At 71.5% G+C, this 56320-nt stretch carries 55 protein-coding genes (2 of these 55 cut by a window edge); 26 read left to right on the forward strand and 29 right to left on the reverse strand.

Going from position 1 to position 56320, the window contains the following annotated elements:
• Nucleotides 1-222, reverse strand: the 5' portion of a protein-coding gene (locus tag ACYVKF_RS19060) for a response regulator transcription factor (RefSeq protein WP_056914889.1). It extends 231 nt beyond the left edge of the window; 222 of the gene's 453 nt are visible here — the first part of the coding sequence; it begins with the start codon at nucleotides 220-222; the stop codon falls past the left edge of the window.
• Nucleotides 223-386: 164 nt separating this feature from the next.
• Between ACYVKF_RS19060 and ctaE the strand changes: the two genes are divergently transcribed.
• The 5 genes from ctaE to ACYVKF_RS19085 all read left to right on the forward strand — a co-directional run bounded on the left by ctaE (nucleotide 387) and on the right by ACYVKF_RS19085 (nucleotide 5323).
• Nucleotides 387-1058 carry an aa3-type cytochrome oxidase subunit III gene (gene ctaE, locus ACYVKF_RS19065; RefSeq protein WP_082552803.1) on the forward strand — a complete coding sequence of 224 codons (672 nt, stop codon included), beginning with the start codon at nucleotides 387-389 and terminating at the stop codon, nucleotides 1056-1058.
• 73 nt (nucleotides 1059-1131) lie between these two features.
• Nucleotides 1132-1914, forward strand: a complete 783-nt coding sequence (qcrC, locus tag ACYVKF_RS19070) for a cytochrome bc1 complex diheme cytochrome c subunit (protein WP_056914890.1) — start codon at nucleotides 1132-1134, stop codon at nucleotides 1912-1914.
• An 85-nt stretch (nucleotides 1915-1999) separates the two neighbouring features.
• Complete coding sequence (qcrA, locus tag ACYVKF_RS19075; RefSeq protein ID WP_056914891.1) at nucleotides 2000-3094, forward strand: cytochrome bc1 complex Rieske iron-sulfur subunit; 1095 nt, start codon at nucleotides 2000-2002, stop codon at nucleotides 3092-3094.
• The gene (gene qcrB / locus ACYVKF_RS19080; protein ID WP_056914892.1) at nucleotides 3091-4857 is read left to right on the forward strand and encodes a cytochrome bc1 complex cytochrome b subunit; all 1767 of its coding nucleotides are present in this window, start codon (nucleotides 3091-3093) and stop codon (nucleotides 4855-4857) included. The genes qcrA and qcrB overlap by 4 nt, the downstream gene beginning before the upstream one ends.
• A 124-nt stretch (nucleotides 4858-4981) precedes the next feature.
• Nucleotides 4982-5323 carry a metallopeptidase family protein gene (locus tag ACYVKF_RS19085; RefSeq protein ID WP_460968787.1) on the forward strand — a complete coding sequence of 114 codons (342 nt, stop codon included), beginning with the start codon at nucleotides 4982-4984 and terminating at the stop codon, nucleotides 5321-5323.
• Between the two features lie 9 nt (nucleotides 5324-5332).
• On the opposite strand, the gene ACYVKF_RS19090 is transcribed toward ACYVKF_RS19085, so the two are convergent.
• The 5 genes from ACYVKF_RS19090 to ctaC form a co-directional block, all read right to left on the reverse strand.
• Nucleotides 5333-6415: an alkaline phosphatase family protein gene (locus ACYVKF_RS19090; protein ID WP_460968532.1), complete on the reverse strand. Its 1083-nt coding sequence runs from the start codon at nucleotides 6413-6415 to the stop codon at nucleotides 5333-5335.
• Nucleotides 6416-6428: 13 nt separating this feature from the next.
• On the reverse strand, nucleotides 6429-7637 hold the full coding sequence (locus ACYVKF_RS19095; protein ID WP_460968533.1) for a L,D-transpeptidase: 1209 nt from the start codon (nucleotides 7635-7637) through the stop codon (nucleotides 6429-6431).
• Between the two features lie 400 nt (nucleotides 7638-8037).
• Nucleotides 8038-8439, reverse strand: a complete 402-nt coding sequence (locus ACYVKF_RS19100) for a cytochrome c oxidase subunit 4 (RefSeq protein ID WP_056914896.1) — start codon at nucleotides 8437-8439, stop codon at nucleotides 8038-8040.
• A 2-nt stretch (nucleotides 8440-8441) separates the two neighbouring features.
• A complete protein-coding gene (ctaD, locus tag ACYVKF_RS19105) occupies nucleotides 8442-10241 on the reverse strand; it encodes an aa3-type cytochrome oxidase subunit I (RefSeq protein ID WP_056914897.1) in 1800 nt (599 codons plus the stop codon).
• On the reverse strand, nucleotides 10241-11170 hold the full coding sequence (ctaC, locus tag ACYVKF_RS19110) for an aa3-type cytochrome oxidase subunit II (protein WP_082552805.1): 930 nt from the start codon (nucleotides 11168-11170) through the stop codon (nucleotides 10241-10243). The genes ctaD and ctaC overlap by 1 nt, the downstream gene beginning before the upstream one ends.
• A gap of 63 nt (nucleotides 11171-11233) precedes the next feature.
• Between ctaC and ACYVKF_RS19115 the strand changes: the two genes are divergently transcribed.
• Nucleotides 11234-12460 carry a cysteine desulfurase family protein gene (locus tag ACYVKF_RS19115; RefSeq protein ID WP_460968535.1) on the forward strand — a complete coding sequence of 409 codons (1227 nt, stop codon included), beginning with the start codon at nucleotides 11234-11236 and terminating at the stop codon, nucleotides 12458-12460.
• Entirely contained in the window at nucleotides 12457-12729 is a 273-nt protein-coding gene (locus ACYVKF_RS19120) for a sulfurtransferase TusA family protein (protein WP_460968537.1), read from the forward strand. Before ACYVKF_RS19115 ends, ACYVKF_RS19120 begins: the two co-directional genes overlap by 4 nt.
• Nucleotides 12730-12735: 6 nt before the next feature.
• Here ACYVKF_RS19120 and aat read toward each other — a convergent pair whose 3' ends face one another.
• Together aat and ACYVKF_RS19130 are read right to left on the reverse strand one after the other, a co-directional pair.
• Nucleotides 12736-13416, reverse strand: a complete 681-nt coding sequence (aat, locus tag ACYVKF_RS19125) for a leucyl/phenylalanyl-tRNA--protein transferase (protein ID WP_460968539.1) — start codon at nucleotides 13414-13416, stop codon at nucleotides 12736-12738.
• A gap of 3 nt (nucleotides 13417-13419) precedes the next feature.
• Entirely contained in the window at nucleotides 13420-14406 is a 987-nt protein-coding gene (locus tag ACYVKF_RS19130) for a carbohydrate kinase family protein (RefSeq protein WP_460968541.1), read from the reverse strand.
• 77 nt (nucleotides 14407-14483) lie between these two features.
• On the opposite strand from ACYVKF_RS19130, the gene ACYVKF_RS19135 reads away from it, so the two are divergent.
• Nucleotides 14484-15209: a flavodoxin family protein gene (locus tag ACYVKF_RS19135; RefSeq protein ID WP_157581326.1), complete on the forward strand. Its 726-nt coding sequence runs from the start codon at nucleotides 14484-14486 to the stop codon at nucleotides 15207-15209.
• Between the two features lie 74 nt (nucleotides 15210-15283).
• Here ACYVKF_RS19135 and ACYVKF_RS19140 read toward each other — a convergent pair whose 3' ends face one another.
• Together ACYVKF_RS19140 and ACYVKF_RS19145 are read right to left on the reverse strand one after the other, a co-directional pair.
• Nucleotides 15284-15673 (reverse strand): HesB/IscA family protein, encoded by a 390-nt coding sequence (locus tag ACYVKF_RS19140; protein ID WP_056914903.1) that lies wholly within the window; start codon nucleotides 15671-15673, stop codon nucleotides 15284-15286.
• A gap of 106 nt (nucleotides 15674-15779) precedes the next feature.
• Nucleotides 15780-16946 carry a glycerate kinase family protein gene (locus ACYVKF_RS19145; protein ID WP_460968544.1) on the reverse strand — a complete coding sequence of 389 codons (1167 nt, stop codon included), beginning with the start codon at nucleotides 16944-16946 and terminating at the stop codon, nucleotides 15780-15782.
• Nucleotides 16947-17221: 275 nt separating this feature from the next.
• Here ACYVKF_RS19145 and ACYVKF_RS19150 point away from each other — a divergent pair, with 275 nt between their 5' ends.
• On the forward strand, nucleotides 17222-17443 hold the full coding sequence (locus ACYVKF_RS19150) for a hypothetical protein (protein ID WP_056914905.1): 222 nt from the start codon (nucleotides 17222-17224) through the stop codon (nucleotides 17441-17443).
• A 13-nt stretch (nucleotides 17444-17456) separates the two neighbouring features.
• On the opposite strand, the gene ACYVKF_RS19155 is transcribed toward ACYVKF_RS19150, so the two are convergent.
• Together ACYVKF_RS19155 and ACYVKF_RS19160 are read right to left on the reverse strand one after the other, a co-directional pair.
• A complete protein-coding gene (locus tag ACYVKF_RS19155) occupies nucleotides 17457-18236 on the reverse strand; it encodes a maleylpyruvate isomerase N-terminal domain-containing protein (protein ID WP_056918062.1) in 780 nt (259 codons plus the stop codon).
• Nucleotides 18237-18266: 30 nt separating this feature from the next.
• Nucleotides 18267-19403 (reverse strand): alpha/beta hydrolase, encoded by a 1137-nt coding sequence (locus tag ACYVKF_RS19160; RefSeq protein WP_460968547.1) that lies wholly within the window; start codon nucleotides 19401-19403, stop codon nucleotides 18267-18269.
• A 92-nt stretch (nucleotides 19404-19495) separates the two neighbouring features.
• On the opposite strand from ACYVKF_RS19160, the gene nadA reads away from it, so the two are divergent.
• On the forward strand, nucleotides 19496-20698 hold the full coding sequence (gene nadA, locus ACYVKF_RS19165; RefSeq protein ID WP_460968788.1) for a quinolinate synthase NadA: 1203 nt from the start codon (nucleotides 19496-19498) through the stop codon (nucleotides 20696-20698).
• Nucleotides 20699-20800: 102 nt separating this feature from the next.
• Entirely contained in the window at nucleotides 20801-21958 is a 1158-nt protein-coding gene (locus ACYVKF_RS19170) for a ScyD/ScyE family protein (protein ID WP_460968548.1), read from the forward strand.
• A gap of 193 nt (nucleotides 21959-22151) precedes the next feature.
• Here the strand turns inward: ACYVKF_RS19170 and ACYVKF_RS19175 are convergent, their stop codons facing one another.
• From ACYVKF_RS19175 to ACYVKF_RS19190, 4 genes are all read right to left on the reverse strand, one after another.
• The gene (locus ACYVKF_RS19175; protein WP_460968550.1) at nucleotides 22152-23726 is read right to left on the reverse strand and encodes a DEAD/DEAH box helicase; all 1575 of its coding nucleotides are present in this window, start codon (nucleotides 23724-23726) and stop codon (nucleotides 22152-22154) included.
• 197 nt (nucleotides 23727-23923) lie between these two features.
• Nucleotides 23924-25159, reverse strand: a complete 1236-nt coding sequence (locus tag ACYVKF_RS19180) for a saccharopine dehydrogenase family protein (protein WP_460968552.1) — start codon at nucleotides 25157-25159, stop codon at nucleotides 23924-23926.
• A complete protein-coding gene (locus tag ACYVKF_RS19185; RefSeq protein WP_056914912.1) occupies nucleotides 25156-26169 on the reverse strand; it encodes a glutathione S-transferase family protein in 1014 nt (337 codons plus the stop codon). The genes ACYVKF_RS19180 and ACYVKF_RS19185 overlap by 4 nt, the downstream gene beginning before the upstream one ends.
• Nucleotides 26170-26192: 23 nt before the next feature.
• A complete protein-coding gene (locus ACYVKF_RS19190) occupies nucleotides 26193-27557 on the reverse strand; it encodes a M20/M25/M40 family metallo-hydrolase (RefSeq protein WP_460968554.1) in 1365 nt (454 codons plus the stop codon).
• A 74-nt stretch (nucleotides 27558-27631) separates the two neighbouring features.
• Between ACYVKF_RS19190 and ACYVKF_RS19195 the strand changes: the two genes are divergently transcribed.
• Nucleotides 27632-28213 (forward strand): DUF3043 domain-containing protein, encoded by a 582-nt coding sequence (locus tag ACYVKF_RS19195; protein WP_056914914.1) that lies wholly within the window; start codon nucleotides 27632-27634, stop codon nucleotides 28211-28213.
• 32 nt (nucleotides 28214-28245) lie between these two features.
• Here the strand turns inward: ACYVKF_RS19195 and ACYVKF_RS19200 are convergent, their stop codons facing one another.
• Nucleotides 28246-28461, reverse strand: a complete 216-nt coding sequence (locus ACYVKF_RS19200) for a hypothetical protein (RefSeq protein WP_056918069.1) — start codon at nucleotides 28459-28461, stop codon at nucleotides 28246-28248.
• A gap of 83 nt (nucleotides 28462-28544) precedes the next feature.
• Here ACYVKF_RS19200 and ACYVKF_RS19205 point away from each other — a divergent pair, with 83 nt between their 5' ends.
• Nucleotides 28545-30143, forward strand: coding sequence for an ABC transporter ATP-binding protein (locus ACYVKF_RS19205; RefSeq protein WP_460968557.1), 1599 nt, complete (start codon nucleotides 28545-28547; stop codon nucleotides 30141-30143).
• A gap of 58 nt (nucleotides 30144-30201) precedes the next feature.
• On the opposite strand, the gene ACYVKF_RS19210 is transcribed toward ACYVKF_RS19205, so the two are convergent.
• Nucleotides 30202-30660, reverse strand: coding sequence for an OsmC family protein (locus tag ACYVKF_RS19210; RefSeq protein ID WP_460968559.1), 459 nt, complete (start codon nucleotides 30658-30660; stop codon nucleotides 30202-30204).
• A 16-nt stretch (nucleotides 30661-30676) separates the two neighbouring features.
• Nucleotides 30677-31783: a glycine cleavage system aminomethyltransferase GcvT gene (gene gcvT / locus ACYVKF_RS19215; RefSeq protein ID WP_460968561.1), complete on the reverse strand. Its 1107-nt coding sequence runs from the start codon at nucleotides 31781-31783 to the stop codon at nucleotides 30677-30679.
• Nucleotides 31784-31877: 94 nt separating this feature from the next.
• Between gcvT and ACYVKF_RS19220 the strand changes: the two genes are divergently transcribed.
• On the forward strand, nucleotides 31878-33410 hold the full coding sequence (locus ACYVKF_RS19220; protein ID WP_460968563.1) for a leucyl aminopeptidase: 1533 nt from the start codon (nucleotides 31878-31880) through the stop codon (nucleotides 33408-33410).
• A 126-nt stretch (nucleotides 33411-33536) separates the two neighbouring features.
• Here ACYVKF_RS19220 and ACYVKF_RS19225 read toward each other — a convergent pair whose 3' ends face one another.
• Nucleotides 33537-33752 (reverse strand): DUF5302 domain-containing protein, encoded by a 216-nt coding sequence (locus tag ACYVKF_RS19225; protein WP_056914920.1) that lies wholly within the window; start codon nucleotides 33750-33752, stop codon nucleotides 33537-33539.
• 144 nt (nucleotides 33753-33896) lie between these two features.
• The gene (locus tag ACYVKF_RS19230) at nucleotides 33897-34232 is read right to left on the reverse strand and encodes a hypothetical protein (protein ID WP_056918075.1); all 336 of its coding nucleotides are present in this window, start codon (nucleotides 34230-34232) and stop codon (nucleotides 33897-33899) included.
• Between the two features lie 177 nt (nucleotides 34233-34409).
• On the opposite strand from ACYVKF_RS19230, the gene lpdA reads away from it, so the two are divergent.
• The 3 genes from lpdA to ACYVKF_RS19245 are packed head-to-tail and all read left to right on the forward strand — an operon-like array spanning nucleotide 34410 to nucleotide 38677.
• Nucleotides 34410-35789 (forward strand): dihydrolipoyl dehydrogenase, encoded by a 1380-nt coding sequence (lpdA, locus tag ACYVKF_RS19235; RefSeq protein WP_460968566.1) that lies wholly within the window; start codon nucleotides 34410-34412, stop codon nucleotides 35787-35789.
• 48 nt (nucleotides 35790-35837) lie between these two features.
• Nucleotides 35838-37748: a 2-oxoglutarate dehydrogenase, E2 component, dihydrolipoamide succinyltransferase gene (sucB, locus tag ACYVKF_RS19240; protein ID WP_460968568.1), complete on the forward strand. Its 1911-nt coding sequence runs from the start codon at nucleotides 35838-35840 to the stop codon at nucleotides 37746-37748.
• A 26-nt stretch (nucleotides 37749-37774) separates the two neighbouring features.
• On the forward strand, nucleotides 37775-38677 hold the full coding sequence (locus ACYVKF_RS19245) for a TIGR01777 family oxidoreductase (RefSeq protein WP_460968569.1): 903 nt from the start codon (nucleotides 37775-37777) through the stop codon (nucleotides 38675-38677).
• A gap of 17 nt (nucleotides 38678-38694) precedes the next feature.
• Here the strand turns inward: ACYVKF_RS19245 and ACYVKF_RS19250 are convergent, their stop codons facing one another.
• Nucleotides 38695-40281 (reverse strand): serine/threonine-protein kinase, encoded by a 1587-nt coding sequence (locus tag ACYVKF_RS19250; RefSeq protein WP_460968571.1) that lies wholly within the window; start codon nucleotides 40279-40281, stop codon nucleotides 38695-38697.
• A 94-nt stretch (nucleotides 40282-40375) separates the two neighbouring features.
• Here ACYVKF_RS19250 and ACYVKF_RS19255 point away from each other — a divergent pair, with 94 nt between their 5' ends.
• The 4 genes from ACYVKF_RS19255 to ACYVKF_RS19270 all read left to right on the forward strand — a co-directional run bounded on the left by ACYVKF_RS19255 (nucleotide 40376) and on the right by ACYVKF_RS19270 (nucleotide 43751).
• A complete protein-coding gene (locus ACYVKF_RS19255) occupies nucleotides 40376-41122 on the forward strand; it encodes a Type 1 glutamine amidotransferase-like domain-containing protein (protein ID WP_460968574.1) in 747 nt (248 codons plus the stop codon).
• A 10-nt stretch (nucleotides 41123-41132) separates the two neighbouring features.
• Nucleotides 41133-41768: a lipoyl(octanoyl) transferase LipB gene (gene lipB / locus ACYVKF_RS19260; RefSeq protein WP_056914927.1), complete on the forward strand. Its 636-nt coding sequence runs from the start codon at nucleotides 41133-41135 to the stop codon at nucleotides 41766-41768.
• A gap of 191 nt (nucleotides 41769-41959) precedes the next feature.
• Entirely contained in the window at nucleotides 41960-42997 is a 1038-nt protein-coding gene (lipA, locus tag ACYVKF_RS19265) for a lipoyl synthase (protein WP_056914928.1), read from the forward strand.
• Between the two features lie 19 nt (nucleotides 42998-43016).
• A complete protein-coding gene (locus ACYVKF_RS19270) occupies nucleotides 43017-43751 on the forward strand; it encodes a DUF4191 domain-containing protein (RefSeq protein ID WP_056918079.1) in 735 nt (244 codons plus the stop codon).
• Between the two features lie 32 nt (nucleotides 43752-43783).
• Here the strand turns inward: ACYVKF_RS19270 and ACYVKF_RS19275 are convergent, their stop codons facing one another.
• The 6 genes from ACYVKF_RS19275 to ACYVKF_RS19300 all read right to left on the reverse strand — a co-directional run bounded on the left by ACYVKF_RS19275 (nucleotide 43784) and on the right by ACYVKF_RS19300 (nucleotide 50448).
• Nucleotides 43784-44845 carry a LacI family DNA-binding transcriptional regulator gene (locus ACYVKF_RS19275; RefSeq protein WP_460968577.1) on the reverse strand — a complete coding sequence of 354 codons (1062 nt, stop codon included), beginning with the start codon at nucleotides 44843-44845 and terminating at the stop codon, nucleotides 43784-43786.
• Between the two features lie 4 nt (nucleotides 44846-44849).
• Complete coding sequence (locus tag ACYVKF_RS19280) at nucleotides 44850-46199, reverse strand: GH1 family beta-glucosidase (RefSeq protein WP_460968579.1); 1350 nt, start codon at nucleotides 46197-46199, stop codon at nucleotides 44850-44852.
• Nucleotides 46200-46201: 2 nt separating this feature from the next.
• Nucleotides 46202-47179, reverse strand: a complete 978-nt coding sequence (locus tag ACYVKF_RS19285; protein WP_460968581.1) for a carbohydrate ABC transporter permease — start codon at nucleotides 47177-47179, stop codon at nucleotides 46202-46204.
• Between the two features lie 8 nt (nucleotides 47180-47187).
• Entirely contained in the window at nucleotides 47188-48150 is a 963-nt protein-coding gene (locus ACYVKF_RS19290) for a carbohydrate ABC transporter permease (protein WP_056914931.1), read from the reverse strand.
• A 5-nt stretch (nucleotides 48151-48155) separates the two neighbouring features.
• Nucleotides 48156-49451 (reverse strand): ABC transporter substrate-binding protein, encoded by a 1296-nt coding sequence (locus ACYVKF_RS19295; RefSeq protein WP_056914932.1) that lies wholly within the window; start codon nucleotides 49449-49451, stop codon nucleotides 48156-48158.
• Nucleotides 49452-49587: 136 nt separating this feature from the next.
• Nucleotides 49588-50448, reverse strand: a complete 861-nt coding sequence (locus ACYVKF_RS19300) for an ATP-grasp domain-containing protein (RefSeq protein WP_460968583.1) — start codon at nucleotides 50446-50448, stop codon at nucleotides 49588-49590.
• 128 nt (nucleotides 50449-50576) lie between these two features.
• On the opposite strand from ACYVKF_RS19300, the gene ACYVKF_RS19305 reads away from it, so the two are divergent.
• Together ACYVKF_RS19305 and ACYVKF_RS19310 are read left to right on the forward strand one after the other, a co-directional pair.
• Nucleotides 50577-51401, forward strand: a complete 825-nt coding sequence (locus ACYVKF_RS19305; RefSeq protein WP_056914934.1) for a DUF4097 family beta strand repeat-containing protein — start codon at nucleotides 50577-50579, stop codon at nucleotides 51399-51401.
• The gene (locus tag ACYVKF_RS19310; protein WP_056918082.1) at nucleotides 51398-52009 is read left to right on the forward strand and encodes a PadR family transcriptional regulator; all 612 of its coding nucleotides are present in this window, start codon (nucleotides 51398-51400) and stop codon (nucleotides 52007-52009) included. Before ACYVKF_RS19305 ends, ACYVKF_RS19310 begins: the two co-directional genes overlap by 4 nt.
• A 75-nt stretch (nucleotides 52010-52084) precedes the next feature.
• On the opposite strand, the gene ACYVKF_RS19315 is transcribed toward ACYVKF_RS19310, so the two are convergent.
• Complete coding sequence (locus tag ACYVKF_RS19315) at nucleotides 52085-52561, reverse strand: RDD family protein (protein WP_056914936.1); 477 nt, start codon at nucleotides 52559-52561, stop codon at nucleotides 52085-52087.
• Between the two features lie 159 nt (nucleotides 52562-52720).
• Here ACYVKF_RS19315 and glnA point away from each other — a divergent pair, with 159 nt between their 5' ends.
• The 3 genes from glnA to ACYVKF_RS19330 all read left to right on the forward strand — a co-directional run.
• On the forward strand, nucleotides 52721-54145 hold the full coding sequence (gene glnA / locus ACYVKF_RS19320; RefSeq protein WP_056914937.1) for a type I glutamate--ammonia ligase: 1425 nt from the start codon (nucleotides 52721-52723) through the stop codon (nucleotides 54143-54145).
• Between the two features lie 271 nt (nucleotides 54146-54416).
• Complete coding sequence (locus ACYVKF_RS19325) at nucleotides 54417-56048, forward strand: HNH endonuclease signature motif containing protein (RefSeq protein ID WP_460968586.1); 1632 nt, start codon at nucleotides 54417-54419, stop codon at nucleotides 56046-56048.
• Between the two features lie 146 nt (nucleotides 56049-56194).
• On the forward strand, nucleotides 56195-56320 hold the 5' portion of the coding sequence (locus tag ACYVKF_RS19330; RefSeq protein ID WP_460968588.1) for a VOC family protein. 231 nt of this gene lie beyond the right edge of the window; 126 of the gene's 357 nt are visible here — the first part of the coding sequence; its start codon is at nucleotides 56195-56197; the stop codon falls past the right edge of the window.

The raw sequence follows: 56320 nt of genomic DNA on the forward strand, positions 1-56320 counted from the left end.
CACGTCGAAGCGCGTCGACTCGACCGCCTCGACCACGGCGGCGGCCGTGGCGCACTCGCGCCACAGGGTGACCTCGACGTCGCGGGCCGGGCGCCGGCCAACGTTGACGCGCACCGCGTCACGGGTCGTGCGGTCGTCGCTGTAGAGGAGCACCGAGATCTGACGAGCCGAGGACCCCGTGGAGGGGGTCGGGTCGGCGGCGGTCGCGTGCGAAGCGGTCATGACGCAGATGCTACCGGTGCGGCCCCGGCGGCCTGTCGCACGTCCTTCGAGCCGACGTCGCGGACCCCGCACAGGTGTTCTGCGACACCTGTCAGGCGGCTGTCCGGCATCTGTCGGGCATCCGTCGGGGGGTCGGCGGTGTGCCCGTCCGGGAATGGGCAATAATGGCGCTCGTGGCGACAGCATCCGTGACTTCCGACGTCCCCCGAGCGACCGGGAGCATTCCCGGTCACGGGCCCGTGTCCCGACCCAACATGGTGTCGGTCGGCACCATCGTCTGGCTCTCCAGCGAGCTGATGTTCTTCGCGGGCCTGTTCGCGATGTACTTCACGATCCGCTCGGTGGAGCCCGACCTCTGGTCGGTGAAGACGGACGTCCTCAACGTCCCCTTCGCCACGATGAACACGATCATCCTCGTGATCTCCTCGGTGTGGTGCCAGCTCGGCGTGCACGCCGCGGAGCACGGCAAGCCGCACCGCGGCAGCGCGAGCCTCCTGTCGCTCAAGGAGTGGGGCATGCGCGAGTGGTACGTCCTCACCTACGTCTTCGGCGCGATCTTCGTGTCGGGTCAGGTGCTGGAGTACTCCGAGCTCGTCCACGAGAACATCACGCTCTCCTCCGACGCCTACGGCTCGGTCTTCTACCTGACGACCGGCTTCCACGCGCTGCACGTGACGGGCGGGCTGCTCGCCTTCCTGCTCATCATCGGCCGCACCTTCACGACCCGGCACTACAGCCACGCACAGGCTGCCGGCGCCGTCGTGACCTCGTACTACTGGCACTTCGTCGACGTGGTGTGGATCGCGCTGTTCGCGACCATCTACCTCCTGAAGTGACCTGCGCCGACATGACGTCGCTGCCGACCAGTCCCCTGACCGCCCTGCCCGCACCCACCGACAGGACCGCACCGTGAACGCCCTGGCCGCCCGCCGCCGACACCCCGCCGCGATCGCCCTGCTCATCCTGCTCGGCCTCGTCGTGACCGGCGTCGCCTACGCCACCTTCGCCCCCAAGCAGGCCGACGCCGCCACCGCCTCGGCCAGCTCGGTCCAGGACGGCAAGAAGCTCTTCCTCGCCAACTGCGCGACGTGCCACGGCCTGCAGGCCCAGGGCACCAAGGCCGGCCCGAGCCTCGCCGGTGTCGGCGCGGCCGCCGTCGACTTCCAGATGGGCACCGGTCGTATGCCGCTCGCGGCCCCCGGGGTCCAGGCACCGCAGAAGCGGGTCCAGTTCAGCGACGACGAGATCGCCTCGGTCGCGGCCTACATCGCCTCGCTGGCCCCCGGCCCCACCGTGCCGGACAGCGACGTCTCCAGCGGCCAGGGCGGCAACGTCGCCAAGGGCGCCGAGCTGTTCCGCGTCAACTGCGCCATGTGCCACAACTTCGCCGGCTCGGGTGGCGCGCTGACCCGCGGCAAGTACGCCCCGTCGCTGCGCGACGTCGAGGGCAAGCACATCTACGAGGCCATGGTCACCGGCCCGCAGTCGATGCCGGTCTTCAGCGACACCAACATCGCCCCCGAGTCCAAGAACGACATCGTCGCCTACCTGCACTCGGTCGACAAGCAGGAGAACGTCGGCGGCATGGCCCTGGGCAACCTCGGGCCGGTCTCCGAGGGACTTTTCGTCTGGGTCTTCGGGCTCGGCATCATGGTCGCCTTCGCGGTCTGGCTGGGCAAGAAGGCCGCCTGATGCGCATGTCACATCCGGTGGCCACATCCGCGCCGAAGGCGCACCATGGAACTCACGACCGCAACGCGACAGGATCGAACTCACGATGAGCGAAAACGGCACGCCCCACGGCGAGGTCGTCGGCACGGGCTCGAACGGCTACGGCGCCTCGGCGGTGCGGCTGGACCAGGGTCACATCGAGGGCACCGGGGGTCTCCCCGAGCGCTTCGAGAACCCCGGCCTCCCGCCCCACGTCGCGCGCATGGCCGACCTCGACGAGAAGGCCGCCAAGCGCGCCGAGAAGCAGGTCGCCACGCTCTTCGGCCTCTCGAGCCTCGCGACGGTCGGCTTCATCATCGCCTTCTTCGCGATCGACAAGGAGAGCAGCACCTACATCCCCGGGATCGGTGACGCGAGCCTCTACAACGTCGTCATCGGCGTGCTGATGGCCGTCGCCCTGCTCGGCGTCGGCGTCGGCGCCGTCCACTGGGCCAAGACCCTCATGCCCGACGCGGAGTCGGTCGAGTACCGCCACCCCCAGCGGGCCAAGGACGAGGACCGCCAACGCGTGGTCTCGGAGCTGACGGCCGGTGGGGACAAGGCCCAGCTCGGTCGTCGCCCCCTCATCAAGTACTCCCTGCTCGGTGCGCTCGCGCTGCCGCCCATCACGCTGGTCGTTCCGCTCGTCGCGGGCCTCGGCCCGGTGCCCAAGGACGCGCTCTCCAAGACCATCTGGAAGAAGGGCGACCGGCTCGTCCGCGACCCGGAGCGCACGCCGATCCGCGCCGACCAGGTCACGATCGGTTCGGTCTTCCACGTCCTTCCCGAGTCGATCAAGGACTCCGAGCACGTCCTCGAGGACAAGGCCAAGGCCGCCGTCCTGCTGATGCGGCTCAACCCCGAGGACATCAAGCCCAAGAAGGAGCGTGACTGGGGCCATGAGGGCATCGTCGCGTACTCCAAGATCTGCACCCACGTGGGCTGCCCCGTGGGCCTGTACGAGCAGCAGACCCACCACCTGCTCTGCCCCTGCCACCAGTCGACGTTCGACGTGACGCAGGACTGCAAGGTCATCTTCGGCCCGGCCAAGCGCCCGCTGCCGCAGCTGAAGATCACCGTTGATTCCGAGGGTTACCTGGTGGCCGACTCCGCCTTCCGCGAGGCTGTCGGCCCGAGTTTCTGGGAGCGTGGTTCCGCATGAGCAACGACCGCAACGGGTCCTCCGACGACCCGATCGATCGCCTTCGCCGCGAGGACCCGCAGCCGGAGGCCCCGGCCAACCCCGGGATGAAGGCCGTCGGCGGTGTCGCCGGCTGGCTCGACGACCGCACCGGTGCTGCCAAGCCGGTCGGGTACCTCATGAAGAAGGTGTTCCCCGACCACTGGTCCTTCATGCTCGGTGAAGTCGCCATGTACTCGATGATCATCTGCCTGATCTCGGGCACCTTCCTGACGTTCTGGTTCGTGCCCAGCGCCGGCCAGGTCGTCTACGACGGCTCCTACCTGCCGCTGCGTGGCGTCACCGTCTCCGAGGCCTACCGCTCGACCGTCGACATCTCGTTCGACATCCGTGGCGGCCTGCTCATCCGGCAGATCCACCACTGGGCCGCGCTGATGTTCATCGTCGCGCTGTCGGTGCACATGCTCCGCGTGTTCTTCACCGGTGCGTTCCGCAAGCCCCGTGAGATCAACTGGGTCATCGGCTGCATCCTGTCGATGCTCGCGCTGGTCGAGGGCTTCGCCGGCTACTCCCTCCCCGACGACCTGCTGTCCGGTACCGGCCTGCGTGCCGCCGAGGGCTTCATGCGCTCGGTCCCCGTCCTCGGCTCGTACATGTCGTACTTCCTGTTCGACGGCGCCTTCCCCGGCGAGGCGATCATCCCCCGCCTGTACTCCGTGCACGTGCTGCTGCTGCCCGCGATCCTGGTCGGCCTCTTCGTCGCCCACATCGGCCTGGTCTTCATCCACAAGCACACGCAGTACCCCGGCCCGGGCAAGACCAACGACAACGTCGTCGGCTTCCCGGTCATGCCGGTGTATGCCGCGAAGGCCGGTGGCTTCTTCTTCATCGTCTTCGGCGTCCTCGCCCTCATCGCGGCGCTGGTCACGATCAACCCGATCTGGGCGTACGGGCCCTACGACCCGTCGCCGGTCACCGCCGGCTCCCAGCCGGACTGGTACATGGGCTTCGCCGACGGTGCGCTGCGCCTGCTGCCCGGCTGGCTGGAGTTCACGGCCTTCGGGTTCACGTTCTCCTTCAACGTCATGATCGGTGCCATCCTCCTCATCCCCGTGATGTACGGGCTGATGGCTGCCTACCCGTTCCTCGAGCGCTGGGTCACCGGCGACGACCGGGAGCACCACCTGCTCGACCGGCCGCGCAACAACCCGACGCGCACCGGCCTGGGCATGGCGGCGCTGACGATGTACGGCGTGCTCATGTTCGCCGCGGGCAACGACATCATGGCGATCAAGCTGGGCCTGTCGATCAACGACATCACCCACATCCTGCGTGCGGCGTTCTTCGTCGCCCCACCGATCGCCTTCTGGGTCACCAAGCGGATCTGCCTGTCGTTGCAGCGCCGCGACCGCGACCTCGTGCTGCACGGTCGCGAGACCGGCCGCATCGTCCGCACCGCCGACGGCCAGTTCTTCGAGCAGCACGAGCCGCTCGACGAGTACACCCGCTGGCTGCTGGTGCAGCACGACAAGCAGGAGCCCCTGCAGCTCACGGCCGGGGTCGACGAGCACGGTGTCGCCTCCCCCACCGCCCGCAAGGACAAGCTGCGGGTCGCGCTGTCGGAGTTCTACTTCAAGGACCGCATCGATCCGGTCACGCCGGCCGAGCTCGCTGCCGCCCACCACGACGGCCACGCCCTCGAGGCGATCGAGGAGGCTCCCCACGAGGAGGCGTCCCGCCCGGCTCTCGAGAGCTCGCACCGCAAGCCCCGCAAGCGTCCCTGAGGCCTTCCCGGGCACCGATCCACCGGTATGCCGTCCGCTCCCCCTGGAGCGGGCGGCATACCGGTGTCCGGGGGTGGTGTCCCGCCGGCGCCGGGCTGCGTGGCAGGCTGGGCGAGTGGTCGAGATGGGGGCACGGGAGTTCGAGCTGGCGGTCGGTGACGCCCTGGACGAGGTGCCGGGCGAGCCGATGGCGCTGCTCGACAACGTGGTGTTCCTCGTCGAGGACGAGCCACCACCGGAGGACCCCGACCTGCTGGGCGTCTACGACGGCACTCCCCTGACCGAGCGCGGGGACGCCTGGGCGGGTGCGCTGCCGGACCGGATCACGATCTTCCGCGGCCCGCTGTGCCGCATGTGCGAGGACCGCGACGAGCTGCTCGACGAGATCGCGGTGACCGTGGTCCACGAGATCGCCCACCACTTCGGCATCGACGACGCGAAGCTGCACGCCCTCGGCTGGGGGTGAGCGGCCCCGCTACCGCGTCCGGAGCGCGAACGCGGCAGCCATGGACGGGGCCCTCGCCCCCTCGCCCAGACGCGGCGTGCCGGTGACCTCGGCATAGAGCCGGGTGAGCGAGTAGTGGGTCAGCGGCGTGTGGACGACGACGTGGGACAGGGACGGGTGCGCCACGACGGTCAGCACGCGGTTGCCCGCCGTGCGGTCGTCCTCGTCCGCGGTGAGCACCACCGCCAGGCGGCCGGACCGCCAGTCCGGCCCGGTCAGGACCTGCGCCATCCGGGCGCGGAACCACTGGTCGGCCGTGGCCAGCGAGCAGTCGTGCGCGTCGTGGCACAGGTCGGGCACCAGCATCCCGGCGTCGGGCAGCGTTCCGGCGCGCACCGCGCGGTCGAAGGCAGCCAGGGGCTGGTCGTAGCGCCCACAGGCGGCCCGCTCGTCGACGAAGTACGCCCAGGGGTTGTGCTTCACCGCGTAGCGTCCCGCAGCGGTGAGCCGGCAGGGCGTGGTCATGGCGTCGAGGTAGATCCCGGCCGTGCGACCCCGGGCCAGGGCCGACCCGAAGACGCTGGGGCCGTGCAGGCGGTGGACGGCCGGACCGCCGTCGTCGGTGACGCCGTGCGTGCTCCCCGAGGCGATGGCCAGGTAGTTCGGCAGCGAGGGGTGACGGGTGGCCGTGTAGTGGTCGGCGTACCCGTAGCGCTGGGCCAGCGAGTACGTGTAGGGCATCGCTGACCGCATCTGGGCCAGCGAGTGGTTCTCGACCACCACGACGAGCAGCTTGGTCACCACGGGCGCGGTGAGGGCCGCCGCGCCGGCCCGGGGAGGCGGGGCGGTGCTGGACGTCGACGCGAGGGTGGAGGTGGGGGTGGGGGTGGTGGCGGGGGTGGTGGTCGTCACCGGACCGGAGCGCAGCCGCGAGGTGGCCGTGCCCGAGGTGGCCGGGCCCGAGGTGGCCGTGCCCGAGGTGCTGTTGCCCGAGGTGGCGGTGCCTGCGGAGGGCGCGCCCGGGGCGCCGACGCAGCCCCCCGCGACCAGGGCGCAGGCGAGGACGACGAGGAGACGGGTCACCGCCGGTGACATCTCGACCAGGCGGCGCACGACGTCAGGACCTTCACACGAGGGCGCTCTGCGCCTTCCAGCCCTTGTAGGAGTACTGCCAGACGCCGATGCCCTCGGTCGGCAGGAACGGGCGGTTGGAGCCGGTGAACTTCACGATGTCACCGACCTTGGAGTTCTCGAACATCCACTGCGCGTTCGCCAGGGACATGTTGACGCAGCCGTGGCTGACGTTGGAGTTGCCCTGGGCGCCCACCGACCACGGTGCTGCGTGCAGGTACTCACCGGTCCAGGTGACCCGCAGGTTCCACTTGGTGTCGATCTTGTAGTACCCGGGCTTGCCCTTGGCGATCCCGATGGTGGTGGAGTCCATGGTGACCTCCCCCTCCTTGCGGATGATGACCTTGGTGCCCGAGCGGGTCTCGGTGAGCTTGCCGGGACGCCCGGTGCTCACGGGGATGACCTTGATGACCTGCCCGCCGCGGCGGACGGTCATGGTGTGCGCCTTGATGTCGACCGTGGAGACCATGGCAGAGCCGACCGTGAAGCTGGCGTTGTCGTCGTTGCCGACCCACTTGTCGGGACCGGTCTGGACGCCGGTCAGGGGTGCCGCGACGGTGACCGTCGTGCCGGGCTTCCAGTAGCTGGCCGGACGCCACATCAGCTGGCGGCTGTCGAGCCAGCCCCACGCGCCGGCCTGCTTGGGGCTCGTCGTGACCTTGACCCGCTTCTCGATCTCCGCGCGCTGCTGGGCGGTGGTCACCGCCGAGTCGAACTGGATCGCCACGGGCATGCCCACCCCGACGGTGGCGCCGGCGTTGAGGATGCCGTACGTGGCGGTGACCTTGGGCTTGAGGGTCGAGAACCTGGCGGTCGTGGTGGACGGCGTGCCGTCCTCGCCCTTGGCTGCCGCGGTGACGGTGTAGGAGGCGCTGGGAGCCAGTCGGGCCGTGGACGTCCACGTGCCGTCGCCGGCGACCGTGCCTGCGACCTTGCGGCCCTTGGCGTCGGTCACCGAGACGGTGCCCAGGGCTCCGCTGACGGCCTTGACGACGACGGGCTGGTCGGGCTTGACGCCCTTGCTGCCGTCGGCGGGCGTCACCGTGAGCTCGGCCGGCGTGCTGGTGGTGGTGCTCGACGAGCTGGACGACGAGCTCCCGCTCGCCGACGGGCTACCGGCCACGGGGTCGGTCGCCGGGCTGGCGGCGTTGCCGGAGCACCCGGCCAGCAGGGCGACGGCCGCCACGGCCCCCACCACTGCCATCAGGCCCCGCGAACGCTGTGTCGTACGCACCACGTGTGAACTCCCTGTGTCCCTGTGCGCGGCCGGGGCCGCGCATCCTGCTCGTGCTTCGTCACCAGGGGCCGATCGGACGGGCCCCTGCTCGACAGACGCCGCAGGACCGCTGGAGGTTGTCGGTCGTGTCGGGTCTGTGGTCGGCCGCGACGACGCAGCCGGGATGTTGGAACAACCGAGCCCGGCTGCGCAACGCTGATCGGCCTGGCAGGTGCCGGGCCCCCTCGGAGAGCGGCGACCCACCTGGACCGCCACGGCCACCCCTCGGGCCGCCCCCACATCGTACCTTCCCACCGGGACGACGACGGCGCCCCGCCCGCCGAGCGGGAGGGGCGCCGGTCGGACGCGCAGGGTCGGGAGGTGCCGGTCAGACCGCGTGCGGGCCCTTGAAGTACTCGAAGGTCCACCCCACGAGGGCGACGACACCGAACGCGGCGCCGATGATGAACAGCCACCAGCCGACGGCCAGGCCCAGGAAGACGACGGCACCGGCAGCGGCCAGCGGCAGGGGCCACCAGGAGTGCGGGCTGAAGAAGCCGTACTCGCCCTCCTGCTCGGCGATCTCGCCGCTGGGGTTGTCCTCGGGGCGCTCCGGCAGTCGCCGGGCGGTCGCCCAGAGGTAGAAGGCGATCATCAGGCCCAGACCGGAGGACAGGAACAGCCCGGCGGGACCGACCGGCTCCTTCCAGTGGGTGAAGATGCCGTACGCCAGGCCCACGGGGGCGAAGAACGCGGCCAGGATGACGAAGAGCTTGTACTCGATCTTCATGGTCAGTCGCGCTCCTCGTGGAACCGGGGGTGCTTGTCGTGGTCCAGCGAACCGGTGGCGTGGGCGTGCTCGCCCACCCCGACCTCGGCCGGCCCGATGATCCGCGTCAGGGTGTCGGGGTCGGCCTGCAGCCCACCGGCGGGAGCCGCCTCGGGGTGGTGCAGGTCGAACGCCGGACGCTCCGAGCGGATGCGCGGGAGGGTGTCGAAGTTGTGGCGCGGCGGCGGGCAGGAGGTCGCCCACTCGAGCGAGGCGCCATACCCCCACGGGTCGTCGGTCTCGACGAGCGGCGCGGTGCGCCACGTCTTCCACACGTTGTAGAGGAACGGCAGGGTCGAGGCCGCCAGCAGGAAGGCGCCGAAGGTCGAGATCTGGTTCTGGACGGTGAACCCGTCCTCGGGCAGGTAGTCGGCGTAGCGACGGGGCATGCCGTCGATGCCGAGCACGTGCTGGATGAGGAAGGTCGTGTGGAAGCCGATGAAGAGCATCCAGAAGTGGATCTTGCCGAGCGTCTCGTCGAGCATGCGCCCGGTGAACTTCGGCCACCAGAAGTAGAACCCGGCGAACATCGCGAACACGACCGTGCCGAAGACGACGTAGTGGAAGTGCGCGACGACGAAGTAGCTGTCGGAGAGGTGGAAGTCCAGGGCGGGGCTGGACAGGATGATGCCCGTCAGGCCACCGAACAGGAACGTCACGAGGAAGCCGATCGACCAGAGCATCGGCGTCTCGAAGGACAGCTTGCCGCCCCACATCGTGCCGATCCAGTTGAAGAACTTCACGCCCGTGGGCACGGCGATGAGCATCGTCATCACCGCGAAGAACGGCAGGAGCACCTGGCCCGTGGCGTACATGTGGTGGGCCCAGACCGTCACGGACAGCGCCGCGATGCCGATCGTCGCGAAGACCAGGGTCTTGTAGCCGAAGATCGGCTTGCGCGAGAAGACCGGCAGGATCTCGGAGATGATGCCGAAGAACGGCAGCGCGATGATGTAGACCTCTGGGTGCCCGAAGAACCAGAACAGGTGCTGCCACAGCATCGGACCACCGTTCCCGGGGTCGAACACGTGGGCTCCGAACTTGCGGTCGGCGCCCAGCGCGAGCAGCGCGGAGGCGAGCACCGGGAAGGCCATCAGCACGAGCAGCGACGTGATGAGGATGGTCCAGGTGAAGATGGGCATCCGGAACATCGTCATGCCGGGCGCGCGCATGCAGATGATGGTGGTGATGAAGTTGACGGCACCCAGGATCGTGCCGAAACCACCGAGCGCGAGGCCGAAGACCCACAGGTCGCCACCGAGGCCGGGGCTGTTGGAGGCGTCGGACAGCGGGGCGTAGGCGAACCAGCCGAACGACGCCGCACCCGACGGGGTGAGGAAGCCGGCCGAGGCGATGAGGCCACCGAACAGGTAGAGCCAGTAGGCGAACATGTTCAACCGCGGGAACGCGACGTCAGGCGCGCCGATCTGGATCGGCATGAGCGCGTTGGCGAACCCGGCGAACAGCGGCGTCGCGAACAGCAGCAGCATGATCGTGCCGTGCATCGTGAACAGCTGGTTGAACTGGTCGGGGTTGTCGACGACCTGCAGGCCCGGCTGGAACAGCTCGGCGCGGATGAGCAGCGCCAGCACCCCACCGAACATGAAGAAGATGAACGACGTGATGAAGTAGAGGTTGCCGATGACCTTGTGGTCGGTCGTCGTCATCCACTTCACGACGGTCTGGCCCTTGGTGAGCCGACGCGTCGCAGTGGCCTCCGTCGAACGGAAGTACGTCCCCGTCGACTCGGTGGCGGCTGCCATCAGTTGCTCCCTGCACTAGGCACGAGGTTCTTGTCCTCGTTCATCAGCTTGTTGACGTTGAGGCTGTTGTCGAGCTGACCGGTGTTGCCCTGCGCCTTCAGCTCGGCGATGTGCGCCTGGTACTCGGCCGGTGTGACGACCTTGACGTTGAACAACATCTGCGAGTGGTAGGCGCCGCACAGCTCGGCGCACTTGCCCTTGAACGTGCCGACCTCGGTGGGCACGACCTGGAACTTGTTGACGCGGCCCGGGATCATGTCGAGCTTCTGGAGGAAGGCCGGCACCCAGAACGAGTGGATGACGTCGCGGGAGGTCAGCACGAACTCGGTGCGCTGGCCCACGGGGAGGTAGAGCGTCGGGAGGCTCTCCTCCGCGCCCGGCTCACCGGTGAGCTCGGCCTGCGTGCCGGTCTCGTAGGTCTGCTCCTTGACGTAGTTGAAGTCCCAGCTCCACTTCTTGCCCACGACGTTGACGACCACGTCGGCGGGCTTGGAGGTGTCGAGCAGCGCGGCCTCGTCACGGGCGGTGTAGTAGAAGAGCACCGCGATCATGAAGACGGGGACGACGGTGTAGAGGATCTCCATCGGCACGTTGTAGCGCAGCTGCACCGGGAGCTCGGTGTCGTCCTTCTTGCGCCGGTAGGCCACGACGCACCAGAGGATCAGACCCCAGGTGATGACGCCCACCGCGAGGGCCGCGATCCACGCGCCGTTCCACAGGGACGTGACGCGCTCACCGCCCTCGGTGACCGCGCGCGGCAGGAACCCGTCCTGGGCGCGACCGGCACACCCCGACAGGACGAGCGTGGTGATCGCCAGGCCTACGCCGGTGGCGGATCTCCTGCTAACAGACCGCTGCCGGTGAGGGCGCGGCGCAGAGACGTCGAGCTGACGCAACGGTGCACCTTCTTCGAAACAGTGATGGGCCATCAAGCGCAAACCCTACTCCAGCCCGGACAGCTGTTCCGGTCAGGGGGCGGCTAACGTCGAGGTGTGGCGAACCCCTCCCCCGAGGCCCCTCCCGGGGCTCCCGACGAGCCCGGCGCCGGCCCCCGTCGCCGGGCCGTGCTCGACGCCGCCCCCGGCCCGCTCCACCCGGTCGCGGCCCGGACGCTGGCCGCCGCCGTCGACGCCGGGTGGGCCGACCCGAGGCGGCTGCACGCCGAGGGCAGGACGGCGCGCCGGCTGCTCGACGACGCCCGGGCCGTCCTCGCCGAGGGCCTCGGTGTGCGCCCGGAGGAGGTCACCTTCTCCCCTGACGGCCCCACCGCCGTGCGGTGGATGGCCCAGGGCCTGTCGTATGCCGCGCGCCGCCGTGGCGCCCGCGTCGTCACCTCCGCGGTCGAGCACTCGGCCGTGCTCCTGCCGGCCCGCCACGACGCCGCGCAGGCCGGCGACCGGACCCTGGCCCGCGTCGTCCCCGTTGACCGGCTCGGCCGGGTGGACCTCGACGCCTGGGCCCGCGAGGTGGCAGTGCCCGGCACCGTCTCGGCCCTGCTGCAGCACGCCAACGGCGAGGTCGGCACGCTGCAGCCCCTCGGCCCGGCGCACGAGGCCTGTCGTGCGGCGGGGGTGCCGCTCGGCGTCGACGCCCAGGCGTCCCTGGGGCGCGTGGCTCCACCACGGGCCTTCGACGTGCTCGCCGGCGACGCGACGTCGTGGGGCGGCCCGGGTGGCCTCGGTGTCCTGGTCGTGCCCGACCGCACCCGCTGGCTCCTGCCCGGACCCGCCGACCCGGATGCGGCCCTGCACGGCCCGAGCCGCCACCTCCCGTGGGTCCCCCTGGCCCTGGCCGCCGCCGAGGCCTGGCAGCAGACCGCGGCCACCCGGGACTCGGACGCCGCGCAGGCCTTTGCCCTCGTCGACGAGCTGAGGGCCGTCGCTGCGGGCGTCACCGACGTCGAGGTCGTCGGCGACCCGGTCGACCGGCTGCCCCACGTGCTCACGTTCTCCGCGCTCTACGCGGACGGCGAGGCCCTCGTCCGCGAGTTCGACCGGCACGGCTTCGCCGTCGGCTCCGGGTCGGCCTGCACCTCGAGCACCCTCGAGCCGAGCCACGTGCTCGCGGCGATGGGCGTGCTGACCCACGGCAACACGCGGATCACCCTTCCCCTCGCGGCCGTCGCCCCGGACCGCGAGCGAGACGTCCGCGCCTTCGCGTCCCGCATCGCCCCGGTGGTCGCCGCCGTCCGCGCCGAGCTGGGGGCCACGCACCTGTGAGGGCCGCCGTCGTCGTGGACGCGCGCGGGCTGCGCTGCCCGCTGCCCGTGATCCGGCTGGCCCAGCGCGTCCGCGACCTCGAGCCCGGCACGGTCGTCGAGGTGTGGGCGACCGACCCGGCAGCCGCCGCGGACGTCCCGGCGTGGTGCCGGATGCGCGGCCAGGAGTACCTCGGCAGCCGCGAGGTGGCCGAGGGCGATGACGGCCGCGAGGACGGTCCCCGGGGCGACCACACGGCATACGTGGTGCGGGTGGTCGCACCGGGTTGAGGTGCCCTAGGCGCCGAAGGTGGGGGGCTGCAGCTCCATCGCACGTCCGAGGCGTTCCAGGTAGTCGCGCCGGGACACCGTGACGACCCCCAGGGTGCTGAGGTGGTCGGTGGACCACTGCACGTCGATGATCCGCCGGTCGTCGCCGTCGGCGAAGACGTACCCGGCCATGGCGAGGACAGCGGCCTTGGAGGCGTCGGTGACGCGGTGGAACATCGACTCCCCCGCGAACAGCCCGCCGACCGCGATCCCGTAGAGACCCCCGACGAGCTCGCCGTCGCGCCAGGTCTCGATGCTGTGGGCCCAGCCGAGGGCGTGCAGCTCGGTGTACGCGTCGACGATCTCCTGGGTGATCCACCGCCCCTCACGGCTGGGGTCGGCGCAGGCCGCCACCACCTCGCCGAACGCCGTGTCCACCCGCATCTCGAACTGCCGCAACGACTTCCGCAGCGAACGGCTCGCGTGCACCCCACCGGGGAGCAGCACCCCCCGCGGATCCGGCGACCACCAGCCCATCGGCCGGTCGCCGTGCTCCCCCAACCCCATGGGGAACAGCCCGCTGCGGTAGGCCTCGAGCAGGGTGCCGGCGCGCAGGTCTCCCCCGACGGCGACGAGGTCCTCGCCGTCGTCGACCTCCGTGAGGTCGAACTCCCAGGGTGTCGGGAGCGGTTCGATGGGTTCGCTCACGGGCTAGGGGGCGATGCAGGCGATGTGCGGCTCGATGGCGTCGGCGGACTCCTGGCCGTAGGCGTCGGCGAGGCGCTGCAGGAAGCTGCGCTTGCCGAGGGTGTACTCCTGCGTGCCGATCGTCTCGATGACGTAGGTGGCCAGCATCGACCCGAGCTCGGCGGCGTGCCGCAGCCCGAGGTCGGCGGCCAGGCCGGTGAGGAACCCGGCGCGGAAGGCGTCGCCGACGCCGGTCGGGTCCGCACGCCGCACCTCGCGGGCGACGTGGACCTCGATCGGCTCCTCACCGCGGCGCTCGATGGTCACCCCGTCCTTGCCCTTGGTGATGACGCGCGTCGTGACGCGGTCGGCGATCTCCTCGGGGCTCCAGCCGGTCTTCTGCGAGGTGAGGGCGGCCTCGTACTCGTTCGTGAGCAGGTAGTCCGCGCCGTCGATGAGCTGGCGGATCGTGTCGCCGTCGGCGAACGCCAGCTGTTGGCTGGGGTCGGCGGCGAAGGGTATGCCGCGGGAGCGGCACTCGCGGGTGTGGCGCAGCATCGCCTCCGGGTCGTTCGCCCCGACCACGACGAGGTCGAGGCCGCCCACCCGGTCGGCGATCGGGCCGAGCTCGATCGCCCGGGCCTCGCTCATCGCCCCGGCGTAGAACGTCGCGATCTGGGCCATGTCCTCGTCGGTGGTGCAGACGAAGCGGGCCGTGTGCTTGGAGTCCGAGACGTGCACCGAGGCGCAGTCGACGCCGTGCCGCTCGAGCCAGCTGCGGTAGTCGGCGAAGTCCTCGCCCACGGCGCCGACGAGGATCGGCCGCTGACCCAGGCCCGCCATGCCGAAGGCGATGTTGGCGGCGACCCCTCCGCGTCGGACCTCGAGGTCGTCGGCGAGGAACGACAGCGAGACCTTGTCGAGCTGCTCGACGACGAGGGAGTCGCGGAACCTGCCCTTGAAGGTCATGAGGTGGTCGGTGGCGATGGACCCGGTGATGGCTATCTGCACAATCGGGAAACCTACCCGGTCGCCACCACCCCGGCACCCATTGCCCCACCCGGCCCCGGCGGAGGAGCATGCCTGCCATGACCGACCTCCAGCACGACTTCACGGGCCTGCGCGCGGTGTTCGTCAACTGCACCCTCAAGCGCTCCCCCGAGCAGAGCCACACGCAGGGCCTCGTCGACGCGAGCGCGGCGATCATGAGCCGGCACGGGGTCGAGGTGCAGCTCATCAGAGCCGTCGACCACGACATTGCGACCGGCGTCTACCTCGACATGACCGAGCACGGCTGGGACCGCGACGAGTGGCCGCTGCTGTTCTCCCGGATCGTCGAGGCCGACATCCTCGTCGTCGCCGGCCCGATCTGGCTCGGCGACAACTCGTCCGTGACCAAGCGTGTCATCGAGCGGTTGTACGCCGGGTCCTCGATGACCAACGCCATGGGCCAGTACGTCTACTACGGGAAGGTCGGCGGCGCGATCATCACCGGCAACGAGGACGGCATCAAGCACTGTGCGTCGAACATCCTCTACAGCCTGCAGCACATCGGGTACTCGATCCCGCCGGGGGCCGACGCCGGGTGGATCGGCGAGGCCGGGCCCGGACCGTCGTACCTCGACCCCGGCAGCGGCGGCCCCGACAACGAGTTCACGAAGCGGAACACGACGTTCATGACCTGGAACCTCATGCACCTCGCCGCGATGTTCAAGGCTGCCGGCGGCTTCCCCGTGGGCGGCAACCAGCGCACCGAGTGGGACGCGGGCGCGCGGTTCGACTACGAGGAGCACCCCAACCCCGAGTACCGCTGACGACGAACGGGCCCCCACCGGTGGCGGGGGCCCGTTCGGTCGCGCGGCAGGTGCCGCGGTGACTCAGCAGCCGATCAGCTGAAGGAGTCGCCGCAGGCGCAGGAGCTGCCGGCGTTGGGGTTGTCGATCGTGAAGCCCTGCTTCTCGATGGTGTCCGCGAAGTCGATGCTGGCGTTCTCGAGGTACGGAGCGCTCATGCGGTCGACGACGACCTCGACACCGTCGAAGTCACGGACGAGGTCACCGTCGAGGGTGCGCTCGTCGAAGTAGAGCTGGTAGATCAGGCCCGAGCAACCGCCGGGCTGGACGCCGACGCGCAGGCGCAGGTCGTCACGACCCTCCTGCTCGAGCAGCGACTTGACCTTGGCAGCGGCGACGTCGGAGAGGAGGACGCCGTGGGTCGTCTCGGCGGCCTCGGCAGGTGCCGTGGTGGTGGCCGGAGCGGTCTGGTCCTGAACACTCATCGTGGAACGTCCTTCATGTCGGTGGTCGGGGGTCGGCTGACCATCTCTGCCAACCCACGGTCTGCGGGATATGTTCCCACCCGCTGCTCACCACTGTACGTCGTGGTCACTGCTGGGGGGACCAGGTGGCCGCCACCCGGGCAGCGCGCGCCGCGAGGGTCCCGACGGGGTCGGCCATCGCGGCCTCCACCTCGCGCGCCGACTCGGCCACGGCATACGTCCCGGAGAGCCCCAGGGTCATCGCCTCCCGGCGCCCCACCAGGGTCTGGCCGGCGATGACGACGCTCGGCGTGGCCGTCTCCAGGGCCAGCTCGGCGACCCCGGCGACGACCTTGCCCTGCAGGCTCTGCCAGTCGAAGCTGCCCTCCCCCGTGACCACGAGGTCGGCGGCCGCGAGGACGTCACGCAGCCCGACGGCCGTGAGCACCTCCGTGACGCCGCTGACCCGGCGTCCGCCCAGCAGGTAGAGGGCGTAACCGAGCCCGCCCGCCGCACCGGCACCCGGCTGCTTGTCGAGCCGCAGCGGCTTCCCCGTGAGCAGGTCCGTGGTCTCGGGGAGGGTCCGGCGCACCACCTCGACGTACCGCCCCAGCGCACCCTCGAGGGCCTGGGCCAGCTCCGGCGACGCACCCTTCTGCGGGGCGAACACCGCCGAGGCACCCTGGAGCCCGAGCAGCGGGGACTCCACGTCGCTGGCGAGGACGAGCTCGACCCCGGCGAGCTTGCGACGCACGTCCTCGAGCCCGGTCAGGGCGTCGTCGGCGAGGTCCGCGAGCGCCATGCCCCCGCGCGCGAGCTCGGAGGGCCCACCCACGCCGAGGGCCGCGAGCAGGCCCGCTCCCCCGTCGTTGGTGCCGCTGCCCCCGAGGCCGACGACGACGCGGGTCGCCCCTGCGGCCAGGGCCGCGTCGAGCAGCTGCCCGACCCCCCACGTGCTCGTCACGGCGGGGTTGCGTTCGTCGGCGGCGAGCAGGTGCAGGCCCGCAGCCTGCGCCGACTCGAGGTATGCCGTCGGGCCGGGTTCGCCGTCGACGAGCAGGATCGCGGCGGGTACCTCGCGGCCCAACGGGTCGGCGACGGTGACGGCCAGGGTGCGGGCCTCGGGGATGGCCGCGGCGAGGACGTCGAGGAACCCCGGGCCGCCGTCGGACAAGGGCATGAGCGTGAGCAGGTCGTGCGGTGCGGTCCGTCGCCACCCCGCAGCCATCGCCTCGGCGGCCTGCTGGGCCGTGAGGGTGCCGGTGAAGCAGTCCGGGGCGATGACGACGTGCACACGGGCATTGTGGCAGCGATGCCGACGGCCACGCCCCGGGCGTCGGTTCCCAGCAGGACCTCGGGCTCCACGTCTCGTTCTGCACCGCCACCCCCAGGCAGTCGTCGCCCGGTCACCGGGAGAAGTGCTGACCAGCCCCACGACCGGCAGCGGAGCCCATCTGCGCAGGTCAGGAGCTCGTCGGCGCCCCGAAAAGCAGGGTAGCCGGCCGGAAAGGCGCTGATCGGACGGCACGGCGGTCCCCAGGACACGCCAAATAGGAGGACACTGGACTGATGCGCCCCCGACAGCCCGCCAAGAAGCCCGTCCTGAAGAACAGCCCTTTCCAGGCGAAGCCGGCACCCGAGCTGCACGACTTCGCGGTCGACGACCGGGTCACCCACGACCGGCACGGCCTGGGTTCGGTCGTCCGGATCATCGGTGACCGCATGGAGGTCCGTTTCGGTGCCAGCACCGTGAGCGTGGCCCTCAACAGCACCAAGATCCACCCCCTCTAGGCCAGACCCGGCCTCAGGGCACGAGCGAGGCGCCCAGGAGGCGACTCGCCGCTGCCCCGTCCCCCTCGACCTCGAGCACCCCCGCGTCGGCGCGGTGCCAGAGCGAGAGGTACAGGTGGGTCGCCGGTCCACGGACGAGCGCGACCGCATCGCCGCCGACCCCCGGGCGCACCACGGGGACGCCGTCGACCAACCGCAGCGTCCACGAGGCGTCGACATCGCTGCAGGCGAGGGCGACCGGGTGCGGTGCCGGCACGACGACCTCCGGTGGCTCGTCCGCCCGGCGCACCAGCACCCTGGGAACGAACACCTCGAGCACCTCGTCCACGCCGTCGGCGGCCTCGGTGGCTGACAACCCCGCCACGGCATCCACGCGCCCTGACAGGTCCAGCGCCCCTGCAGCGACGAGGGCGTCGACGTGGTGGACGGTGGTCTCGTGCAGCTGGCGGCGCCGCCAGAACCGCACCGTCCCGTGGTGCGGGACGGCGGAGAAGCTCCACGCCGCTTCGTCGGGGTCCCGTCCGGCCAGCGTCTGCACGAGGAGGGCGGCGCTGTCGGCGTACCAGTCGCCGAGCGCCCGGTCACGGTCCCGCCTCGGGTAGGGCTCCGGCGACGCTCCGGTGCGGACCGCCGCCTCCGCCCAGAGGTGCACCCGGCCCAGGTGGTCGACGAGGCTGGTGACGTCCCAGCCCGGGCAGGTCGGCACGGGCGCAGCGGCATCGAGCCCGGCCACCGTCCCCGCCATCGCGGTGGTGGCCCCGCGCAGCGCGGCCAGGGTCGCGGTGTCGTCCATGCGCCGAGCGTACGGGCCCCCACGGTCCGCTCAGGGCGAGAAGCCGGGCACGCTGCGTCCGAGCCAGCTCAGGGCCGTCGGGAGCTCCCCCGCCCAGAGCTGCTCGCGGTGCCCGCCGGTCTTCAGCAGGTCGGTCGTCACCGACAGCGGCGCCCTGACCGACCTGAGGAACGCCGCCGTCGGCGGGTAGGCGTAGCCGTCCTTCTTGCTGGCCTGCACCCACATCGCCAGCGGGGGCGGGTCGCGGCGCACGACCGCGGCCAGCTGGTAGCGGCCCGGGACCCTCGACCCGAACGGTCGGTAGCCACGGCTGAACTCCGGGGTGAACGAACCGCTGAAGACGATGTCACCCCCGAAGACCGCGGGGTGGCGCAGCCCCAGCATCGCGGCGCACCAGCCGCCCTCCGAGTACCCGGCCACGGCCCACGACGACCTGTCGGTCCGGACCCTGAAGTGGTCCACCACGAACTGCGGCACGTCCTGGGCGAGCCAGGTCTCCACCTGCGGTGTGCCCGCCGGACCGTCGACGCACTCCGAGTCCACGGCATACGGCAGGTTGATCTGCGGGAGCACGACGACGGCGTCCTTGATCGAGTGGTCGGCGACGGCCCGGTCCAACGCTCCCTCCACGCCCATCCCGGTGAGCCAGGAGTCGGTGGTGCCGGGGTAGCCGTGCAGGGCCTCGAGGACGGGGTAGCTCGTGGCCGTCGCGGTCGAGTAGCCCGCGGGGAGGAGGACGTCGACCTGACCACGCACCCCGCTCCGCGCGCCGGTCACGGTGTAGTGCTGGACCCGTTCCCCGGGGCTCGGCAGGGCGGGGAGGCTCGTGGCGGGGCGCAGCCCGGACGGCAGCCGGGTGGAGGCGGCGGACCGGGCGGTGGCCCCGTGGTGCGTCACCGTGGTCGCCGCCTGCGCACCGGCGAGGTCGGACCAGCTGACGTAGAAGTCGAAGTGGTCGTTCAGCTCCGCGCCGACGAGGGCGACGACGAGCACGTTGAGCACGAGGAGGCCGGCGGCGCGGGCACCGGTGGCGGCCCAGGGCCGCCTGACCCGGGGACGGCCGGACGCCAGCAGGGCGAAGACCGCGGCCGCAGCCAGCGCGAGGACGACGGGCAGCGTCGTCGACGTCAGGGACACGGCGGACTCCCCGACGCGCGGCGCGTGCACGGCCCACCCATGGGGGCAGCCTGCGCCGGACGCCTGACAGGAGGCTGGGGGTCAGGTGTGAGTCGGCTGCACGTCGGCCCACGGCATACGATCTGGGCGTGAGCACCTCGACGGACGCCTCCCCCACCACGCCACTGCCCCTGCTGGTCCTCGGTCGTGGCCGGGACCTGCACAGCGAGCGCGGGGTGGAGTGCCCGGGCGACCTGCCGGCCGCGTCCGACCCCGGCCTGGTCGAGCGCGCGCGAGCGGCGAAGGAGGCGCTGGGCGACCGGGTCTTCGTCCTCGGCCACCACTACCAGCGTGACGAGGTCATCGAGTTCGCGGACGTCACCGGCGACTCGTTCAAGCTCGCCAAGGACGCGGCGGCGCGACCGGACGCCCCCTACATCGTCTTCTGCGGTGTGCACTTCATGGCGGAGTCGGCCGACATCCTCACCAGTGACCAGCAGACGGTGATCCTGCCCGACCTCGCGGCCGGCTGCTCGATGGCGGACATGGCTGCGATCCGGCAGGTCGAGGACGCCTGGGAGGACCTCGTCGAGGCCGGCGTCGCCGACCGGACCGTGCCGGTGACGTACATGAACTCGTCCGCGGCGATCAAGGCCTTCACCGGTCGCCACGGCGGCACGATCTGCACGTCCTCCAACGCGAGGACCGCCCTGGAGTGGGCCCTGGCGGAGAAGGGCGAGGGGGGCAAGGTGCTCTTCCTGCCGGACCAGCACCTGGGGCGCAACACCTTCGTGCGCGACCTCGGGGGCTCCCTCGACGGCTGCGTGGTGTTCGACCCGCACCAGCCGATGGGCGGCCTGACCCGCCAGGAGCTGCAGGACGCCACCATGATCCTGTGGCGCGGGCACTGCTCCGTGCACGGCCGGTTCAGCCTCGAGGCCGTCGAGCAGGCTCGTCGCGACATCCCGGGCGTCCAGGTCATCGTCCATCCCGAGTGCCGCCACGAGGTCGTCGAGGCAGCCGACGAGGTGGGCTCCACGGAGAAGATCATCAAGACCATCGCGGCCGCCCCCGACGGGACCTCGTGGGTGGTCGGCACCGAGCTCAACCTCGTGCGCCGGCTCGCGACGATGTTCCCGAAGCAGCAGATCGCGTTCCTCGAGAAGAACGTCTGCTACTGCTCGACGATGAACCGGATCGACCTGCCCCACCTCGTCTGGACGCTCGAGTCGCTCGTCGAGGGTCGGGTCGTCAACCCGATCCGCGTGGACCCCGACGTCGCGCACCACGCCCGCATCGCCCTCGACCAGATGCTCGCACTGCCCGGGGAGACCCACAAGGACTAGTCCCGGTCCGCACGTGGACTAGTCCTCGTGCGGGAGGCGACCTCGTTCACAGATCAACACACTGGGTGACTTGCAGGGATTCCTACCGCAGGGAGTCACCGTATGACCACCACCAGCAGCATCGGACGATACCGCCGCCGGGTCCTCGTGACCTGGGCGGCCAGCGCAGCCCTGGCCGCCGGGACGGTCGGCGCGACCGCCGGACCCGCAGGCGCGCACGACGACCACCACGGCGCCAAGGGCCCGTCGAGGGTCGCCTCGGGGTTGGACAACCCACGCCAGCTCACCGTCACCGGCCGCGGTGACGTCTACGTCGCAGAGGCGGGCCGCGGGGGCGCCGGACCGTGCATCGCCGGGCCGGAGGGTCAGGCGTGCCTGGGCACGTCCGGAGCCGTCACCAAGATCGGCAAGCGCGGCCACCAGACCCGCGTGGTCACGGGGCTGCCGTCACTGGCCGCACCGGACGGCACGAGTGCCATCGGCCCGTCCGACGTCGTGGCGCTCGGCGGGCGACGGCTCGCCGTGCTCGTCGGCCTCGGCGCACCTCCCGCGGCCCGCGACGGACTGCCCGACTCGGCGGCCCGCCTGGGCACCCTCCAGCTGGCCCGCGAGGGCTCCGGGTGGACGACCACGCTCGCCGACCTGGCCGCGCACGAGGCCACGGCCAACCCGATCCACGACCCCGACAGCAACCCGAGCTCGGTGGAGCGGTCGGGCTCCGGTTTCGTGGTGACCGACGCCGGCGGGAACGACCTGCTCACCGTCAAGCACGGGAAGGTCACCACGACAGCGGTCTTCCAGGACCAGCTCGCCGAGGCACCGCCGTTCCTCGGGCTGCCTCCCGGCACGATGATCCCGTCGCAGGCGGTACCCACCGCGGTCGTCCGTGGCCCTGACGGCGCCTGGTACGTCAGCCAGCTCACCGGCTTCCCGTTCCCCGTGGGCCACGCCAACATCTACCGCGTCGTCAAGGGCCAGGCCCCCACCGTGTGGGCCACCGGCCTGACCAACGTCACCAGCCTGGCCTTCGACCGCCACGGCCGGCTGTATGCCGTGCAGCTCGCCGACACCGGGCTGCTGGCCGTCGGTGACGCGCTGCCGTCGGGCTCGCTGCTGCAGGTCTCGCGGACCGGCGCGCACAAGGTCGTCGCCGACGACCTGCCCGCGCCCTACGGCCTGGCGATCCGTGACGGCTCGGCCTACGTCTCCACCTGCTCGGTCTGCCCGGGCGGCGGAGAGGTCTGGAGGTACCGGCTGTAGGACCACCGGCGTCGCGCGGGAGGGGCGTGACGCCGGCACAGAGCACAGGGGGCGCCCCGGTCCGACTCATCCCGGACCGGAGACCACCACAGGGGGGCATGGTCCCCGTCACGGAGTCGCAGGGGCGACACCGTGACGGGGACCAGCATCGTGCGCTGGTCCCCGTCAGGCGAGGTGGTGCCGTGCCGTGAGGTCAGCGACCCCGGCGCGCGCCGGGCCTGCTGCCCGCGGAGAAGCCTGCCGCTCCACCGGTGGACGTCGAGTAGGTCGGGGTCGACCCACCGGCCGGGCGACCGCCGGAGCGCTGCCCGCCGGACCGCTGGCCACCTGCCGAGCCCTGGCCACCGGAGCGACTGCTGCCCGAACGCGGGCCGCCGGTCGAGTCCGCGGCACCGGCCGGACGACCGCCGCGGCGGCCACCACCGGACCGGGCGCCGTCCCCGGAGCGCGCGCCGTCACCGCTGCGCGGGCCGCCGGAGCGGGCCCCGCCCGAACGGGCGCCGCCACCGGAGCGGCCGGAGCCGCCACGACGGGACTGTCCCCCGCCGGACCCGCCCGAGGGCTGGGTCGGGGTGGTGAGGACGAGCGGGCCGGTCGTGACGCGCTCGCCCGGGGCGACCTCGAGGAGCATGGGGTGACCGAGGCCAAGCCTCGTGGTCTTGGCGCGGATCCCGGCCTTGTTCGTGAGGACGCGCACGTCGGCGACCTGGTCGTCGGTCATGAGCGTGATGACGGTGCCGTCGGCGCCGGCGCGGGCGGTGCGGCCCGAGCGGTGCAGGTAGGCCTTGTGCTCGACCGGCGGGTCCGCGTGGATGACGAGCGCGACGTCGTCGACGTGGATGCCGCGGGCCGCGATGTCGGTGGCCACCAGCGTGGAGGCCTTGCCCTCGTGGAAGGCCGCCATGTTGCGGTCACGCGCACCCTGGCCGAGGTTGCCGTGCAGCTCCACCGCCGGGACGCCGGAGGCGTTGAGCTGCTTGGCCAGCTTCTTGGCACCGTGCTTGGTACGGGTGAAGACGACCTTGCGGCCCGGGGCCGAGGTCAGGTCGAGGAGCACCTCGAGGCGGGCGTCGCGGTGCACGTGGAAGATGTGGTGCGCCATGGTCGAGATCGGCGACTGCGCCGAATCAGCCTGGTGCGTCACGGGATTGGACAGGTAGCGCTTGACGATGACGTCGATGCCGGCGTCCAGCGTCGCCGAGAACAGCAGCTTCTGGCCGTTCCGGGGCGTCTTGTCGAGGATGCGCTTCACACCGGGAAGGAAGCCGAGGTCGGCCATGTGGTCGGCCTCGTCGAGGATGGTGACCTCGATGCCGTCGAGGGTGAGGGCGCCCTGCTGGAGCAGGTCCTCGAGGCGTCCGGGGCAGGCGAGCACGACGTCGACGCCCTTGCGGAGCGCGGACACCTGCGGGTTCTGGCCGACGCCACCGAAGATGGTGACCGACGAGATGCCGAGCGGCTCGGCGAGCGGGGCCATGGCGGCCTGGATCTGGGTGACGAGCTCACGCGTCGGGGCCAGGATCAGCGCACGAGGCCGGCGCGACTGGCGCGGGGCGTTCGACGCGGACAACCGGGCCAGCATCGGCAGCAGGAACGCGTAGGTCTTGCCGGACCCGGTGCGGCCGCGGCCGAGGACGTCGCGACCGGCGAGCGAGTCGGGCAGGGTCGCGGTCTGGATGGGGGTCGGGACGGTGATGTCGCGAGCCGCGAGGACAGAAGCCAGGGCGTCGGGGACGCCGAGGCTCGGGAAGGTGGTGTCGACAGACACAGGGGTACTCCAGAGCAGTCAAAGGGGTGTTCCGCCCGGCGCGAAACCGACATGGGTTCGCAGCGCAAGAGCTTGATCACGTGCCACGGCCCGAGGCAGAACTGTGCGGGCCGGTGGCACCACCCTATCGGTTCGCGGCTGCCTCCCCTGACAGCCGACCCCGGGTGCCGCGTCCGCACCACCCGGGGGACGTCCCCTCAGGCGCCCGGGATCTCCTCGACCCGCAGGGTGAAGTCGCGGGCGCGCAGGCGGTCGACCAGCGCGTCCCCCATGGCCGTGGCGGGGGTGAGCACCCCGGCCGCCGGCGGCAGGCGGTCGCCGTCCAGGGCCAGGCACAGGGCGGCCTCCCCGAGCATGACCGTCGTCGCGGCATACCCCGGGTCTCCCTGGGCGGTCACGGTGGCGAGGTAGCGGCGACCGGTCTCGGTCGTGGTCCGCACCTTCATCGAGAACCAGCCGCTGCGACGGGCCTTCTCGCTGGGGCCCTCGCCCGGCGAGGGCGCGAGGCGGTCGAAGACGGGACGGGTCCGCGGGTCCGCCATCGCCTTCATCGCCAGACCCAGCCCGGCGGTGAAGACGTTCGCACGCTGCCTGGCGACGAACCCGTCGCCATAGGCGCTGAGCTCGCGGTAGCGGAAGCGACGACCGTAGGCGTGCTCACGAAGGGCGTTGCTGCGCCTCACGATCCGTGAGTTGAAGCTCGCCATGACAAAGGGCCCGACCCAGTCGCCGGTGTCGGCGTCACGGAAGACGGACATGGGGTCGCGCTGCTTGCCCAGGTCCGGCTCGGCCTTGCGGTCGGGGCTCAGGGAGTAGGGGTCGAAGAGCGTCTTCACGGCCCGGCGGTCCGTCGCGACGGCCTCGAGCTGGGCCCGGGAGGAGTCCACGGTGCCACCGCTCACGCCACCCTTCGCCCGAGCGTGCAGCGTGGTGTCGAGCAGGCCTCCGGCAGCGTCGTGCCGCGCACGCTCGTGCAGCAGGTGGACGGCGAGGTCGGACGGCACGGAGTCGTAACCACAGGCGGTGACGATGCGCGCACCACTGGACCTGGCCACCGCGTCGCACTCGTCGATCGCCTTGCGCACGAACAGGATCTCGCCGGTCAGGTCCGCGTAGTGGGTACCCGCCCCGGCACAGGCGCGGGCCAGGGGCAGGCCGTAGCGCAGGTAGGGACCCACGGTCGTGGCGACGACGGTGGTGGACTCCGCCAGGGCGCGCAGCGCGTCCTCGTCGGCGGCATCGGCCACGACCACCGGCCAGTCACGCGCAGCGGCGGGGAGCCCGCGACGGACCTCCTCGAGCCTGGCCCGCGAACGACCGGCGAGGGCCACCCTCGTCCCGAGGGGCGCGTGCTCGGCGAGGTAGGCGGCCAGCAGCCGCCCCACGAAGCCCGTGGCCCCGTAGACGACGACGTCGTGCTCCCGGACCCTCACGCCCGCCCCTCGGCAGCCACGGCCTCGCCGTCGCGGACCGGACCAGGAGGGGTCCCGTCGCCGAACGGGCTGCCGCCGAGCGCCTCGCGACCGTGGTCCGTGAGCCAGCCCGACAGGTCGGGCCCTGCCGGCACGATGCCGGTGGGGTTGATGTCGTGGTGCACGACGTAGTAGTGCCGCTTGATCTGGGCGAAGTCGGTCGTGTCGCCGAACCCGGGCGTCTGGAAGAGGTCGCGCGCGTAGGCCCACAGGACCGGCATCTCGCTCAGCTTGGAGCGGTTGGTCTTGAAGTGCCCGTGGTAGACCGGGTCGAACCGCGCGAGCGTCGTGAACAGGCGCACGTCGGCCTCGGTGATCGTGTCGCCCATGAGGTAGCGACGGTCCGCGAGCCGGTTCTCCAGCCAGTCCAGGGCCGTGAACAACCGGTCGTACGCCTGGTCGTACGCCTCCTGGGTCCCGGCGAAGCCGCAGCGGTACACGCCGTTGTTGACCTCGGTGTAGACGCGCTTCATCACCTCGTCCATCTCCTCGCGCAGCGCCTCGGGGTAGAGGTCCGGGGCGCCGTCACGGTGGTGCTGGCGCCACTGCGTCGAGAAGTCGAGGGTCATCTGGGCGAAGTCGTTGGTGACGACCTTGCCGCTCTCGACCTCGACGATCGCCGGGACGGTGATGCCCCGCGGGTACCCGGGCTGGCGCGCCTCGTAGGCGTCCTTGAGCCGCGGGATGCCGAGCACCGGGTCGACGCCGCCGGGGTCGAGGTCGAACGTCCAGCTGTCCTGGTCGTGGGTCGGCCCGCACAGCCCGAGCGAGAGGACGTCCTCCAGCCCGAGCAGCCTCCGGACGATGATCGTGCGGTTCGCCCAGGGACAGGCCCGGGCCGCGACGAGGCGGTACCGCCCCGGCTCGACGGGCCACTCCCCCTCACCGTCGCCGGTCGTGGTGATGCGGTCGTTGATGTAGCGGGTGTCGCGTTCGAACGACGGCTCGACGTAACCCTTGCTCTGCGCCATGCCCTGAACCTAACCGGTTCCGGTCAGCGCGGCAGGGCGCCCAGCCTGGCCAGGAGGATCGCCTCGGCCACGCAGACCTTCTCGAACTCCCCGAGGTGCAGCGACTCGTTCGCGCCGTGCGCCCTGGTGTCGGGGTCCTCCACGCCGGTGACGAGGATCGCCGCCTGCGGGAACTTCTCGGCGAACGCGGCGACGAACGGGATCGATCCCCCCACGCCGATGTCCACCGGCTCGACACCCCAGGCGTCGGTGAACGCGGCCCGCGTCTGGTCGTAGACCGGCCCGTCGGCGTCGGCGGCGAACCCGGCACCTTGGTCGTCGAGGTGGACCTCCACCTTGGCGCCCCACGGGATGTTCGCCTCGACGTGGCGCTGCACCGCGGCATACGCGTCGAGGGGGACCTCGTCGGGAGCGAGGCGGATGGAGACCTTGGCGCTCGCGGTGGGCACGAGGGTGTTCGAGGACTTCGCCACGGAGGGGGCGTCGATGCCGATGACCGTGGCCGTGGGCTTGGCCCAGATGCGGTCGAGCAGCGAACCGGTGCCGATGACCTCGACCCCGTCGAGCAGGCCGGACTCCTCACGCAGGCGCGCCTCGTCGAAGTCGAGGTCGCTGGCGGTGCCCGACCGCAGGCCTGCGATCGCCACGTCGCCGGCGTCGTCGTGCAGGGTCGCGAGCAGGCGCACCAGCGCGGTGATCGCGTCCGGGACGGCGCCGCCGAACATGCCGGAGTGGATGCCGTGGTCGAGGGTGGTCACGGTCACCACGACCCGGATCAGGCCGCGCAGCGTCGTGGTGAGGGCCGGCTCACCGATGGCCCAGTTGGTCGAGTCGGCGAGGACGATCGCGTCCGCGCGCAGCTTCTCCCCGTGCCGCTCGAGGATGGTGGGGAGCGAGTCGGAGCCGATCTCCTCCTCGCCCTCGACGAACACCGTCACGCCCACGGGCAGCCGCCCGCGGTGGGCGCGCAGGGCGGCGAGGTGGGCCATGATCCCGGCCTTGTCGTCGGCGGCGCCGCGCCCGTAGAGACGTCCGTCACGCTCGGTCGGCTCGAACGGAGCGCTGTCCCAGTCCTTGTCGTCGCCGGGGGGCTGCACGTCGTGGTGGGCGTAGAGCATCACCGTCGGCGCACCCTCGGGCCCGTCGACGTGGGCGATCACCGCCGGACGACCGCCCTCGCGGACGATCTCCACCTCCAGCCCCTCGTCGCGGAGCAGCTCGGCGGTCGCCTCGGCGCTGGCCTCGACGTGGGCCTGGTCGAAGGCGTCGAGGCTGACGCTGGGGATGCGGGTCAGTGCCTCCAGGTCGGCGCGCAGGCCGGGCATGAGGTCGGCCACCGTGGCCTTGAGGGCGGAAACCTGGTCGGGGCTCAGAACGTCGTCGGTCACGGCGGCGAGCCTAACGGGAGCGCGCACGCCGTCGCGATTCCGGGGAACCCAGGCGCACGGCATACAGTGAGCACGTGTTTGGACGCAGCAAGACCCTCAACGACCAGCAGGCCGAGACCATCGCGCGCGAGCACCGCGAGGGCGCCAAGAACCGGCCCACGCCCAAGCGCAGGGACCAGGAGGCGGCCAACCGTCGCCCGCTGGTCGTCGCCGACCGCAAGGAGGCCAAGAACCTCGACCGCGCCAAGCGTCGCGAGGCCCAGCTCCTGCAGCGCCAGGCCATGGCGACCGGCGATGACGCCCACCTCCCGGCCCGTGACAAGGGTCCGGTCCGCCGCTACATCCGCGACCACGTCGACGCCCGCTGGAACGTCGGCGAGTTCATGCTCCCGGTGATGATCCTCGTGCTGGCGCTGTCGTTCGTGCGCGTGCCGGCGGTCTTCCTCATCGTCTCGGTCGGCGTCTACGGCCTCCTGCTCGCCGCCGCGATCGACTCGTGGTTCATGTGGCGGGGCCTGAAGAAGAAGCTCGTGGCGAAGTTCGGTGCGGACAAGGTCGGCCGCGGGCTGGCCATGTACGCCGTGATGCGCGGCTTCCAGATCCGTCGCTCGCGCATGCCGCGCGCCCTCGCCAAGCGCGGCGAGTACCCGGCCTGACGGTTCCCCGGTCGGCTGACCTGGGTCGCGCCCTACTCGGCGGCGCGCAGGCTCATCGGCCCGTAGACGACGACACCCTCGCGGTGCAGGACGACGGCGTCGACCCCCGCGTCGCCGAGCTCGTGCCAGCTCTCGCCGAACCAGTTCTCCGCGTCGGACTGGGACGGGAACGCCGTCGTCACGAGCTCCTCGCCGGTCAGCTCCTTGCCATCGGCGTCGAGATAGGTCCACGTCCACGCTTCGCTCATGGCGCCACTGTAGGCGGCTGCCGCGACAGCACGCCCGGTGGCGGCTTTGACACCCGTGGGCGCCGGTGCAACGGTCGGGCACTGTGATCGTCCTCGAGGGTGTGCGCCTGGCGTATGGCGCGCAGCAGGCCCTCGAGGACGTCACCGTGAGCGTCCCCGAGGGTGAGCTCGTGCTCGTCGTCGGCCCCACGGGGTCGGGCAAGACGACCCTCCTGCGCACCCTCGCCGACGTCGGGCACGCCCGCACCGCGGTGACGGCGGGCCGGGTCGACGTCGACGGGACGGACCCGCGCACCTGCGACCAGGCGACGCTGTCCGCCCTCGTCGGGTGGGTGCCGCAGGACCCTGCGACGGGGTTCTCCACCGACACCGTCGAGGCCGAGGTCGGGCGCCACGTGAGCGCGTCGGCGGGCGACCCGCTTGGTGGCCGGCGCCGCATCGAGGAGACCCTCGACCTGCTCGGCCTCACCCCGCTGCGCAGCCGTCGCCTCGTCGACCTCTCCGGGGGCGAGCAGCAACGGGTGGCGATCGCAGCGGCCCTCGTGACCGGTCCCCGGGTGCTGGTCCTCGACGAACCGACCTCGGCGCTCGACCCCGTGGCGGCGGAGGACGTCCTCGCCACGCTGCACCGGCTGGTGCACGACGTCGGCGTCACCGTCCTCGTCTCCGAGCACCGCCTCGAACGGGTCGTCCACCACGCCGACGCCGTGCTGCTGGTCGGCGACGGCGTCGTCAGCCCGTTGCTCGACACCGCCGACGCGATGGCCCGCTCGGCCATCCACCCGCCGCTGGTCGACCTGGGTCGCAACCTCGGCTGGGACCCGTTGCCCCTGTCCGTCCGGGACGCCCGTCGCGCGGCCCGAGACCTGCGGGACTCCCTCGACGGCTCGTCCACCGACGAGTCACCGCTCGTCGGGTCGCCCGTGGCCCCGGCGGGGCGTCCGGCCCCGGGCGGGCCGTCGCCCCTGGTCGAGGCCCGCGGCCTCGGAGTGCTGCGCGGGGACTCCGTCGCCCTGCGCGGGGTGGACCTGGCCCTCGCCCGCGGCGAGGTCGTCGCCCTGATGGGCCGCAACGGCGCCGGGAAGTCGACCCTCCTGCACGCCCTGGCGCGCGACCTGCAGCCGTCGGCGGGGCGGGTGCGCCACGACGGCGCCGGAGCCGTCGCGCTGTCAACCCAGGACCCGGCAGCCACGGTGGCCGCCCTCGTCGGGGCCGACGCCGACGGCCCCGTGTCCGCGGTTCTGGCGGCCGTGGACGGCAGTGCCGAGGTGTTCGCGCGGCTGGCCCCGGGGGCGGCGCCCGACGGTCCGGTCAGCGCCCTCTCCCAGGGCCAGCGCATGGCGTTGTCCCTCGCCACCGTCCTGGCCCGCCGGGCACCGTTGACACTGCTCGACGAGCCCACCCGGGGCCTGGACTACGGCGCCAAGGCCCGGCTGGTGGGCGTCCTGCGCGAGCTCGCCGCACGCGGCGTCGCCGTGCTCGTCGCCACCCACGACGTCGAGCTCGCGGCCGAGGTGGCCGACCGCGTCATCGTCCTCGCCGAGGGCGAGGTCGTGGCCGACGGTGCGGCGGTGACCGTGCTGCTCGACTCCCCCGCATTCGCCCCGCAGGTCGCCAAGGTCGTGCGCCCGGCGCCGTACCTCACGGTCGCCTCGCTCGTCGCCGCGCTGGCCCGCCCCTGACGGGGCTCGGCAGTGGTCACGGCAGGGGCGCCCGCGGGCGGGTCAGGCGCGCCGGGGGTCAGGCGCGACGGACCTCGGGCTCGACGACGACGTCGGTGGTGAGGGAGTTCGCGATGTAGCACTGCTCGTGCGCCTCGTGCAGCAACCTCTCGACCTCCTCGTCGGTGACCGTCCCCGCCACGGTGACCACGGGCCGCAGCACGATGCGGGTGATCCGCTGCGGCGTCACGTCCTGCGGCATCTCCCCCGTCGCCTCGTCGGCGTACCCGACGACGTCGACCTTCGCCCTGGCCGCCACCGCGAGGAACGACAGCAGCTGGCAGGACGAGGCAGCGAGGACGAGCAGCTGCTCGGGGTTGGGCAGGTCCGCGTCGCCGCGGAAGTGTGGGTCGGCCGACAGGTCGAGCCCATCGGTCGCCGGCGGCAGGAACGCCGAGTGCGCCCGCGGGTAGTCGCGGTAGCCGACACCGGTGGAGCCGTCCCACCGGACCTGCGCGCGGTACTCGTGCGACGCCATACCGGCCCCCCTCCCGTCAGCCCTCGCGGACGTCGACCGTCACGAACGGCGGCTTGACCACGGTGGCGGTGACCTCGCGCCCGCGGACGTCGATGACGACGTCGTCGCCCTCGGCGACCGTCGGCTTGAGGAGGGCGAGCGCGATGCCGTTCTTCAGGGTCGGGCTGAACGTCCCGGACGTGACCTCGCCGACGACCGCGCCGTCCACCTTCACCGCACACTGCGCCCGCGGTATGCCGCGGCCGGTCGCGAGCAGGCCCCACGCCACCCGCTCGGGGCCGGCCGCCTTCTCGGCGACCAGCGCGTCCTTGCCCCAGAAGGCGTCCTTCTTCCAGCCGACCGCCCAGCCGACGCGCGCCTGGACGGGCGTGATCTCGGTGGAGAGCTCGTGGCCGTGCAGGGCGTACCCCATCTCGGTCCGGAGGGTGTCGCGAGCGCCCAGGCCGCAGGGCAGCCCGTCGTAGGGGGCAGCCGCCTCGGTGAGGGCGTCCCAGAGCTGGGCGGCGACGTCCCACGCGGGGACGAGCTCGTAGCCGCGCTCGCCGGTGTAGCCGGTGCGGCACACGATGACGGGCAGGCCGTTCCAGTCGGTCTCGACGAAGGACATGTACTCGTGCCCGGTCGGCAGGCCGAGCGCGTCGAGCACCTCGTCCGACCTGGTGCCCTGGACGGCGATGACGCCGTAGGACTCGTGCAGGTCCTCCACCACGATGCCCTCGGGGGCGGCGTCGGCCAGGCGGCGGACCACCTCGTCGGTGTTGGCGGCGTTCGGGATGAGGAAGACGTCCTCGTCGCTGCGCAGGTAGGCGATGAGGTCGTCGACGACACCGCCGTTCTCGTCGCAGCACAGGGTGTACTGCGCCTTGCCCTCGTGGATCCGGCCGAGGTCGTTGGTCAGGCAGGAGTTGACGAAGTCGCGGGCCCCCGGACCCGAGACGCGGGCCTTGCCCAGGTGCGACACGTCGAAGATCCCGACGGACGACCGCACCGTGGTGTGCTCGCGGACGACGCCGCCTCCGGGGTACTCGATCGGCATCTCCCAGCCACCGAAGTCGGCCATCTTGGCGCCCAGCGCCACGTGCCGGTCGTGCAGGGGGGAGGTCTTCAGGGCTGCGTCGCTCATGGGCCGAACGCTACCGCCCCGTGCCGCGGACCCCCGCCGGCACGGATATCCTGCGCAAGCAGGGCCAAACCCACACCACACGAAGGATGCGAACGTGACCACCGTCAACGTTTCCGACCGATCCGCCCACGACCTCAAGGCCGACGTCGTCGTGCTCGGCACGGTCGACGACTCCGGCTCCGCGGCCCTCGCCGCCGGCCACGGGCTCCCCCGCGACGCCGCCGCCCACGTGGCCGCGCAGCTCGCGGCCCTGCACGCGACCGGCAAGCCCGAGGAGGTCCTCACCCTCGCCGCGGTGCCCTCGGTCGCCGCCCCGCGAGTCGTGCTCACCGGTCTCGGCTCCGCCACCGCCCGCGCCACGTCGTTCGACGCGGAGGTCCTGCGCCGCGCCGCCGGCGCCGCCGTCCGCTCCCTGAAGAAGGCCGGCAAGGTCGTCGTGGCGCTGCCCGCCTCCGGCGTCGAGTCGGTCGCGGCGGTCGCCGAGGGCGCCGCCCTGGGTGCCTACCACTACCGCGGGATCCGCGGTCCGGTGAAGGCCTCCCGTGCGAAGGGCACCAAGGCCGCGGCGAAGGACGAGGGTGTCACCACGATCACGGTGGTCACCGCCGACGCGCGGCTCAAGGCCGTCAAGGCGGCGGCGACCCGCGCCGCGGTGCTCGCGGACGCCAAGGCCTACGCCCGCGACCTGGTCAACACCCCGCCGAACGTCCTCTTCCCGCAGTCGTTCGCCGACTCGGTCAAGGCGCGCAACACCGCGGCCAAGGCCAAGGTCACCATCAAGGTGCTGGACGAGAAGGCGCTCGAGAAGGGCGGCTTCGGCGGGATCGTCGGCGTCGGCCAGGGCTCGGTCAACCCGCCCCGCATCGTCACCCTGACGTGGGCCCCCGCCGGCGCCCGGCACTCGGTCGCGCTCGTCGGCAAGGGCATCACCTTCGACTCCGGCGGCCTGTGCATCAAGCCCCCGGCCTCCATGCTCACCATGAAGTCCGACATGGCCGGAGCGGCTGCCGTCGCGGCGACCGTGTTCGCGGCCGCCGAGCTGGGCCTGCCCGTCACGGTGACCGGCTACCTGTGCCTCGCCGAGAACATGCCGAGCGGCAGCGCGCAGCGTCCCGGCGACGTCGTGACGATGCGGAACGGCACCACGGTCGAGATCCTCGACACGGACGCCGAAGGCCGCATGGTGCTCGGTGACGGCCTCGTCCTCGCGGGCGAGGCGAACCCCGACGCCATCGTCGACATCGCCACCCTCACCGGCGCGCAGATGGTGGCCCTCGGTGGCCGGGTCGCCGGGATCATGGCCAACGACGACGCCTTCCGCGACCGGGTCCGCGCCGCCGCCGACGGATCGGGCGAGGCCGCCTGGCCGATGCCGCTGCCGAGCGACCTGCGCTCGCAGCTCGAGTCCGCGGTCGCCGACCTCTCCCACAAGGGCGAGCGCTGGGGCGGCATGCTCACGGCCGGCCTGTTCCTCAGTGAGTTCGTCGAGGAGGGCACCCCGTGGGCCCACGTCGACATCGCCGGCCCGTCATTCAACGAGGGCGCGCCCTACGGCTACACGCCGAAGGGCGCGACCGGCTACGGCGTCGCGACCCTGCTGTCGCTCGTGGAGGGCTACGCCGGCTGACGCGGCGGACGGGTGACCGGCAGGCCGGCCACCCGTCATACCGACAGCGCAGAGGGGCCCGTCCGGATCGGACGGGCCCCTCTGCAGATATATCCAGGCGTCGATCAGCAGTGCGGTCGAGCCGCCTCAGCCACCGCTCTTGCGCCGGAACATCTGCTGCGTCGCGCTCGTCGCCGCGCCCTGGGCGTGGTCGACCTTGCCGTGCTCGCTGTCATCGGACACGTCGCGCCCTGCGTGCGACTGCTTCTTGTCCAGGGCCTCGCGGAACTTGCGCTTCATCTCCTCGCTGGGCCCCGTGGATCCCTGGGACCCCTGGGACTTCGCACCGTCGGACTTGGCCATCGTGCCCTCCTGCTGCTCGTGCGGCGCGGGCCGCGTGCGGACCCGCCGTGGGTCAACCTTCGCATCCCGGCTCCGGGGGGCACCACCGCATATCCCCTCGGGTCGAGCGCGCGTCGTGCTTCACGACGCCACCGGTATGGCGCGTCAGTCCTTCTTGCGCTGGCGGGAGTTCCACTCCCGCATGCGGTTGGGGTACCCGGTCTGGAGGACGTCGTACACCGGGACGCCCAGGCTCCCTGCCAGCTCGAAGGCTGCCTGCCGGGAACCGGCCGCACGACGAGTCCACTCGCCGTCGTGCGCGATGAGGATCACCGTCGTCGCCGTGACGTTGGTGGGTGGCTCGACGTAGGCCTCGACCCCGCGACGACTCTGGGTGAAGTCGGCGAAGTGCTTGCGCACCGCCTGCTGGTCCACCGCCATGTTGGGTCCGTCGGACGGACCACGTCCGGAGCCCTTGTGTCCCCGCTTCCACCACGCCATGACCCAACGATAGGGGGACGGACTGTGCAACTGCTGCCATTGCACGGACGTGGACCTGCTTGCGCCCCGCACTCCAAACAGTGACAAGATGCACTGTGTCGATCCCGGGCTGGTCACGACCTGGCCGCTCCACCGTCGACGAGGACCACCCAGTGCCCACGACGCGAGGGAGCGAGCATGTCGGCTGACGCCGAGACCATCTTCGATGTAGTCATCCTGGGTGGAGGAAGTGGCGGCTACGCCTGCGCGTTCCGTGCGGCCGAGCTCGGACTGAGCGTCGCACTCGTCGAGAAGGACAAGCTCGGTGGCACCTGCCTGCACGTCGGGTGCATCCCGACCAAGGCGCTCCTGCACGCGGCCGAGGTCGCCGACACCGCCCGTGAGGGTGCGCAGTTCGGCGTGAAGTCGACCTTCGAGTCGGTCGACATGTCCGGCGTCAACGCCTACAAGGACGGCGTCATCGCGCGCCTCTACAAGGGCCTGCAGGGTCTGGCCAAGGCCCACAAGATCGAGCTGGTCGAGGGCGCCGGGCGCCTGGTCGACCGCTCCACCGTCGAGGTCGACGGCCGTAGGGTCCGCGGCCGCAACGTCGTCCTCGCCACCGGCTCGTACGCGAAGTCGTTGCCCGGCCTGGAGATCGGCGGTCGGATCATGACCAGCGAGCAGGCCCTGGCGCTGGACTTCGTACCGCCGCGCGTCGTCGTCCTCGGTGGCGGCGTCATCGGGGTCGAGTTCGCGTCGGTGTTCCGTTCGTTCGGTTCCGAGGTCACCATCGTCGAGGCGCTTCCCCGGCTCGTCGCCGCCGAGGACGAGGCCGTCTCCAAGACGCTCGAGCGCTCGTTCCGCAAGCGCAAGATCGCGTTCCGGACCGGGGTCAGGTTCGCGGGCGCGACGCAGTCGGGCGACACCGTGACCGTCTCGCTCGAGGACGGCGCCACCATCGAGGCCGACCTGCTCCTCGTCGCCGTCGGCCGTGGGCCCGTCACCGAGGGCCTCGGGTATGCCGAGGCCGGCGTCACCCTCGACCGTGGTTTCGTCACCACCGACGAGCGCTTGCGCACCGGCGTGGAGGGTGTCTACGCCGTCGGCGACATCGTCCCCGGGCTGCAGCTCGCCCACCGTGGGTTCGCCCAGGGCATCTTCGTCGCCGAGGAGATCGCGGGACTGGCCCCGGCCGTCATCGACGAGCTCGGCATCCCGCGAGTCACCTACTGCGACCCCGAGATCGCCTCGGTCGGCCTCACCGAGAAGCAGGCGGCCGAGAAGTACGGCGAGGTCGAGACGTACGAGTACAACCTCGGCGGCAACGGCAAGTCGCAGATCCTGCAGACGCAGGGGTTCGTGAAGCTGGTGCGCGAGAAGGACGGTCCCGTCGTGGGCATCCACATGATCGGCGCCCGCATGGGTGAGCAGATCGGCGAGGCGCAGCTCATCTACAACTGGGAGGCGCTGCCCTCCGACGTCGCCGGGCTGATCCACGCCCACCCGACCCAGAACGAGTCCCTCGGTGAGGCGCACCTGGCGCTCGCCGGCAAGCCCCTGCACGCCCACAACTAGACGCACTGCTGATCCGCCAGCGAACACGAAACAAGGAGATAGAGGGACATGTCTGAACGCGTGACCATGCCGGCCCTGGGTGAGTCGGTCACCGAAGGCACCGTGACGCGCTGGCTGAAGAACGTCGGCGACACCGTCGAGGTCGACGAGCCGCTGCTCGAGGTCTCCACCGACAAGGTCGACACGGAGATCCCCTCGCCCGTCGCGGGTGTCCTCCAGGAGATCCTGGCGAACGAGGACGACACCGTCCCCGTCGGCGCCGACCTCGCCGTCATCGGTGACGGCAGCGACAGCGGCAGCAGCGACTCCGGCAACCAGTCCGGCGACGCCGGGCAGGACGCGGGCGAGCAGGCCTCCGCCGAGCAGGCGTCGGCGGAGTCCGACGAGCCGCCGGCCGAGGCTCCCTCGACCGAGCAGGCGCCGCAGGAGTCCACCTCCGAGCCCGAGGCCGCTGCTGCCAGCGGGTCCTCCGACAGTGGTTCCTCCGACGGTGGTGGCTCTGGTTCGGGTGGCTCTGGTTCGGGTGAGACGGTCACCATGCCGGCGCTCGGCGAGTCCGTCACCGAGGGCACCGTCACCCGCTGGCTCAAGGCCGAGGGCGACACCGTCGAGGTCGACGAGCCGCTGCTCGAGGTCTCCACCGACAAGGTCGACACCGAGATCCCCTCGCCGGTCGCCGGCACGCTCACCAAGATCCTCGTCCAGGAGGACGACACCGTCCCCGTCGGTGGCGAGCTCGCCATCATCGGCGGCTCCGGCTCGTCCGGCGGTTCGGGCGACAGCACGCCCGCCGAGGCCCCCAAGGAGGCCGAGGCCCCGAAGGAGGAGTCCAAGCCGGAACCCGCTCCCGAGCCCGAGGCGCCGAAGCAGGAGGCTCCCCCGCAGGAGGCTCCCAAGGAGGAGGCCCCCGAGCAGGAGGCCCCCGCTGCTCCTGCGCCGCAGGCTGCTGCCGCCCCCGAGTCCGCACCCGCTGCGCAGTCGTCGGGCGACAGCCAGGACGCGTCGGCCTACGTCACACCGCTCGTGCGCAAGCTCGCGGCCGAGAACAAGGTCGACCTCGGCTCCCTCAAGGGGACCGGCGTCGGTGGCCGTATCCGCAAGCAGGACGTGCTCGACGCCGCCAAGGCTGCCGAGGAGGCTGCCAAGGCCGCGGCGGCTCCCGCCCCGGCGGCTGCTGCCCCTGCTGCCGCTCCTGCGGCGTCGACCTCGTCGACGGCATCGGGCTCGGCCTCGGTCTCGCCGAAGCGCGGCACCACGGAGAAGATGTCCCGGCTGCGCCAGACCATCGCCAAGCGCATGGTCGAGTCCCTCCAGGTCTCGGCCCAGCTGACCACGGTGGTCGAGGTCGACGTCACGAAGATCGCGCGGCTGCGGGCCAAGGCCAAGAACGAGTTCGCACAGCGCGAGGGCACCAAGCTCAGCTTCCTGCCGTTCTTCGCCCTCGCGGCCGTCGAGGCGCTCAAGGCCCACCCGTCGGTGAACTCCAGCGTCGAGGGCACCGAGGTGACCTACCACGGCACCGAGAACCTCGGTGTGGCCGTCGACACCGAGCGTGGCCTCCTCGTCCCGGTCATCAAGGACGCCGGCGACCTCAACATCGCCGGGCTGGCCCGCAAGATCGCCGACCTCGCCGAGCGCACCCGCACCAACAAGATCGGCCCGGACGAGCTCGGCGGCGGCACCTTCACGCTGACCAACACCGGCAGCCGGGGCGCCCTGTTCGACACCCCGATCATCAACCAGCCCAACGTCGCCATCCTCGGCACCGGCGCGGTCGTCAAGCGCCCGGTCGTGGTGTCCGACGGTGACGGCGGCGAGACGATCGCGGTCCGGTCGATGGTCTACCTGGCCCTGTCGTACGACCACCGGGTCGTCGACGGTGCCGATGCCGCGCGCTTCCTCACCACGATGAAGACGCGTCTCGAGGAGGGCGGGTTCGAGTCCGACCTCGGGCTCTGACCTTCCCCACCTCACCAGGAGCACTCATGCCGCAGCGCGTTGCCGTCACCGGTTCCACCGGCCTCATCGGCAGCGCGCTGTCGGCGTTCCTGCGCGAGCGGGGCGACGAGGTGGTGCGCCTGGTCCGTCGGGCGCCCGAACAACCCGACGAGGTCCGCTGGGACCCCGCCGCCCGGCTGCTCGACCCCGCGGCGCTCTCGGGCGTGACGGCCGTCGTGCACCTCGCCGGGGCCGGGGTCGGCGACCACCGCTGGACCCCCTCCTACCAGCAGCAGATCCTCGGCTCGCGCGTCGACGGCACCACGACGATCGCCAGGGCGCTGGCCGACCTCGGCGAGCCCGTGCGCCTCGTCAGTGGGTCGGCGGTCGGTGTCTACGGCGACCGGGGTGACGAGGTCCTCACCGAGGACTCCCCCCTGGGCGGCGGTTTCCTCAGCGAGGTCGTCCGCGCCTGGGAGGCAGCCGCGGACCCTGCCCGCGACGCAGGCCTCTCGGTGGCCCACCCGCGCACCGGGATCGTGCTCTCCCCCGAGGGCGGCGCCCTGTCCCGCATGCTGCCGCTGGCCCGCCTCGGCATCAACGGCCCGCTGGGCAACGGCCGTCAGTGGTGGCCGTGGATCTCCCTGCGCGACACCGTCGCCGGGCTCGCACACCTCGTCGACCACCCCGAGGTCGAGGGTCCGGTCAACCTCGTGGCCCCCACCCCCGATCGCCAGATCGACATCGCCAGGGCCCTGGGCCGCCAGATCCACCGGCCGGCGATCTTCCCGGCGCCCGCCTTCGGCATCAAGCTCGTGCTCGGGGGCTTCTCCGACGAGATCCTCACGAGCAAGCGGGTCGTCGCTCAGCGACTCACCGCCTCCGGCTTCACCCACCGCGACCCCGACATCGCCTCCGCCCTGCGCTGGGTGCTCGCGCAGCAGTCCTGAGACCCACCAGCCACTCGTCACGCGACTGCCTCCACCCGTTCGACCAGCCAGCGCCCCCCGCTCCACACCAGGACGAACCGCAGGGCCTGCCCCCGCACCGCCGCCTCGCTGCGCACCACCCGCCGTGCGTCGGTCGCCGACACGACCCGGTATGCCGCCGTGTCGACGACCGCCTCGACGGTCGCCGACCGCGTGGTCACGGTGACGGGACGTGCCGACCGCACGGTCAGCCGGACGCCGGCGTAGGCCACCCCGGCCTCGCGGACCCGGCGCAGGTCTGCGGTGTCGCGGTCCAGGGCGGCCGAGCCGGGGGCGTCCAGGTCGGCCAGGTCGTCGTCGCGGCCGCTGACCATGACCTCGGCCCGCAGGGTGGCCAGCTCCTGGACCAGGGCCAGGGGGGCGAGCGTCGGCGCCCGGTGGTCCCGTCGGGCGTGCCGAGGCGACACGGACGGCGAAGGGGTCCGCGTCATCGGGCTCGCTCGCGGGCCGGGCGCCGGCGCCCCGCGCTCCGTGGACCTCGCAACGCGCGCGGGGTCGTCCGTCGGGCGGCCCGGTCCGAGCCACCCCGGCGACCGAACCACCCCCGTCGCCAGCAGGGCCCCCAGCACGAGCGCCGACAGCAGTCCCGCCCCGGCCACCCCGGCCCTCGTCCTCGGCCGCTCCAGCCACGTCCTCGACCGCCGCAGCCACGTCCCCACCTCCACCGGCGCGGCGACCCCCGGTGCCGCCTCGTCGTCGGACGGTGTTCGGCGCAGCCGCTGCGTCAGCAACGAGGTCTCGTCCGTGCCGACGACCAGCCGCACGGGTTCGCAGGGCGCCGAGTCGAACCACGCCAGGGCGAGCTCCGCCGCGCTCGGGCGGTCCGCCGGGTCGGCCGCGAGCGCCCGCGTCGTCACGTCCCGCCACGCGTCGGGGACCTCGGGGGCGAGCGTCTCGAGCGGGGGCCGCCAGGAGACGGGCTCGGGGGCCTGCCCGGTGACGCACCACCAGGCCAGGGCCCCCGCGGCATACACGTCGGCAGCCGGGGTGACGGGACCGCCGTCCACGACCTCCGGCGCCACGAACCCCGCGGTGCCGACCGCGTGCCCCGGCGCCTCACCGACGAACCCGGCCACCCCGAGGTCGGCGAGCAACGGGCGACCCGAGCGTTCGAGCAGGACGTTGCCCGGCGTGACATCGCCGTGCTGCACCCCGACGGCGTGCAGGCCCGCAAGGGTTCGCGCGACGGGTGCCAGGACGGTCACCGACTCCCCCACGCTCAGGTGCCCGCGAGCCCCGACCACCCGGGCCAGCGACCCGCCGGCCACGTGGTCGAGGACCAGCGCCACCCGCCGGTCCGCGCCGGGGAGCGCCACCGCCTCGTGGAACCGCACCAGGCCGTCGACCTCGACGCGACCGAGCACCCCGAGCTCGCGGACCGCCGCGTCCGCCTGCTCGCCCACACCGACGGGGACGACCTTGACCGCCACCGGCGACCCGTCGCCGTCGCGGGTGGCCGCCCACACGACACCGCTGCCACCGGCCCCGATCCGGGCGCCCAACGTGTAGCCGGGCACCCGCGGTGGCGCCTTCTCGTCGGCACGGGTCTCGTCGTCCGGGTCCACCACCTCAGTCTGGCCACGGACGCGGCACCCCCTGCCCGGTTGTCCACAGGCCCGGACGCGGGCAGCCGTCAGCAGCCGTCCTAGAGTCGGGGCCATGCCTGCAGACCAGCCCACGATCCTGGCCACCTCGGGTGGCTACCGCTACGGCTCCCGCATCCGCCTCGAGTTCAACTCGCTCGTGCACCACGCGGTCGAGCTGTCCGGCGCCGAGGGACGCGCCCCGCGCATCACCCACCTCGGCACCGCCGGAGGGGACCAGGCCTACTTCAACGGCTGGATGGACGAGGCCGGTCGCCACGCCGGGTTCGACCTGAGCAACCTCAACCTCTTCTCGATGCCGAACGTCGAGGACGTCGAGGGCCACCTCCTTCAGCAGGACGTCGTGTGGGTCAACGGCGGCTCGGTGGCGAACCTCCTGGCCGTCTGGCGGGTGCACGGGCTGGACGAGATCTTCGAGCGGGTCTGGCGCGCGGGCGTCGTCCTCGCCGGCGTCTCGGCCGGTTCGATCTGCTGGTACCGCGGCGGCACCACCGACTCGTTCGGCCCCGAGCTGCGCGCGGTCACCAACGGCCTGGCCCTGCTCCCCTACGGCAACGGCGTCCACTACGACTCCGAGGAGCGCCGCCGCCCCCTCGTCCACCAGCTCGTCGCCGACGGCACCCTCCCGACGACGCACTGCACCGACGACGGCGTCGGCCTCGTCTACCACGGCATCGAGCTCGCCGGGGCGGTCACCGAGACGGACGGCAAGGGGGCCTACCTCGTCACCCGTGACGGCGACACCGCCGTCGAGGAGCGCCTCGAGCCGGTCCGGCTCAAGGCGCCGTCGGTGCGGGCGTAACGTAGGGGCCATGCGGTTCGAGCACGTCGGTTTCTCCCCTGACCTCGTCGACTACGAGCAGGCCTGGGCCCACCAGCGCGAGGTCCACGCCGGGGTCGTCGCCGGCGACGAGGACACCGTGCTCCTGCTCGAGCACGCCGCCGTCTACACCGCGGGCAAGCGCACCGAACCCCAGCAGCGTCCCGTCGACGGGACGCCGGTCATCGACGTCGACCGGGGTGGGCTCATCACGTGGCACGGTCCCGGCCAGCTCGTCGGCTACCCCATCGTCCGCCTCCACGGGGTGCCGATCGACGTGGTCGCCCACGTCCGTCGCCTCGAGGAGGTGATGATCCGCACCTGTCGCGAGTTCGGCGTCGAGACGGTGCGGGTCGAGGGACGCAGTGGGGTGTGGGTGCTCGCCGACGACCGCGGCCCGGACCGCAAGCTCGGCGCCATCGGCGTGCGCGTGAGCCGTCAGGTGACGATGCACGGCTTCGCGCTCAACTGCGACGCCGACCTCTCGTGGGCCGACAACATCATCGCCTGCGGGATCGAGGACGCCGGGGTGAGCTCGATCAGCCGCGAGACCGGCCGGGTGGTCACCGTCCAGGACGTCCTCCCGTATGCCGAGAAGCACCTCGCCGACGTCCTCGCCCCCGCCTGACCGACCCGGGCTTCACCCAGCCCTCTCCCCACCGCCGGATCGAGGTATTTCCCCACCGCAGGACGGTGGCGGAATACCTCGAACGGCGCTGACGTAGTCTTGAGGGACGCCCGGTGACCTCCGGGCGCACCCGTGCCCCGCGGCATACCGGCCGCCGGAGGCGCACCGAACGCAAGGCGAGGGAGTCTGCTGTGACCGTGGCACCCGAGGGCAGGCGCATGCTGCGCGTCGAGGCGCGCAACGCCCAGACCCCGATCGAGCGCAAGCCGGAGTGGATCCGGACCACCGCGAAGATGGGCCCGGAGTACACGAAGCTGCACTCAATGGTGAAGACCGAGGGTCTGCACACGGTCTGCCAGGAAGCCGCCTGTCCCAACATCTTCGAGTGCTGGGAGGACAAGGAGGCGACCTTCCTCATCGGCGGTGACGTGTGCACCCGCCGCTGCGACTTCTGCGACATCGCCACCGGCCGCCCCGAGGCGCTCGACCGCGACGAGCCGCGCCGCGTGGCCGAGTCGGTCGCCACGATGGGACTGCGCTACTCCACCGTCACCGGTGTCGCCCGTGACGACCAGCCCGACGGCGCTGCCTGGCTCTACGCCGAGACCATCCGCCAGATCCACGCCAAGAACCCCACCACCGGTGTGGAGATCCTTCCCCCCGACTTCGGCGCCAAGCCCGAGCTCGTCGGCCAGGTCTTCGACGCCCGGCCCGAGGTGTTCGCCCACAACCTCGAGACCGTGCCGCGCATCTTCAAGCAGATCCGCCCCGCGTTCACCTACGACAAGTCCCTCCAGGTCCTGTCGATGGCGCGCGAGGCCGAGCTCGTCACCAAGTCCAACCTCATCCTCGGGATGGGCGAGGAGGACCACGAGGTCGAGCAGGCCATCCGCGACCTGCACGACGCGGGCTGCGACATCCTCACCATCACGCAGTACCTGCGTCCCTCCAAGCTGCACCACCCGATCGACCGCTGGGTGAAGCCGGAGGAGTTCGTGCACTGGTCCGACGTGGCGCAGGAGATGGGCTTCAAGGGCGTCATGGCCGGCCCCCTCGTGCGGTCGTCCTACCGCGCCGGCCGCCTGTGGGCGACCGCGATGAAGAAGTGGGGACGCGACATCCCCGAGCACCTCCAGCACCTCGCCGACGCCGCGGGTGACCCGGCCCGCCAGGAGGCTGCCTCCCTCGTGGCCGCACGCACGCCGGCCGCGTTGGGTGCACCCGCCTGACACCCGTATCCTGACCCCCATGGCCCGCGAGAAGAAGCAAGAGTCCGACACCCCGAAGAAGCAGGGCCGGTTCTCCCAGATCCGCCAGGTGTTCACGGCGGCACGGAAGGCAGACCCGACCATCCCGTGGTGGATGCTGCTCGCGTTCGTCGCCGTCCTCGCGGTCGGCACGACCATCGGTGTCCTCGTCGGTCACTGGACGTACGCCCTCGTCCTGAGCATCCCGCTCGGGCTGCTCGCCGCCACGCTCGTGCTCAGCCGCCGGGCGGAGCGCGCGGCGTACGCCAGCCTCGAGGGCCAGCCCGGTGCGGCCGGCGCCGCACTCGGTGCGCTGCGTCGTGGCTGGTTCTTCTCCCAGGAGCCGGTGGCCATCGACGGCGCCCGGGGCACCCGCCCCGAGGACATGCACGGCGCGGCCTTCGTCTACCGCGCGATCGGCCGTCCCGGCGTCGTCCTCGTCGCGGAGGGTCCGGACGCCCGGCGCACCAAGCTCATCGCCCAGGAGCGCAAGAAGGTCGAGCGGGTGGCCCCGGGCGTCCCGATCTCCGCGATCGTCGTCGGTGACGGTGCCGACCAGGTGCCGGTGCGCAAGCTCAGCAACAAGATGACGCGCATGAAGCCCGTGCTGACCAAGGAAGAGGTCTCCGCGGTCAACAAGCGGCTCAAGTCCCTCGGTGGCATGCGCCCGCCCGTCCCCAAGGGGATCGACCCGCAGCGCGCCCGCATCGACCGCAAGGCCATGCGCGGCCGCTGATCGCGCCGCCGGCCCGACCGGTGACCGAACGCTCAGGTGGAGGCGCGCTCGACCAGCTCGGTGTCGAGCACCAGCTGTTCGTCGACGCGGCCGTCACCGTGGCCGATCTGGGCCAGCAGCATGGTCGCCATCTCGCGTCCCAGCTGCTCCATCGGCTGGTGCACCGTCGTCAGGGGTGGTTCGGCGACCTCGGCCAGCGGTCCGTCGTCGAACCCGACCAGGGCGACGTCGTCCGGCACCACGCGCCCGGCCTCCCGCAGCACCCGCAGCGCTCCGAGGGCCATGGGGTCGCTCGCCGCGAAGACCGCGTCCACGTCGGGGCGTCGGGCCAGCAGCGCACGCATGGCGGCGGCGCCACTGGCCTCGCTGAAGTCACCGAGCTCGACGAGCGAGTCGTCGACCTCGTGCCCGGCGGTCGCCACGGCGGCCCGGTATCCCTCGAGCCGGTCACGGCCGGCGATCATGTCCTGCGGACCGCCGATGTGCCCGACGACCGAGCGTCCCCGGGACAGCAGGTACGCCACTGCGTCGCGCGCTCCCCCGCTGTTGTCGACGTCGACGTAGCTCGCGTCCGCGAGCCCGTTCGGGCGCCCACAGAACACGATCGGCAGCCCGCGCCCCTGGATCAGCCCCGGCAGCGTGTCGGCGTCGTGGGCGGAGAGCATCAGGACCCCGTCGACGTGCTGGGGCGTCAGGTAGGAGTCGAGCCGGTCGACCTGCTCGCGGGTCTGCACCAGTGCCAGCACCAGCTGGCGGGACGCCTCCCCCACGACCGTCGTGATCCCCCGGACCACCCCGGCGAAGAACGGCTCACCGAAGATGCGCTCCTCGGACTCGGAGATGACCAGCGCGATGGCCCCGGTACGGCGGGTCACGAGGGCGCGCGCCGCCATGTTGGGCACGTACCCGAGCTCGTCGACGGCACGCAGCACGCGGACGCGGGTCCGCTCCGAGACCTGGGGCGAGCCGTTGATGACGCGGGACACGGTCCCACGCCCGACCCCGGCACGGGCAGCAACCGCCTCGAGGGTGGGTTGCCCGCTCGAGCCGTTGGTCGTGCCGGTGGTCGTGCCGGTGGTCACGCCGTTCGTCATGGGGTCAGTATTGCGTGCGCTTCCCGGCGAGGAACGCGGCATACCAGCGCCCGCTGTCCTTGACCGTGCGCTCCTGGGTGTCGAAGTCGACGTGCACGATCCCGAACCGCTTCGCGTAGCCCTCGGCCCACTCGAAGTTGTCCATGAGCGACCAGGCGAAGTAGCCGCGCAGCGGCACCCCGCCGGCGATCGCCTTCGCGCCCGCCTCGAGGTGGCTGCGCAGGAAGTCGACCCGTTCCGCGTCGTGCACCTGTCCGTTGACCAGCTCGTCGTCGAACGCCGCACCGTTCTCGGTGATGACGAGGGGGATCTGGCCGTAGTCCCGGGTGACCCTCTGGAGGATGTCGGCGAGGCCCTCGGGATCGACCTCCCACCCGAGCGCGGTCGTCGGCAGCCCGCGGGAGGCGAAGTCCACCTCGCCGGTCCCGGGCAGGGCGCCGGGTGCCACCACGTGCCGCGTGTAGTAGTTGACCCCGAGGAAGTCCAGGGGCGCACTGGTCACCGCGAGGTCGCCGTCGTGCACGAACGACAGGTCCGTCAGGTGGGCGACGTCGTCGACGACGTCCTGCGGGTAGCTGCCGCGCAGGACGGGGTCGAGGAACCACCGGTTGGACAGGCCGTCGACGCGCCGGACGACGTCCTGCGTCCCGTGGCCGTCGTGGGCCGGCGCAACCGGGTAGAGGTTGAGCGTGATGCCCACCTCGGCGTCAGGCGCCCGCTCCCGCAGGGCCTGGACCGCGAGGCCGTGTCCGAGGAGCAGGTGGTGCGAGGCCGCGAGGGCCGCCCCCGCGTCCGACCGCCCGGGGGCGTGCCGTCCCGAGCCGTACCCGAGGAACGCCGAGCACCACGGTTCGTTGAGGGTGATGAAGTGCCCGACCCGGTCGCCGAGCGCGTCGGCGACGTGCGCGGCATACTCCGCGAACCGGTGCGCGGTGTCACGCACCGGCCATCCGCCGGCGTCCTCGAGCGCCTGCGGGAGGTCCCAGTGGTAGAGCGTCGCCCACGGCGTGATGCCGCGCTCGAGGAGGGTGTCGACGAGCCGGCTGTAGAAGTCGAGCCCCTGGCGGTTGACCGGCCCCGAACCCGTGGGCTGCACGCGCGGCCAGGCGATCGAGAAGCGGTAGGCGTCGACGCCGAGCGACGCCATGAGGTCGACGTCCTCGGCGTACCGGTGGAAGTGGTCCACGGCGACCGCGCCGCTGTCGCCCCCCACCACCCGGCCGGGCGTCGCCGAGAAGGTGTCCCAGATGGACGCGCCGCGACCTCCCTCGGTCGTGGCCCCCTCGATCTGGTAGCTCGAGGTGGCGACGCCCCACGTGAAGCCGTCCGGGAAGTCGCTGCGCGACAGGTCCATGGTCATCCTTTGACTCCGCCCTGCATGATGCCGCCGATGATCTGGCGGCCGAACACGATGAACACGATGACGAGCGGCAGCGTCCCGAGGAGGGTGCCGGCCATGACCAGCGCCTGGTCGGTGTAGTAGCCGCCGGACAGCCGGGACAGCGCGACCTGCACGGTCGGGTGCTCGGCGTCGAGGGTGAGGTAGGGCCACAGGAAGTCGTTCCACCGCTCCATGAACGTGAGCAGCCCGAGGACCGCCGCGGCCGGTCGCAGGATCGGGAACACGATCGAGAAGAAGATCCGGGTCGTGGAGGCTCCGTCGACACGGGCGGCCTCGATGAGCTCGTTCGGGATGGCCTGGGCGGCGTACTGCCGCATCATGAAGACCCCGAACCCGCTCACGAGGAACGGCAGCAGCGCGGACGGGAGCGTGCCTGCCAGCCCCAGCTTGCCCATGAGCATGTAGAGCGGCACCAGGCCGAGCTGGACCGGCACCATCATCGTGCCGATCACGATGAGCAGCAACGCGTTCCGGCCCCTGAAGGCCAGCTTCGCGAAGGCGAACCCGGCCAGCGCGGAGAGCACCACGACCGAGACCGTGGCCAGCCCGGCGACGAGGACCGAGTTGACCATCGCCTGGGCGAACATCACGTCCTGGTTGGCGAAGACCCGCGAGATGTTCTCGCCGAGCTGGTCACCCGGGGTGAGCGGTGGCGGGATCGACGTGATGTCGCTGTTGGGGCGCGAGGCCATGACGACCATGTAGTACAGCGGGCCGGCGGCGAGCAGCACGGAGGTCGCAAGGGTCAGGTACACGAGCGGGGTCGCCGGCGTGGCACCGGTGCTCCGGTCCGCCGCCCGTCGCAGCGAGCGGGTATGGCGCCTGCTCACCGGTGGGGCCACGGCACCGTCCGTTCCGCGTGCGGCCACGGCGCGCGACGGAGCAACAGGCGCCGGGGTGCGCGTCGGGGGCTGGGTCTGGGTCGGGGGCATGGGGGTCCTCACTCGGCCGATCGGATCCGGCGCAGCAGCAGCACGTTGACCGCCGAGAACACCGCGATGAACAGGAACAGCACCCAGGCCACGGTGGCGGCGTACCCGAACCGCTGGCCCGTGAACGCCTGCTGGATGAGGTACATCGCGGCGGTCTGGAACTGCCCGGTCGTCCCGCCACCGATGGAGTTGGCGCCCGGGTTGAACAGCAGGGGCTCGGTGAACAGCTGAGTGCCACCGATGGTGGCGACGACGGAGACGAAGATCAGCGTGGGTCGCAGCATCGGCACGGTGATGGACCAGAACGTCCGCCAGGCCTTCGCCCCGTCGATCCGGGCCGCCTCGTAGATCTCCGTGGGCACGGACTGCAGGGCCGCCAGGAGGATCAGCGCGTTGTACCCCGTCCAGCGCCAGTCGACCATCGTGGAGATCGCGAGCCAGGAGGACCACCGGTGGTCCTGCCACGCGATCGGGTCGACCCCCACGTGGCCCAGCAGCCAGTTGAACAGGCCGAAGTCACGGCTGAACATCATCGTGAAGATGATCCCGACGGCGGCGACCGAGGTGACGTTGGGCAGCAGGATCCCCATGCGCCACAACGTCGCTCCGCGCAGCCGCGAGTTGAGCAGCTGGGCGAGGACCATCGCGAGGACGAGCTGTGGCACCGTCGCGATGACGAACATCGCGACGGTGTTGAGCATGGCGTTCCAGAAGTCCCCGTCCGCCATCAGCTCGCGGTAGTTGCCGAGCCCGACGAAGCCCTGGTCACCGGCGAGCAGGCTCCAGTCGTGCGTCGAGACCCAGGCCGTGTACACGAGCGGGAAGAACCCGAACACCGCGAAGAGCAGGAAGAACGGGGAGACCATCGCGTAGGGCGTGTACCGCGCGTCAGCGCGGCGCAGCCAGCGGCGCCACCCGGCCGGGCGAGGACCCGGTGGCGCCGCTGGGGGTGCTGCTGTCGTCGAGGTCACGAGGACTACTTCGCGGCCTTGGTGGCTGCCTTGACCGCTTCGGACCACCCGTCGGCCGCACTGCGCTGGCCACCCTCGACGCTGCGCATGGCGTTCTCCACGGCGTCGCGGACCGGCTGGTTCTTGGCGCCGAGGTAGACGGGCTTGAGGTTGGCGGCACCGGCGACGAACAGCTCACCGACGGGCGCGTCGTTGAAGTACTCGTTCTTCGCGTCCTTCAGGGCCGCCTCGGAGTAGAGCTTGGGGTTCGACGGGAGGTTGCCGGCCGCCTTGAACGCCGCGAGCTGGCTCTGGCCGGTCGTGAGGAACTTGGCGAGCTCGACCGCCTCCTTCTGGTGCTTGCTCTGCGTCGGCACGCCGAGCCACGAGCCACCCCAGTTGCCACCGCCGCCGGGGACCGTGGTGATGTCCCACTTCCCGGTGTTCGCCGCACCGGCCTGGTCCTTGATGTAGCCGGTCATCCAGGCAGGGCAGGCGAGCGTCGCGAACGACCCGTTCTTGAAGCCGGCGTTCCACTCGGGCGAGAACGCCTTGAGCTTGGCCGACAGGCCCGTGTCGACCATCTTCAGCGACTCGTCCCACGCCGACTTCACGGCCGGGTTGGACTCGATGACGAGCGCGTTGCTCTTGTCGAAGTAGGTGTGGTCCCCGGACTGCATGAGGATGGAGTTGTAGGTGTTCGTGGCGCTGTCGACGAACTTCGCCTTGGGGTCCTTGATCCCGGCCTGGTACTTCTGGCCGGTGGCGATGTAGTCGTCCCAGGTCGGCCAGAGCTTGCCGACCTCGACGCGGTCGGTCGGCAGGCCTGCCTTCTCGAACAGGTCCTTGCGGTAGCACATCGCCAACCCGCCGACGTCGGTCCCCAGCCCGATGGTCGTCTTGCCGTCGGCCGTGGTGGCGTTGGTGTACTTCCAGGGGAGCCAGTTGTCCTTGAGCTCGTTGCTCCCGAACTTCTGGAGGTTGACGAACTTGTCGGCGCTCTGGAGGAAGTTGACGACCTGGCCCTCCTCGATCGCGACGACGTCGCCCGCTCCGGAGCCGGCGGCGATGCGCTGGATGAGCTGGGTGTTGTACTTGCCGAGGTCGCCTTCGGCCGTCTCGACGACCGTGACGTTGGGGTGGTCCTTCATGTACTGCGTGTAGAGGTCCGTGTAGCCGAACTTGCCGAACGTGCTCACCCGCAGGGTGACCTTCCCGCCCGAGGACGAGGAGGCCGATCCGCCACCTCCGCACGCTGCCGTGAGGGAGGCCGTGGTGAGCAGGACGGTGGCCGGCACCAGCCAGCGAGAACGTGAGTGCACCGTTGCACCTTTCGTCGGGCCCCCTCATGGGAGCGCTCCCGAACAGAGTGCGACGAGCAGGTGGGTACCGTCAAGGGGTCCATGGGAGGGTTCCCATTTCGTGACCTTCCCGTGACCTTCTGGTCACGGGCCCCGCTCAGGCGCGGGGCAGCTGCCCCTCGACGCAGTCGACGAACCGCTCGAGGGCCCGTTCGTCCGCGCGCAGGAACAGGTCGGGCTCGATGAGCTCGAGCTCCATCACCGTGGGGACCCCCTCGTGCTCCACGAGGTCGACGCGGGCGTAGACGACGCCCCCGGGGGCGAGGGCCAGGGCGGCCCGGGCCGTGGCGAGCTCCGCCTCGGTCACGACGTGCGGCTCCTCGGAGCCGCCGTGGTGGGCCTGCACCCGGTAGTCGCCGGACGCCGGGACCTTGCGGACCGCGTGCGACACCTCGCCGTCGAAGAGGAACAACGAGACCTCCCCCTGCTCGATGCCCGGCGCATAGGGCTGGACGACGACGTCCCCGACCCCCGCGATGCGCTCGGCGTGCGCGACGAGCGCCTCCGAGCCCGCCTCACCCAGGGCTGCCTGGCGGGCGCCCCCGTCGACCGCGGGCTTCACGACGACCCTGTCCCAGCCCGTGGCACCGATGCGGGCCGCGACGTCCACGGCACCCTGCGGCAGGACGAGCATGGGCAGCACCGGGACCCCCGCAGCGCCGAGCTCGGCGAGATAGCCCTTGTGGACGTTCCACCGGATCACGTTGGGGGGATTGATGATCCGGCTCTCCACGTCGACGCGGTCCACCCAGGCGAGGAACTCCTGGAGCCGGTCGAAGTAGTCCCACGTCGAGCGGATCACGACGAGGTCGTAGCTGCTCCAGTCGACCTCCTCGTGCCACACGACGACGTCCGCCCGGTGGCCCCTGGCGCGGAGCAGGGCGGCCGCCTCACGGGGTTCGGGGTCGACGTAGGCCGGGTCCGACCAGGTGCACAGGGCGATGCGGTGGGAGGTCACCCGGGCGAGTCTGCCAAAGCCGGACCCGGCCGGGCGACGGGGTTGGAGGGGTCTTGCCCTCGCGGCATACGCGATATAACGTGAGTGGCCAAGACGCGATATAACGCGAACGACGGAAAGGAAACCCCATGAGCCAGGACTGGTCGATCGACTCCCCCCGAGTGCTCGACATCGGCGGCGAGGGCGAGCAGGTGCGTGCCCTCAGCGTCGCCGTCGTCGGCGGCCGGGTCGACGTGGTGACCCACAGCGACTCCCCCACGGCCCGCGTGGAGGTGGCCGAGGTGCACGGCATGCCGCTGCGTGTCGTGTGGGACGGCGACAAGCTGAAGATCACCCACGGCGTCGACGGGTCGCGGATCCTCGACAAGGTGCGACAGGCGTTCGACGGCCTGGAGCACAACCGCGTGGCGCTGAGCATCTCGGTCCCCGAGGACACCCGGACGACCGTGAGCACCGTCAGTGCGGGCGCCCTGCTCGCCGGGCTGCGCGCAGGGGCCAAGGCCAACACCGTGTCCGGCTCGATGACGCTGGACGACATCGTCGGTCCGGTCGACATCAACACCGTCAGCGGCGAGATCGAGTGTGACGGGCTCAACGGGCCGCTCAAGGTCAACACGGTCTCCGGCGCGGTCACCGCGCAGCGCAGCGACGTGCCCGAGGTCAGCATCCACACCGTCAGCGGCGACGTCACCCTCGACCTCGTCAACGCCACCACCTCCATCGGCTCGACGTCGGTGTCCGGGGACGTGACGGTGCGGGCCCCGCACGACGGGTATGACGTCAAGGCCAACCTTGCCTCGGGACAGGTCGTCATCGACGGCCGCACGATCGACAAGTTCTCCCGCCCGTCCGGCGGTCGGCTCTCCGACGGCGCAGGGAGCCTGCAGCTCAAGGCCAACGCGGTGTCCGGCAACGTCGTCGTGCTGGCCGCCCCCGCCGGGAGCCCCGCGTGAGTCCCGTCTTCGCGCACGGACAGCTGCGCCTGTACGTGCTCGCGCTGCTCAACGACGGCCCCCGGCACGGCTACGAGGTGATCCAGGACCTCGAGCAGCGCTTCAACGGGCTCTACTCCCCCAGCGCCGGCACGGTGTACCCGCGGCTGGCCAAGCTGGAGGAGGAAGGACTGGTGGAGCGCACCGACGAGGGGCGCAAGGCCGTCTACCGGATCACCGAGGCCGGGCGGGCCGAGGTCCGGGACCGCCGCGACGACCTGTCCAGCCTCGAGTCCGACCTCGACCTGTCGGTGCGCTCGCTCGCCGAGGAGGTGCGCTCGCGGGTCCGCGGACAGAGCAGCGACCTGCGGGCCGAGCTGAGGGCCGCCGCGCAGGAGGCCCGGCGCACCGCGACCCCGGTCGGCGGGCACGAGGGCTGGAACGACCGACCCCCTCGCGACACCGGTGGGCTCGGAGACCTCGAGCAGGCCGTCCACCAGCTGCGCCAGGAGGCGCGGGACGCGTGGAAGCGGCACGGCCTCACCTCCGAGCAGACCAAGGAGATCGTCGACATCCTCGGTGACGCCTCGACCCGGATCCGCGAGGTCGTGCTCAGGTCCGGGCGGTGACCTCGGTCATCCGCGGAGGGTGACCGCGGTCAGCTGCGGAGGGTGACCGCGGTCAGCTGCGGAGGGTGACCACGGTCAGCTGCGGACGATGACGGTGCCGGCGGCCTTGTCGTGCAGGCCGCGGCCGTCCTTGTCCCAGAACATCGCCGGGAGGAACAGGCACAGCAGGACCGTGCGCACGAGGGTCTGGAACGGTCGGGGGATCCGGCCGTCCGTGGACTGCACACGCAACCCCACCAGGCGGTGGCCGAGCGTGGAGCCGAGGGTGCCGACGAGCAGCAGGTTCTCCACCGCGAACAGTCCCAGCAGCACGGCCGTGTCGCGGCTGGTCGCCACCCCCGCGAACGGCAGGGGGACGCTGAAGAACGCGAAGGCGATGAGCTGGCAGACGGTCCAGTCCACGAGGACGCCGACCAGGCGGCGTCCGAACCGGCCGAGCGAGCCCGCGCCGTCGCGCGGCATACCGAGGCGCTCCCCCGGGTATGCCGAGGGGGCGCCTGAGCGCGAACCCGGCCCTTCGAGCCAGGACCCGATGTCCTTGCGGTCGACCACACCGAAAGTCTATGCGCCCACCCGGTAGCAGGCGCAGGGGGTGTAACACCCACGAAACATTCGGGTCATGGCCGGGCAACCTCGACCCGTTAGGGTCGACGACGACAGCGTTTCAGTCATGGGCGGATCCCCTCCGTCCCACCAACAGGAGGCCCCAATTTGTTCAGCAATGCTGACGAGGTCCTGAAGTTCATCAAGGACGAGGACGTCAAGTTCGTCGACGTGCGCTTCTGCGACCTGCCGGGCGTGATGCAGCACTTCAACGTGCCCGCCAAGAGCCTGGACGCGGACTTCTTCAAGGAGGGCCAGATGTTCGACGGGTCCTCGATCCGCGGGTTCCAGGCCATCCACGAGTCCGACATGAAGCTGGTCCCGGACCCGACGAGCGCGTACCTCGACCCGTTCCGCAAGGAAAAGACGCTCATCCTCAACTTCTCCATCGTCGACCCGTTCACCGGCGAGGAGTACTCCCGCGACCCGCGCAACATCGCCGCGAAGGCTGAGGCCTACCTCAAGTCGACCGGCATCGCGGACACCGCGTACTTCGGCGCCGAGGCCGAGTTCTACGTCTTCGACGACGTGCGCTTCGAGACCAAGCAGAACGCCAGCTACTACTACATCAACTCCATCGAGGCCGCGTGGAACACCGGTCGCGAGGAGGAGGGTGGCAACAAGGGGTACAAGACCCGCTACAAGGGCGGCTACTTCCCCGTTCCCCCGACCGACCACTTCGCCGACATGCGCGACGAGATGTCGCTCGCGCTCGAGGAGGCGGGCCTGTCGGTCGAGCGCGCCCACCACGAGGTCGGCACCGCCGGACAGCAGGAGATCAACTACCGCTTCAACACGCTGAAGCAGGCCGCCGACGACGTGCTGAAGTTCAAGTACATCGTCAAGAACGTCGCCTGGGAGGGCGGCAAGACGGTCACCTTCATGCCGAAGCCGATCTTCGGTGACAACGGCTCGGGCATGCACTCGCACCAGTCGCTCTGGAAGGACGGCGAGCCCCTCTTCTACGACGAGCGCGGCTACGGCGGCCTGTCGGACCTGGCCCGCTGGTACATCGGTGGCCTGCTCAAGCACGCCCCGGCGCTGCTCGCGTTCACGAACCCGACGGTGAACTCCTACCACCGCCTGGTCCCCGGCTACGAGGCCCCGGTCAACCTGGTCTACTCGGCCCGTAACCGCTCGGCCTGCATCCGCATCCCGATCACCGGTGACAACCCGAAGGCCAAGCGCGTCGAGTTCCGCGTGCCGGACCCGTCGGCCAACCCGTACCTCGCGTTCTCCGCGATGCTGATGGCCGGCCTGGACGGCATCAAGAACCGCATCGAGCCCCCGGAGCCGGTGGACAAGGACCTCTACGAGCTCCCGCCCGAGGAGCACGACGCCATCGAGCAGGTCCCCGGCTCGCTGCCGGCCGTCCTGGACGCGCTGGAGGCAGACCACGAGTTCCTGCTCGAGGGTGACGTGTTCACCAAGGACCTCATCGAGACCTGGGTCGAGTGGAAGCGCAAGAACGAGGTCGACCCGATCCGCTTCCGCCCGCACCCGCACGAGTTCGAGATGTACTTCGACATCTGAGCGAGCCTGCGAGCCAGATGTCGAACGAAAGCGCAGGGACATCTGAGCGAGCCTGCGAGCCAGATGTCGAACGAAAGCCCAGGGACATCTGAGCGAGCCTGCAGCCGAACCACCTTCGCGAACGCGGACCCCACCTCGGGGTCCGCGTTCGTCGTGTGTGCCGGGTCAGCTCGTCACCGATCCGGCATCGATCGACGAATTCGGTTCTGCTCACGGCGAATTCGCTCCTGAACCCCTTCCCCAACTGTTCGAACACGTGTACGATAGAGGTATGTCGGTCAGCCCGCTCACCGCCGACCCGGACACCGATCCGGACGGTGGCTGGGGCGTGCGGAACCAAGCGTTGTGGGAGCGGACCGCTGCCGTTGCGGGTCGGTTGAACCGCGCGCAGGCCGAGCTGGTCGACATCATCGACGAGGTCATGACCGACCGGCACTGGGGCGAGGGTGGGTTCAAGTCACCTGAGCACTACCTCGTCGTCCGCGCCGGCCTGTCCCATGCCCACGCCGCTGACATCGTCGCCGTGGCCAGGCGACGCACCGAGCTCACCGACGCAGCTGTGGCGCTGGAGGCCGGGGAGCTGTCCCTGGACCAGGTCGCCGTCCTGGCCCGCCACGTCCCCGTCACCCACCAGGCCTCGGTCACCCAGTTCGCCCGGAACGCGACGGTGACCCAGTTGCGCCGAGCCGTGGCCCGCCACGCGTTCGCCGCCCCCGCACCGGCCGCACACGCCGCCCAAGGCACCGATGCAGCGGGCAGCGATCTGCCCGTCGAGCCGCACACGCTGGGGTTCGGCGACCTGGACGCCGCCGCCCTGCCGTCCACCGCCTTCGAGTCGGCCGCCGAGCAGCGCGCCTGCGCCAAGCCCGACCTGGCCATGTCCTACGACGCCGACGGCCGGTTCCAGCTGCGCTACTCCGCCCCCGCCACCATCGGCGCGCTGGTCGAACAGGCCGTCAAGGAAGCCAAGGACGCCCTGTTCCTGCGCCACAAGGCCGCCAGCACGGCCAACGCGGAAGCGACCGCGATCTCCACCCCGGCGGCTGGCGAGTCCCGTCATGCCGGCGCCGAAGTCGACGACCGCTACGCGGGCTTGCCGAGCTACGCCGACGCCCTCGAGGAGATGGCCACCCGATCACTTGCCTCGGTCACCTCCACCAGCCGGTCGGCGCACTACCGGGTCTACCTGCACCTCGACACCGACGGCGCCTGGGTCAACGGCGGGCACGCCATCCCCATGCGCCTGCTCGGCCGGTTCATCAGCGACGGCACCGTCCAACCCGTCTGGGAAACCGAAGGACGCCCGGTGTCCGTCGGGCGAGCGATGCGGATCCTGCCCCACCGCACCCGCCGCCTCATCACCGACCGCGACCGAGGCTGCCGATTCCCCGGCTGCCCCACCACCGGGTTCGTCGAGATCCACCACCTCCAGGCATGGGCCGACGGCGGCCCCACGAACACCGACAACCAGATCAGCCTCTGCACCACCCACCACGACGGCATCGACCGCGGCGACTACACCATCACCGGCGACCCCACCCACCCCGACGGACTCACCGTCACCAACCGGTACGGGCTACCCATCCGACCACCCCGACCCCACGAGACCGCCCCACCACCAGGCGGTGACCCACCCGTCCCCGCAGGCACCTACCAACCACCCAGCGGCGGACCCACCACCTGGAACGACCTCGCCCTCCCCTCCGACCACGAGCTCACCCACGGCACGCCACCCGGCAACACCGTTGGCTCCATCCCGAGCCCGAGAAGAACGCGCTCACGGACCAGCGGCCGCAGGACGAAGTCACACGGAACAGGACTCGTGATCGTCTCCGACGGACTCATCCCCTGGGAGACCGACCCACCCACGACACCCGGAGAACGCCCCTGGTCCACGCCCTGAGTACCGGGGCCCCATCCGTCGGGGCGCACGAGGCAGCACGCCGACGGGCGAGCGCACGGATCGTGATGCGGACCCCGACACCTGGGGTGCCGGATCGCTGGCCTATTCGGACGCGAAGTGTCCGCAACCGTCGATACCGTGCGGGCATGGCCATCGCCCGATACCCCAGCATCGTCCTCGACTGCCCCGACGCCGCGACGCTCGCCGCCTTCTACGGCACCCTCCTCGACTGGAAGGTGACCGACTCGGACGGCTGGTTCGAGGTGCGGGCG

The sequence above is a fragment of the Pedococcus soli genome, from assembly GCF_054782575.1.

Excerpts from the sequence above, each read along its gene's own strand:
- ACYVKF_RS19170 (WP_460968548.1), top strand. The coding sequence starts at position 20,801 with ATGACCACCACCAGCAGCATCGGACGATACCGCCGCCGGGTCCTCGTG.
- gcvT (WP_460968561.1), bottom strand. The coding sequence starts at position 31,783 with ATGAGCGACGCAGCCCTGAAGACCTCCCCCCTGCACGACCGGCACGTG.
- lpdA (WP_460968566.1), top strand. The coding sequence starts at position 34,410 with ATGTCGGCTGACGCCGAGACCATCTTCGATGTAGTCATCCTGGGTGGA.
- qcrA (WP_056914891.1), top strand. The coding sequence starts at position 2,000 with ATGAGCGAAAACGGCACGCCCCACGGCGAGGTCGTCGGCACGGGCTCG.
- ACYVKF_RS19305 (WP_056914934.1), top strand. The coding sequence starts at position 50,577 with ATGAGCCAGGACTGGTCGATCGACTCCCCCCGAGTGCTCGACATCGGC.
- ACYVKF_RS19085 (WP_460968787.1), top strand. The coding sequence starts at position 4,982 with ATGGGGGCACGGGAGTTCGAGCTGGCGGTCGGTGACGCCCTGGACGAG.
- ACYVKF_RS19135 (WP_157581326.1), top strand. The coding sequence starts at position 14,484 with ATGACCGACCTCCAGCACGACTTCACGGGCCTGCGCGCGGTGTTCGTC.
- ctaC (WP_082552805.1), bottom strand. The coding sequence starts at position 11,170 with ATGGCCCATCACTGTTTCGAAGAAGGTGCACCGTTGCGTCAGCTCGAC.
- ACYVKF_RS19225 (WP_056914920.1), bottom strand. The coding sequence starts at position 33,752 with ATGGCCAAGTCCGACGGTGCGAAGTCCCAGGGGTCCCAGGGATCCACG.
- ACYVKF_RS19140 (WP_056914903.1), bottom strand. The coding sequence starts at position 15,673 with ATGAGTGTTCAGGACCAGACCGCTCCGGCCACCACCACGGCACCTGCC.
- ctaE (WP_082552803.1), top strand. The coding sequence starts at position 387 with ATGGCGCTCGTGGCGACAGCATCCGTGACTTCCGACGTCCCCCGAGCG.
- ACYVKF_RS19210 (WP_460968559.1), bottom strand. The coding sequence starts at position 30,660 with ATGGCGTCGCACGAGTACCGCGCGCAGGTCCGGTGGGACGGCTCCACC.
- ACYVKF_RS19200 (WP_056918069.1), bottom strand. The coding sequence starts at position 28,461 with ATGAGCGAAGCGTGGACGTGGACCTATCTCGACGCCGATGGCAAGGAG.
- lipB (WP_056914927.1), top strand. The coding sequence starts at position 41,133 with ATGCGGTTCGAGCACGTCGGTTTCTCCCCTGACCTCGTCGACTACGAG.
- ACYVKF_RS19285 (WP_460968581.1), bottom strand. The coding sequence starts at position 47,179 with ATGCCCCCGACCCAGACCCAGCCCCCGACGCGCACCCCGGCGCCTGTT.
- ACYVKF_RS19255 (WP_460968574.1), top strand. The coding sequence starts at position 40,376 with ATGCCTGCAGACCAGCCCACGATCCTGGCCACCTCGGGTGGCTACCGC.
- ACYVKF_RS19100 (WP_056914896.1), bottom strand. The coding sequence starts at position 8,439 with ATGAAGATCGAGTACAAGCTCTTCGTCATCCTGGCCGCGTTCTTCGCC.
- ACYVKF_RS19270 (WP_056918079.1), top strand. The coding sequence starts at position 43,017 with ATGGCCCGCGAGAAGAAGCAAGAGTCCGACACCCCGAAGAAGCAGGGC.
- ACYVKF_RS19155 (WP_056918062.1), bottom strand. The coding sequence starts at position 18,236 with ATGGACGACACCGCGACCCTGGCCGCGCTGCGCGGGGCCACCACCGCG.
- ACYVKF_RS19095 (WP_460968533.1), bottom strand. The coding sequence starts at position 7,637 with ATGGCAGTGGTGGGGGCCGTGGCGGCCGTCGCCCTGCTGGCCGGGTGC.
- qcrB (WP_056914892.1), top strand. The coding sequence starts at position 3,091 with ATGAGCAACGACCGCAACGGGTCCTCCGACGACCCGATCGATCGCCTT.
- ACYVKF_RS19230 (WP_056918075.1), bottom strand. The coding sequence starts at position 34,232 with ATGGCGTGGTGGAAGCGGGGACACAAGGGCTCCGGACGTGGTCCGTCC.
- ACYVKF_RS19275 (WP_460968577.1), bottom strand. The coding sequence starts at position 44,845 with ATGACGAACGGCGTGACCACCGGCACGACCACCGGCACGACCAACGGC.
- ctaD (WP_056914897.1), bottom strand. The coding sequence starts at position 10,241 with ATGGCAGCCGCCACCGAGTCGACGGGGACGTACTTCCGTTCGACGGAG.
- ACYVKF_RS19325 (WP_460968586.1), top strand. The coding sequence starts at position 54,417 with ATGTCGGTCAGCCCGCTCACCGCCGACCCGGACACCGATCCGGACGGT.
- ACYVKF_RS19245 (WP_460968569.1), top strand. The coding sequence starts at position 37,775 with ATGCCGCAGCGCGTTGCCGTCACCGGTTCCACCGGCCTCATCGGCAGC.
- sucB (WP_460968568.1), top strand. The coding sequence starts at position 35,838 with ATGTCTGAACGCGTGACCATGCCGGCCCTGGGTGAGTCGGTCACCGAA.
- ACYVKF_RS19185 (WP_056914912.1), bottom strand. The coding sequence starts at position 26,169 with ATGGCGCAGAGCAAGGGTTACGTCGAGCCGTCGTTCGAACGCGACACC.
- ACYVKF_RS19280 (WP_460968579.1), bottom strand. The coding sequence starts at position 46,199 with ATGGACCTGTCGCGCAGCGACTTCCCGGACGGCTTCACGTGGGGCGTC.
- ACYVKF_RS19150 (WP_056914905.1), top strand. The coding sequence starts at position 17,222 with ATGCGCCCCCGACAGCCCGCCAAGAAGCCCGTCCTGAAGAACAGCCCT.